The 55,866-nt window shown below is 58.8% G+C and carries 59 protein-coding genes (2 of these 59 running past the window's edge); 31 read left to right on the top strand and 28 right to left on the bottom strand.

Features of this window, described 5'->3' with window-relative positions:
- On the top strand, positions 1 to 357 hold the final stretch of the coding sequence (locus tag JSY17_RS12450; RefSeq protein WP_206401832.1) for a class I adenylate cyclase. 2,490 nt of this gene lie to the left of the window's left edge; only the last 357 of its 2,847 coding nucleotides appear in the window; its start codon lies off the left edge, out of view; it ends in the stop codon at positions 355 to 357.
- A 43-nt stretch (positions 358 to 400) separates the two neighbouring features.
- Here the strand turns inward: JSY17_RS12450 and rnk are convergent, their stop codons facing one another.
- The 3 genes from rnk to cyaY form a co-directional block, all read right to left on the bottom strand.
- Positions 401 to 808, bottom strand: coding sequence for a nucleoside diphosphate kinase regulator (rnk, locus tag JSY17_RS12445; protein WP_122372026.1), 408 nt, complete (start codon positions 806 to 808; stop codon positions 401 to 403).
- A 137-nt stretch (positions 809 to 945) separates the two neighbouring features.
- The gene (locus tag JSY17_RS12440; RefSeq protein WP_200998077.1) at positions 946 to 1,191 is read right to left on the bottom strand and encodes a DUF1289 domain-containing protein; all 246 of its coding nucleotides are present in this window, start codon (positions 1,189 to 1,191) and stop codon (positions 946 to 948) included.
- Positions 1,191 to 1,523, bottom strand: a complete 333-nt coding sequence (gene cyaY / locus JSY17_RS12435) for an iron donor protein CyaY (RefSeq protein WP_206401831.1) — start codon at positions 1,521 to 1,523, stop codon at positions 1,191 to 1,193. Before cyaY ends, JSY17_RS12440 begins: the two co-directional genes overlap by 1 nt.
- Before the next feature lie 217 nt (positions 1,524 to 1,740).
- On the opposite strand from cyaY, the gene lptM reads away from it, so the two are divergent.
- Genes lptM through JSY17_RS12405 form a run of 6 tightly spaced genes read left to right on the top strand, consistent with a single transcriptional unit; the run spans position 1,741 to position 6,317 of the window.
- On the top strand, positions 1,741 to 1,887 hold the full coding sequence (gene lptM / locus JSY17_RS12430; RefSeq protein ID WP_117163743.1) for an LPS translocon maturation chaperone LptM: 147 nt from the start codon (positions 1,741 to 1,743) through the stop codon (positions 1,885 to 1,887).
- 9 nt (positions 1,888 to 1,896) lie between these two features.
- Positions 1,897 to 3,144, top strand: coding sequence for a diaminopimelate decarboxylase (lysA, locus tag JSY17_RS12425; protein ID WP_206401830.1), 1,248 nt, complete (start codon positions 1,897 to 1,899; stop codon positions 3,142 to 3,144).
- A gap of 4 nt (positions 3,145 to 3,148) precedes the next feature.
- Positions 3,149 to 3,979 (top strand): diaminopimelate epimerase, encoded by an 831-nt coding sequence (gene dapF, locus JSY17_RS12420; protein WP_117163745.1) that lies wholly within the window; start codon positions 3,149 to 3,151, stop codon positions 3,977 to 3,979.
- A 13-nt stretch (positions 3,980 to 3,992) separates the two neighbouring features.
- Positions 3,993 to 4,727 (top strand): DUF484 family protein, encoded by a 735-nt coding sequence (locus JSY17_RS12415; RefSeq protein ID WP_117163746.1) that lies wholly within the window; start codon positions 3,993 to 3,995, stop codon positions 4,725 to 4,727.
- A gap of 2 nt (positions 4,728 to 4,729) precedes the next feature.
- Complete coding sequence (xerC, locus tag JSY17_RS12410) at positions 4,730 to 5,629, top strand: tyrosine recombinase XerC (RefSeq protein WP_117180477.1); 900 nt, start codon at positions 4,730 to 4,732, stop codon at positions 5,627 to 5,629.
- Positions 5,622 to 6,317, top strand: a complete 696-nt coding sequence (locus JSY17_RS12405; protein WP_206401829.1) for an HAD family hydrolase — start codon at positions 5,622 to 5,624, stop codon at positions 6,315 to 6,317. Before xerC ends, JSY17_RS12405 begins: the two co-directional genes overlap by 8 nt.
- Positions 6,318 to 6,431: 114 nt before the next feature.
- On the opposite strand, the gene sutA is transcribed toward JSY17_RS12405, so the two are convergent.
- From sutA to glnK, 4 genes are all read right to left on the bottom strand, one after another.
- Positions 6,432 to 6,764 carry a transcriptional regulator SutA gene (sutA, locus tag JSY17_RS12400; RefSeq protein WP_117163749.1) on the bottom strand — a complete coding sequence of 111 codons (333 nt, stop codon included), beginning with the start codon at positions 6,762 to 6,764 and terminating at the stop codon, positions 6,432 to 6,434.
- 98 nt (positions 6,765 to 6,862) lie between these two features.
- Complete coding sequence (locus tag JSY17_RS12395) at positions 6,863 to 7,288, bottom strand: secondary thiamine-phosphate synthase enzyme YjbQ (RefSeq protein WP_117163958.1); 426 nt, start codon at positions 7,286 to 7,288, stop codon at positions 6,863 to 6,865.
- 242 nt (positions 7,289 to 7,530) lie between these two features.
- Positions 7,531 to 8,868: an ammonium transporter gene (locus JSY17_RS12390; RefSeq protein WP_117163750.1), complete on the bottom strand. Its 1,338-nt coding sequence runs from the start codon at positions 8,866 to 8,868 to the stop codon at positions 7,531 to 7,533.
- Positions 8,869 to 8,901: 33 nt separating this feature from the next.
- The gene (gene glnK, locus JSY17_RS12385; RefSeq protein WP_002555808.1) at positions 8,902 to 9,240 is read right to left on the bottom strand and encodes a P-II family nitrogen regulator; all 339 of its coding nucleotides are present in this window, start codon (positions 9,238 to 9,240) and stop codon (positions 8,902 to 8,904) included.
- Between the two features lie 422 nt (positions 9,241 to 9,662).
- Between glnK and JSY17_RS12380 the strand changes: the two genes are divergently transcribed.
- From JSY17_RS12380 to JSY17_RS12370, 3 genes are read left to right on the top strand one after another with little or no spacing between them, the layout of a single operon-like run.
- Positions 9,663 to 9,926, top strand: a complete 264-nt coding sequence (locus JSY17_RS12380) for an accessory factor UbiK family protein (RefSeq protein ID WP_117180479.1) — start codon at positions 9,663 to 9,665, stop codon at positions 9,924 to 9,926.
- A gap of 25 nt (positions 9,927 to 9,951) precedes the next feature.
- Complete coding sequence (locus tag JSY17_RS12375; protein WP_117180480.1) at positions 9,952 to 10,866, top strand: papain-like cysteine protease family protein; 915 nt, start codon at positions 9,952 to 9,954, stop codon at positions 10,864 to 10,866.
- 41 nt (positions 10,867 to 10,907) lie between these two features.
- Complete coding sequence (locus JSY17_RS12370) at positions 10,908 to 11,882, top strand: hypothetical protein (RefSeq protein ID WP_200997982.1); 975 nt, start codon at positions 10,908 to 10,910, stop codon at positions 11,880 to 11,882.
- A 26-nt stretch (positions 11,883 to 11,908) separates the two neighbouring features.
- Here JSY17_RS12370 and JSY17_RS12365 read toward each other — a convergent pair whose 3' ends face one another.
- Complete coding sequence (locus tag JSY17_RS12365) at positions 11,909 to 12,451, bottom strand: hypothetical protein (RefSeq protein ID WP_117185822.1); 543 nt, start codon at positions 12,449 to 12,451, stop codon at positions 11,909 to 11,911.
- Positions 12,452 to 12,826: 375 nt separating this feature from the next.
- Between JSY17_RS12365 and JSY17_RS12360 the strand changes: the two genes are divergently transcribed.
- Both JSY17_RS12360 and JSY17_RS12355 read left to right on the top strand, forming a co-directional pair.
- Positions 12,827 to 13,750, top strand: coding sequence for a CAAX protease (locus JSY17_RS12360; RefSeq protein WP_206401828.1), 924 nt, complete (start codon positions 12,827 to 12,829; stop codon positions 13,748 to 13,750).
- Positions 13,751 to 13,906: 156 nt separating this feature from the next.
- Complete coding sequence (locus tag JSY17_RS12355; RefSeq protein ID WP_206401827.1) at positions 13,907 to 15,400, top strand: YifB family Mg chelatase-like AAA ATPase; 1,494 nt, start codon at positions 13,907 to 13,909, stop codon at positions 15,398 to 15,400.
- 167 nt (positions 15,401 to 15,567) lie between these two features.
- Here the strand turns inward: JSY17_RS12355 and JSY17_RS12350 are convergent, their stop codons facing one another.
- From JSY17_RS12350 to JSY17_RS12340, 3 genes are all read right to left on the bottom strand, one after another.
- A complete protein-coding gene (locus JSY17_RS12350; RefSeq protein ID WP_206401825.1) occupies positions 15,568 to 16,224 on the bottom strand; it encodes a hypothetical protein in 657 nt (218 codons plus the stop codon).
- A 186-nt stretch (positions 16,225 to 16,410) separates the two neighbouring features.
- On the bottom strand, positions 16,411 to 18,387 hold the full coding sequence (locus tag JSY17_RS12345; protein ID WP_122372036.1) for a methyl-accepting chemotaxis protein: 1,977 nt from the start codon (positions 18,385 to 18,387) through the stop codon (positions 16,411 to 16,413).
- A 187-nt stretch (positions 18,388 to 18,574) separates the two neighbouring features.
- Entirely contained in the window at positions 18,575 to 19,495 is a 921-nt protein-coding gene (locus tag JSY17_RS12340; RefSeq protein WP_206401823.1) for a LysR substrate-binding domain-containing protein, read from the bottom strand.
- A gap of 155 nt (positions 19,496 to 19,650) precedes the next feature.
- On the opposite strand from JSY17_RS12340, the gene JSY17_RS12335 reads away from it, so the two are divergent.
- Entirely contained in the window at positions 19,651 to 21,051 is a 1,401-nt protein-coding gene (locus JSY17_RS12335; protein WP_206401821.1) for a NorM family multidrug efflux MATE transporter, read from the top strand.
- 21 nt (positions 21,052 to 21,072) lie between these two features.
- Here the strand turns inward: JSY17_RS12335 and JSY17_RS12330 are convergent, their stop codons facing one another.
- The gene (locus JSY17_RS12330; RefSeq protein ID WP_408636090.1) at positions 21,073 to 22,719 is read right to left on the bottom strand and encodes a putative bifunctional diguanylate cyclase/phosphodiesterase; all 1,647 of its coding nucleotides are present in this window, start codon (positions 22,717 to 22,719) and stop codon (positions 21,073 to 21,075) included.
- 203 nt (positions 22,720 to 22,922) lie between these two features.
- Between JSY17_RS12330 and rep the strand changes: the two genes are divergently transcribed.
- Positions 22,923 to 24,932, top strand: coding sequence for a DNA helicase Rep (rep, locus tag JSY17_RS12325; RefSeq protein ID WP_117163779.1), 2,010 nt, complete (start codon positions 22,923 to 22,925; stop codon positions 24,930 to 24,932).
- Positions 24,933 to 24,986: 54 nt separating this feature from the next.
- Entirely contained in the window at positions 24,987 to 25,556 is a 570-nt protein-coding gene (locus JSY17_RS12320) for a xanthine phosphoribosyltransferase (protein ID WP_117163780.1), read from the top strand.
- 2 nt (positions 25,557 to 25,558) lie between these two features.
- Here JSY17_RS12320 and JSY17_RS12315 read toward each other — a convergent pair whose 3' ends face one another.
- On the bottom strand, positions 25,559 to 26,878 hold the full coding sequence (locus JSY17_RS12315; protein ID WP_206401820.1) for a sigma-54 interaction domain-containing protein: 1,320 nt from the start codon (positions 26,876 to 26,878) through the stop codon (positions 25,559 to 25,561).
- A gap of 269 nt (positions 26,879 to 27,147) precedes the next feature.
- On the opposite strand from JSY17_RS12315, the gene JSY17_RS12310 reads away from it, so the two are divergent.
- From JSY17_RS12310 to JSY17_RS12290, 5 genes are read left to right on the top strand one after another with little or no spacing between them, the layout of a single operon-like run.
- The gene (locus tag JSY17_RS12310) at positions 27,148 to 28,032 is read left to right on the top strand and encodes an MBL fold metallo-hydrolase (protein ID WP_200997975.1); all 885 of its coding nucleotides are present in this window, start codon (positions 27,148 to 27,150) and stop codon (positions 28,030 to 28,032) included.
- A 28-nt stretch (positions 28,033 to 28,060) separates the two neighbouring features.
- Positions 28,061 to 29,314 carry an NAD(P)/FAD-dependent oxidoreductase gene (locus tag JSY17_RS12305; RefSeq protein ID WP_206401819.1) on the top strand — a complete coding sequence of 418 codons (1,254 nt, stop codon included), beginning with the start codon at positions 28,061 to 28,063 and terminating at the stop codon, positions 29,312 to 29,314.
- Positions 29,307 to 30,122 (top strand): sulfite exporter TauE/SafE family protein, encoded by an 816-nt coding sequence (locus JSY17_RS12300; protein ID WP_206401818.1) that lies wholly within the window; start codon positions 29,307 to 29,309, stop codon positions 30,120 to 30,122. Before JSY17_RS12305 ends, JSY17_RS12300 begins: the two co-directional genes overlap by 8 nt.
- A gap of 11 nt (positions 30,123 to 30,133) precedes the next feature.
- Positions 30,134 to 30,565 (top strand): YeeE/YedE family protein, encoded by a 432-nt coding sequence (locus tag JSY17_RS12295; RefSeq protein WP_117180493.1) that lies wholly within the window; start codon positions 30,134 to 30,136, stop codon positions 30,563 to 30,565.
- Positions 30,566 to 30,567: 2 nt separating this feature from the next.
- On the top strand, positions 30,568 to 30,987 hold the full coding sequence (locus tag JSY17_RS12290; RefSeq protein WP_206401817.1) for a DUF6691 family protein: 420 nt from the start codon (positions 30,568 to 30,570) through the stop codon (positions 30,985 to 30,987).
- Here JSY17_RS12290 and JSY17_RS12285 read toward each other — a convergent pair.
- The 8 genes from JSY17_RS12285 to dadA all read right to left on the bottom strand — a co-directional run bounded on the left by JSY17_RS12285 (position 30,976) and on the right by dadA (position 37,819).
- The gene (locus JSY17_RS12285) at positions 30,976 to 32,907 is read right to left on the bottom strand and encodes an acetyl-CoA hydrolase/transferase family protein (RefSeq protein WP_201012616.1); all 1,932 of its coding nucleotides are present in this window, start codon (positions 32,905 to 32,907) and stop codon (positions 30,976 to 30,978) included. The genes JSY17_RS12290 and JSY17_RS12285 overlap by 12 nt on opposite strands.
- 103 nt (positions 32,908 to 33,010) lie before the next feature.
- A complete protein-coding gene (locus tag JSY17_RS12280) occupies positions 33,011 to 33,304 on the bottom strand; it encodes an addiction module antidote protein (protein ID WP_117180495.1) in 294 nt (97 codons plus the stop codon).
- A 2-nt stretch (positions 33,305 to 33,306) separates the two neighbouring features.
- Positions 33,307 to 33,600 (bottom strand): type II toxin-antitoxin system RelE/ParE family toxin, encoded by a 294-nt coding sequence (locus tag JSY17_RS12275; RefSeq protein WP_117180496.1) that lies wholly within the window; start codon positions 33,598 to 33,600, stop codon positions 33,307 to 33,309.
- A 139-nt stretch (positions 33,601 to 33,739) separates the two neighbouring features.
- Positions 33,740 to 34,162: a c-type cytochrome gene (locus tag JSY17_RS12270; RefSeq protein ID WP_117180497.1), complete on the bottom strand. Its 423-nt coding sequence runs from the start codon at positions 34,160 to 34,162 to the stop codon at positions 33,740 to 33,742.
- A gap of 182 nt (positions 34,163 to 34,344) precedes the next feature.
- Positions 34,345 to 34,893 (bottom strand): cupin domain-containing protein, encoded by a 549-nt coding sequence (locus JSY17_RS12265; RefSeq protein WP_025257935.1) that lies wholly within the window; start codon positions 34,891 to 34,893, stop codon positions 34,345 to 34,347.
- Between the two features lie 106 nt (positions 34,894 to 34,999).
- Positions 35,000 to 36,073, bottom strand: coding sequence for an alanine racemase (gene alr, locus JSY17_RS12260; RefSeq protein ID WP_206401816.1), 1,074 nt, complete (start codon positions 36,071 to 36,073; stop codon positions 35,000 to 35,002).
- Between the two features lie 119 nt (positions 36,074 to 36,192).
- Positions 36,193 to 36,546 carry a RidA family protein gene (locus JSY17_RS12255; RefSeq protein ID WP_117163790.1) on the bottom strand — a complete coding sequence of 118 codons (354 nt, stop codon included), beginning with the start codon at positions 36,544 to 36,546 and terminating at the stop codon, positions 36,193 to 36,195.
- Positions 36,518 to 37,819: a D-amino acid dehydrogenase gene (dadA, locus tag JSY17_RS12250; RefSeq protein ID WP_025257932.1), complete on the bottom strand. Its 1,302-nt coding sequence runs from the start codon at positions 37,817 to 37,819 to the stop codon at positions 36,518 to 36,520. Before dadA ends, JSY17_RS12255 begins: the two co-directional genes overlap by 29 nt.
- Positions 37,820 to 37,975: 156 nt before the next feature.
- On the opposite strand from dadA, the gene JSY17_RS12245 reads away from it, so the two are divergent.
- Positions 37,976 to 38,464 (top strand): Lrp/AsnC ligand binding domain-containing protein, encoded by a 489-nt coding sequence (locus JSY17_RS12245; RefSeq protein WP_025257931.1) that lies wholly within the window; start codon positions 37,976 to 37,978, stop codon positions 38,462 to 38,464.
- Positions 38,465 to 38,474: 10 nt separating this feature from the next.
- Here JSY17_RS12245 and JSY17_RS12240 read toward each other — a convergent pair whose 3' ends face one another.
- Positions 38,475 to 38,828, bottom strand: a complete 354-nt coding sequence (locus JSY17_RS12240; protein WP_117163792.1) for a YkgJ family cysteine cluster protein — start codon at positions 38,826 to 38,828, stop codon at positions 38,475 to 38,477.
- Positions 38,829 to 38,936: 108 nt separating this feature from the next.
- Between JSY17_RS12240 and JSY17_RS12235 the strand changes: the two genes are divergently transcribed.
- Positions 38,937 to 40,238 carry an NAD(P)/FAD-dependent oxidoreductase gene (locus JSY17_RS12235; RefSeq protein ID WP_206401815.1) on the top strand — a complete coding sequence of 434 codons (1,302 nt, stop codon included), beginning with the start codon at positions 38,937 to 38,939 and terminating at the stop codon, positions 40,236 to 40,238.
- A gap of 1 nt (position 40,239) precedes the next feature.
- On the opposite strand, the gene JSY17_RS12230 is transcribed toward JSY17_RS12235, so the two are convergent.
- Positions 40,240 to 40,473: a DUF1127 domain-containing protein gene (locus tag JSY17_RS12230; protein ID WP_200977013.1), complete on the bottom strand. Its 234-nt coding sequence runs from the start codon at positions 40,471 to 40,473 to the stop codon at positions 40,240 to 40,242.
- Between the two features lie 174 nt (positions 40,474 to 40,647).
- Between JSY17_RS12230 and JSY17_RS12225 the strand changes: the two genes are divergently transcribed.
- Both JSY17_RS12225 and JSY17_RS12220 read left to right on the top strand, forming a co-directional pair.
- Positions 40,648 to 42,069 (top strand): aminotransferase-like domain-containing protein, encoded by a 1,422-nt coding sequence (locus tag JSY17_RS12225; RefSeq protein ID WP_117180502.1) that lies wholly within the window; start codon positions 40,648 to 40,650, stop codon positions 42,067 to 42,069.
- A 66-nt stretch (positions 42,070 to 42,135) separates the two neighbouring features.
- Positions 42,136 to 43,713 carry a phospholipase D family protein gene (locus tag JSY17_RS12220; protein WP_206401814.1) on the top strand — a complete coding sequence of 526 codons (1,578 nt, stop codon included), beginning with the start codon at positions 42,136 to 42,138 and terminating at the stop codon, positions 43,711 to 43,713.
- Here JSY17_RS12220 and JSY17_RS12215 read toward each other — a convergent pair.
- Positions 43,710 to 44,858, bottom strand: coding sequence for an MFS transporter (locus tag JSY17_RS12215; RefSeq protein WP_117180504.1), 1,149 nt, complete (start codon positions 44,856 to 44,858; stop codon positions 43,710 to 43,712). The genes JSY17_RS12220 and JSY17_RS12215 overlap by 4 nt on opposite strands.
- Positions 44,859 to 45,025: 167 nt before the next feature.
- Positions 45,026 to 46,519 carry an aldehyde dehydrogenase gene (locus tag JSY17_RS12210; protein WP_122372048.1) on the bottom strand — a complete coding sequence of 498 codons (1,494 nt, stop codon included), beginning with the start codon at positions 46,517 to 46,519 and terminating at the stop codon, positions 45,026 to 45,028.
- Between the two features lie 249 nt (positions 46,520 to 46,768).
- Between JSY17_RS12210 and JSY17_RS12205 the strand changes: the two genes are divergently transcribed.
- Together JSY17_RS12205 and JSY17_RS12200 are read left to right on the top strand one after the other, a co-directional pair.
- Positions 46,769 to 47,140 (top strand): cupin domain-containing protein, encoded by a 372-nt coding sequence (locus tag JSY17_RS12205; protein ID WP_206401813.1) that lies wholly within the window; start codon positions 46,769 to 46,771, stop codon positions 47,138 to 47,140.
- A 72-nt stretch (positions 47,141 to 47,212) separates the two neighbouring features.
- On the top strand, positions 47,213 to 47,416 hold the full coding sequence (locus JSY17_RS12200) for an I78 family peptidase inhibitor (protein WP_117180505.1): 204 nt from the start codon (positions 47,213 to 47,215) through the stop codon (positions 47,414 to 47,416).
- Between the two features lie 185 nt (positions 47,417 to 47,601).
- Here JSY17_RS12200 and rpmG read toward each other — a convergent pair whose 3' ends face one another.
- Together rpmG and rpmB are read right to left on the bottom strand one after the other, a co-directional pair.
- Positions 47,602 to 47,757 carry a 50S ribosomal protein L33 gene (gene rpmG, locus JSY17_RS12195; protein WP_007894709.1) on the bottom strand — a complete coding sequence of 52 codons (156 nt, stop codon included), beginning with the start codon at positions 47,755 to 47,757 and terminating at the stop codon, positions 47,602 to 47,604.
- A gap of 10 nt (positions 47,758 to 47,767) precedes the next feature.
- Entirely contained in the window at positions 47,768 to 48,001 is a 234-nt protein-coding gene (gene rpmB, locus JSY17_RS12190) for a 50S ribosomal protein L28 (protein ID WP_025257921.1), read from the bottom strand.
- 375 nt (positions 48,002 to 48,376) lie between these two features.
- Here rpmB and JSY17_RS12185 point away from each other — a divergent pair, with 375 nt between their 5' ends.
- Positions 48,377 to 49,963: an ABC transporter substrate-binding protein gene (locus JSY17_RS12185; RefSeq protein WP_117180506.1), complete on the top strand. Its 1,587-nt coding sequence runs from the start codon at positions 48,377 to 48,379 to the stop codon at positions 49,961 to 49,963.
- A 116-nt stretch (positions 49,964 to 50,079) separates the two neighbouring features.
- On the opposite strand, the gene radC is transcribed toward JSY17_RS12185, so the two are convergent.
- On the bottom strand, positions 50,080 to 50,754 hold the full coding sequence (gene radC, locus JSY17_RS12180) for a RadC family protein (protein ID WP_117180507.1): 675 nt from the start codon (positions 50,752 to 50,754) through the stop codon (positions 50,080 to 50,082).
- A gap of 134 nt (positions 50,755 to 50,888) precedes the next feature.
- Between radC and coaBC the strand changes: the two genes are divergently transcribed.
- The 4 genes in view from coaBC to argB are tightly spaced (at most 56 nt apart) and all read left to right on the top strand, a layout consistent with a single transcriptional unit that may run on beyond the window.
- Entirely contained in the window at positions 50,889 to 52,097 is a 1,209-nt protein-coding gene (gene coaBC, locus JSY17_RS12175; RefSeq protein ID WP_117163802.1) for a bifunctional phosphopantothenoylcysteine decarboxylase/phosphopantothenate--cysteine ligase CoaBC, read from the top strand.
- A 6-nt stretch (positions 52,098 to 52,103) separates the two neighbouring features.
- Positions 52,104 to 52,559: a dUTP diphosphatase gene (dut, locus tag JSY17_RS12170; protein WP_117180508.1), complete on the top strand. Its 456-nt coding sequence runs from the start codon at positions 52,104 to 52,106 to the stop codon at positions 52,557 to 52,559.
- 56 nt (positions 52,560 to 52,615) lie between these two features.
- Positions 52,616 to 55,162 carry a phosphomannomutase/phosphoglucomutase gene (locus tag JSY17_RS25910; protein ID WP_332875320.1) on the top strand — a complete coding sequence of 849 codons (2,547 nt, stop codon included), beginning with the start codon at positions 52,616 to 52,618 and terminating at the stop codon, positions 55,160 to 55,162.
- A gap of 28 nt (positions 55,163 to 55,190) precedes the next feature.
- Positions 55,191 to 55,866 carry the 5' portion of an acetylglutamate kinase gene (gene argB / locus JSY17_RS12160; RefSeq protein ID WP_117163804.1) on the top strand. Its footprint extends 230 nt past the window's final position, so the window shows 676 of its 906 coding nt (coding positions 1-676); it begins with the start codon at positions 55,191 to 55,193; its stop codon lies beyond the right edge, outside the window.

The following is a 55,866-nucleotide window of genomic DNA, read 5'->3' as shown; positions in this document are numbered from 1 at the left end:
TTGCCATCAGGCGCAGGCCGCGCCCGACGCATCGAAACCCGCCCCGCACCGACCGCTGCGGACAAGCCGTACTACGACGTACAGGCGATTATCGAAGAAACCTCGCCGGGCCAGTTGAACGTCACGCTGTATTGCGACAACAGCGAGTTCTCGGAACTGGAGCATGGCGACCAACTGTTTGCCGTGGTTGCCCAACAGATCCTCGAACGCCGTCAGGAACCGCAACGCTACCGCTGCTACATCACCGACCTAGACCTCTCAGGCCTGCTCGATGATGGACACGGGCAAAGCATCCTGTTCCTGCGGCACAAGGCAGAGCTGGAAAAGGCCCTGAACGAGGAGATGGAAAGGCAGTAGCTACAAGCTACAAGTCAAAAGCTTGCCGCTTACAGCTTGTAACTTAAAACTTACCTCCCTCCGCCTCCGGCTGAGATTCCACCGCCAGCAGGGTGAGCTTGAGGGTCTTGCCGCCAGGGGCTGGCCAGTCGATGTGTTGGCCGACCTGCAGGCCCAGCAGGGCCGAGCCTACCGGGGCCAGGACCGAAACCGTGCCTTCGGCACCCGCGTCCTGCGGGTAGACCAGTTTGAGGTGATAATCCTTGCCACTGCCCTCCTCACGACAATGCACACGCGAATTCATGGTTACCAGCCCGGCAGGCACTTCATCGTGACCGACGATCTGTTCGGCACGGTCCAGTTCGGCCTGCAGGGCCTCGATGCCAGGGCTGGACTGCGTCTGGCTATCGATGAGGCGCTCAAGACGCTGGACATCGAGCCGGGTGAGGATAATGGAAGGTGCGGTGTTCATGATTCGGGCAGTCTCCTTTCTTCTGCGCAACAAAAGCAAAACCCCGCCGATCCGGCGGGGTTTTGACAGGCCTCTCTATCTAGAGAAGCAGGTTCTGACATTAACATCAGCCAATAAATACACAACCCGACAAGGCGTTAGCCTGCGATGCGGCTCTCCTCGGCAAGCATCCGGCGCTGGTCGGCATTGCGACAAATCTGTCGGCGTCGGTCATCGTCGGCCGAGCGCCATTCGCGAATGTCTTCCACATGACGAAAACAGCCCAGGCAGACTTTCTGCTCGTCGAGCCGGCACAGGCTGACGCAGGGCGAAGGCACGGCAGGACTGACGTTGCTGAACAGCGGCTTGGGTGGCCGGACGGGTGCGGTGTTGTCGGTCACGATCAGATCTCGTCGAAATCCAGCTCGACACCAGCCTGCTCCTGAGTGATGCGTACCAGCATCTCGCTCAGCAACTCGTCGCTGCTGTCGCATACCCAGCGGCTGGTTTCTTCGTCGTAGTCAAAATGAAAGCCACCCCCACGCGCAGCCAGCCAGAGCTGACGCAACGGCTCCTGGCGACTGAAGATGAGCTGGGTGCCGTTCTCGAACTTTACGGTCAGTACGCCAGCAGAGTTTTCAAGGTCCAGATCCAGATCGCTCTCGTCGAAAATGTCTTCCAGCGCTTGCTGGGTAGCATCCACCAGATCGTGAAAACGGGCTTTGGTCAAACTCATTACGGGAACCTCGAAAAAATTTCTGCTTATGACACAGGGTCGCAAGATACGGACGCCGCAAGGCAAATGCAAAACATACCCGCCAGACGCGCCCTGTAGCCGTTCATGGCGAACGATAACGTCAAGGGCCCGCCGGACGGGTGGGAACCTGCATAGGCAAGCCGCCGGGTGGCCGGTATACTCGGGCGCAATTAATGCTTTTACAAAGGATTTCGCCATGAAGCGCCTGATCTCTTCGCTTGCTGCGCTCGTCGCGGTCGCTTGTCTTGTCACTGCGTGCGGCCAGAAAGGCCCGCTCTACCTGCCCGATGACAACAAATCATCCGACGAACAAGCCAAATCGCAATCGCACAAGCATCTTTAAGGGAATTACATGGACGCCTTCAACTACCGCGACGGTGAGCTGTTCGCGGAAGGAGTAGCCTTGTCTGCCATTGCCGAGCGTTTCGGCACGCCGACCTATGTCTATTCCCGCGCTCACATCGAAGCGCAATACCGTGCCTACGCCGACGCCCTGAGCGGCATGCCGCATCTGGTGTGCTTCGCCGTGAAAGCCAACTCCAACCTGGGCGTACTCAATGTCCTGGCGCGTCTGGGTGCCGGTTTCGACATCGTTTCCCGTGGCGAACTGGAGCGTGTGCTGGCAGCCGGTGGCAAAGCCGACAAGATCGTGTTCTCCGGTGTCGGCAAGACCCGTGAAGACATGCGCCGCGCCCTTGAAGTCGGGGTGCACTGCTTCAACGTCGAGTCCACCGACGAACTCGAGCGCCTGCAGGTCGTGGCGGCCGAACTGAACGTTCGTGCTCCGATCTCTCTGCGGGTCAATCCGGATGTGGATGCGGGCACTCACCCGTACATTTCCACCGGCCTCAAGGAAAACAAGTTCGGCATCGCCATTGCGGACGCCGAAGACGTCTACGTTCGCGCCTCGCAGTTGCCGAACCTGGAAGTCCTGGGTGTCGACTGCCATATCGGCTCGCAACTGACGACCCTGGAACCCTTCATCGATGCACTGGACCGCCTGCTGGATCTGGTGGATCGCCTTGGCGACTGCGGCATCCACTTGCGTCATATCGATCTGGGCGGCGGTCTGGGCGTGCGTTATCGTGACGAAGAGCCACCACTGGCGGCCGACTACATCAAGGCCGTGCGCGAGCGCCTTGCCGGGCGTGACCTGGGGCTGATGTTCGAACCGGGCCGCTTCATCGTGGCCAATGCCGGCGTGCTGCTGACTCAGGTCGAATACCTCAAGCACACCGGGCACAAGGATTTCGCCATCGTCGATGCGGCCATGAACGACCTGATCCGTCCGGCGCTGTATCAGGCCTGGATGGATGTCACGGCCGTGCGCCCACGTGATGGTGTGGCACGCACCTATGACATCGTCGGCCCGATCTGCGAAACCGGCGACTTCCTGGCCAAAGGCCGCGATCTGGCCCTGGCGGAAGGCGATTTGCTGGCTGTTCACTCGGCCGGTGCCTATGGTTTTGTCATGAGTTCGAACTACAACACCCGTGGCCGTACCGCCGAAGTGCTGGTGGATGGTTCACAAGCCTTTGAAGTGCGTCGTCGCGAAACCGTGACCGAGCTGTTCGCTGGCGAAAGCCTGCTGCCGGAGTAAACCCATGCTGCTGCGTTTTACCAAGATGCATGGGCTGGGTAACGACTTCATGGTCCTGGACCTGGTGAGTCAGCACGCGCATATCTTGCCCAAGCACGCCAAACAATGGGGCGACCGGCATACCGGTATCGGTTTCGATCAGTTGCTGATCGTCGAAGCGCCGAGCAACCCGGACGTGGATTTCCGTTACCGGATCTTCAACTCCGACGGCTCCGAAGTGGAGCAGTGTGGCAACGGTGCCCGCTGCTTCGCGCGATTCGTGCTGGACAAGCGCCTCACGGCCAAGCGCCAGATCCGCGTCGAGACCAAGAGCGGCATTATCGAACTGGATGTCCGCAACGACGGGCAGATCAGCGTCGACATGGGCCCGCCACGCCTGGCTCCACAGGATATTCCGTTCACGGCACCCGCTCAGGCACTGAGCTACAACGTCGATGTCGACGGCCAGAACGTCGAGCTGGCTGCAGTTTCCATGGGCAACCCCCATGCGGTCCTGCGGGTGGACGACATCAACGGCGCGCCGGTACATGAGCTGGGTCCGAAAATCGAACATCACCCGCGCTTCCCGGCACGGGTCAATGTCGGCTTTCTTCACGTCATCGATCGTCAGCGTGCGCAGTTGCGCGTCTGGGAGCGCGGCGCGGGTGAAACCCAGGCCTGCGGCACCGGTGCCTGTGCTGCTGCCGTCGCGGCCATCAGCCAGGGCTGGATGGATTCGCCCCTGTTGATCGACCTGCCCGGCGGACGCCTGTCCATCGAGTGGGCAGGTCCGGGGCATCCTGTCATGATGACAGGCCCGGCAGTACGGGTTTACGAAGGCCAAGTTCGTTTATGAGTGAGCAAATGCGATGACCGATCAGCCTCCGGCTTCAACCGAAACCACCAGCGAATCGCCTGCCGATAGCGCAGTGCCAAACCTTGAAGCAGAGGCGGTTATCGCTTTCCTGCTCAAACAACCGGATTTCTTCGCCGAGCACGACGAATTGCTGGTGTCGATGCGCATCCCTCACCAGCGCGGCGATACCGTCTCGCTGGTCGAGCGGCAGCTCAAGCTGCTGCGTGAACGCAATATCGAAATGCGCCATCGGCTTTCGCAGTTGATGGATGTCGCCCGCGACAACGACCGCCTGTTCGAGAAAACCCGCCGCCTCAACCTCGCCATGATGGACGCCACCAGCCTGGACGAACTGATCATTGCGGTGGAAGACAGCCTGCGTCAGGAATTCAAGGTGCCCTTTGTCAGCCTGGTGCTGTTCAGTGACAACCCGATGCCCATCGGTCGCTGGGTCAGCAGTGCCGATGCGCAGAAAGCCATTGGCGGCCTGATCGGCGAGAAAACCGTGTGCGGCGCATTGCGCGAGCATGAACTGACCTTCCTGTTCGGCGAAGAACAAAGCAAGGATGTCGGTTCCACCGCCATCGTGACCCTGAATCATCTGGGCCTGCACGGTGTACTTGCCATTGGCAGCCGCGATCCGCAGCACTATAAAAGCTCGGTCGGCACCCTGTTCCTCAGTTATATCGCTGACGTTCTGAGCCGCCTGCTGCCACGCTTCACTCACTCGCTACGCTCGGTTCGCTAGGCATGGAACAGCATCTGGACGCCTACTGCACGCACCTGCGCAGTGAGCGTCAGGTGTCGCCCCATACGCTGGAAGCCTATCGGCGCGACCTGAACAAGGTGCTCGAATTCAGCAGGAAATCCAGCATCTCCAGCTGGGCGGACCTGGATATCCAGCACCTGCGCAGCTTCATTGCCCGCCAGCATCAGCAAGGTCAGTCTTCACGCAGCCTGGCGCGCATGCTGTCGGCGGTGCGCGGACTCTACAAATACCTGTGCCGCGAAGGCCTGTGCGAACACGACCCGGCCAATGGCCTGGCACCGCCCAAAGGCGAAAAGCGACTGCCCAAGACCCTCGACACCGACCGCACTTCGCAACTGCTGGACGGCGCAGTCGAGGATGATTTTCTGGCTCATCGCGATCAGGCCATCCTGGAACTGCTGTATTCCTCGGGGCTGCGCCTGTCAGAGCTTACCAGCCTGAATCTCGATCAACTGGACCTGCGCGACGGGCTGGTTCAGGTGCTCGGCAAAGGCAGCAAGACCCGTGTGCTTCCGGTGGGCAGCAAGGCCCGTCAGGCGCTGGAAACCTGGCTGCCTCTGCGCGCCCTGGCCAACCCGCAGGACGATGCGGTATTCGTCAGCCAGCAAGGCCGACGACTGGGGCCAAGGGCAATCCAGCTGCGGGTCAAGACTGCCGGGGAGCGCGAGCTGGGGCAAAACCTGCACCCGCACATGCTGCGCCATTCCTTCGCCAGCCACCTGCTGGAATCCTCACAGGATCTGCGCGCCGTGCAGGAGCTGCTTGGCCACGCCGACATCAAGACTACGCAAATCTATACCCACCTGGACTTTCAACATCTGGCCAGCGTGTACGACAGTGCCCACCCCCGTGCCAGACGCAAAGGAACTGCCGATGATTAAACTCATTACCTTCGATCTTGATGACACCCTCTGGGACACGGCTCCAGCCATCGCCAGTGCCGAAACGGTGCTACGCAACTGGCTGGGCGAGCACGCGCCCCGGCTCGGACCATTGCCGATCGAACACCTGTGGGAAATCCGTTCACGCCTGATCGAAGCCGAACCGACCCTCAAGCACCGCATCAGTGCCCTGAGACGCCGGGTGCTGTTTCATGCCCTGCAGGACGCGGGGTATGAAGCTTCACTGGCACAGGAGCTGGCCGACGAGAGTTTTGAAGTGTTCCTGCATGCCCGGCATCAGGTGCAGATCTTCCCGGAAGTGCAGCCAACCCTGGAAATCCTCGCCAAGACCTTCACCCTGGGCGTCATCACCAACGGCAATGCCGATGTACGCCGCCTGGGGCTGGCGGACTACTTCGCCTTCGCCCTGTGCGCCGAAGACCTGGGCATCGGTAAACCCGACCCGGCCCCGTTTCTCGAAGCGCTCAAGCGCGGCAATAGCGATGCCGCCAACGCCGTCCATATCGGCGATCACCCCAGCGACGACATCGAAGGTGCCCAGCGCGCCGGTCTGCGGGCCATCTGGTACAACCCGCAAGGCAAGGTCTGGGAGCCCGAGAAAAGACCGGACGCCGAAATCAGCAGCCTGACCCAGTTGCCCGAGGTACTGCAACGCTGGAGCCTGTAGGAGCAATCGAGCGGCGCTCCGCTCATTCGCGAATGAATTCGCTCCTGCAAAAAGCATCGCCCAAGAAAAAGCCCGCAGCGACAGCGGGCTTTTTCTCATACGGCCATTGCCCCCTTAGATAGGGCGGCTACCGTATTTGTTGTCCGGCTTCTTGGGCGGATCGGCGACCACATTGGCCTCCACTTCCTGCACCTTGCCACCACGGGCGAGGAATTCTTCCATCGCACGGGCCAGAGCATCACGCTCTTTGTTCTTGGCTTCTACACTGGGAAGCTCATCGACCGAAACTGCAGCCTTGGACTTGCCCTTGGCAGGAGTAGCCGAGACTTCAGCACCATCATCAGAGTCGGCAGCGTCGTCTTCAGGAGCAGCAGCAAGCTCCTCGCCGTCGTCCTCACCTTCCAGATCGTCTACCAGATCGTCGTTATCGTTGTCGTCGTCGCTCATGTTCTACCTCATGACTTGCGAAAGCAGATTAGTTATAGCCCAGCAGCCCTGAAAATCGAAGGCTGTCGGAAAAAATTCAACACCGCTGAAACCAGCGGTCATGTCCATTCACCCTGGAGGGTTGCAAGGACATTGCGAGCACCGCCAGCCTCTCGATGCTCACCCAGATAAACACCTTGCCAGGTGCCCAACGCCAATCGCCCAGCCGTTACCGGTAAAACCAACTGGCAGCCTAACAAACTGGCCTTGAAATGCGCCGGCAAATCGTCAGGACCTTCGTCGTTATGTTCATATCCGGCAGTACCCTCTGGGACCAGACGGCTGAAAAAGCGTTCGAAATCACGACGTACCGCCGGGTCGGCATTCTCGTTGACGGTCAACGAAGCCGAGGTATGTTGCAGCCACAAATGCAGCAATCCGACTCGACAACCCCGCAGTTCAGGCAAACCTGCAAGTATCTCGTCCGTCACCAGATGAAACCCGCGGGGCCTGGCCCGGAGGGTAATCCTGGATTGATGCCACATACCGTTCTCCGCACGTTCGGCGCGCATTCTAACTCGACTGAGAAAAAAGCAAAGCGCGCAATAAACAAGCCGATCCACAAGTTAACGATCATCTCTGTGACAGCATCAAGGCCGCTGCACCGATAAGCCGCGATCATCGCTAACGACACAGACAATGGAAGCTGTAATGCGCGGATGGTTCACAAAGTCGCGATAAAAAAAATGCCCGGGGATACCGGGCATTCTTCTGCAGCTACGGCTGATTACAAGTTGTAGCCACGCTCATTGTGTTGTGCAAGGTCCAGACCCACAGACTCTTCTTCGTCGGTCACACGCAGACCGATGACCACGTCCAGCACCTTGAGGATGATGTAGGTCACGATTGCGGTGTAGATGACGGTGAAGGCTACGCCCTTGAACTGAATCCAGACTTGAGCGCCGATGTCGGTCACAGTACCGAAACCGCCCAGTGCAGGAGCAGCGAACACGCCGGTCAGGATCGCGCCGACGATACCGCCGACACCGTGAACGCCGAATGCATCCAGAGAGTCATCGTAGCCCAGCTTGCGTTTAAGGCTGGTTGCACAGAAGAAGCAGATCACGCCAGACGCCAGACCGATGATCAGGGCACCCATCGGGCCTGCTGTACCGGCAGCCGGAGTAATGGCAACCAGACCGGCAACCACACCCGAAGCGATACCCAGGGCACTTGGCTTGCCGTGAGTCAGCCACTCGGCAAACATCCAGCCCAGGGCGGCGGCAGCGGTAGCGATCTGGGTTACCAGCATGGCCATACCGGCAGTGCCGTTTGCAGCAGCAGCGGAACCGGCGTTGAAGCCGAACCAGCCGATCCACAGCATGGCTGCACCGATCAGGGTGTAACCCAGGTTGTGCGGAGCCATCGGGGTGGTCGGGAAGCCTTTACGCTTGCCCAGCACCAGACAGGCAACCAGACCAGCAACACCGGCGTTGATGTGCACGACAGTGCCGCCTGCGAAGTCCAGAACGCCCCAGTCCCACATCAGGCCACCGACGCCGCCCCAGACCATGTGGGCGATTGGCGCGTAGACCAGAGTGAACCAGATGGCCATGAAGATCAGCATCGCGGAGAACTTCATGCGTTCTGCGAAAGCACCGACGATCAGGGCCGGAGTGATGATGGCGAAAGTCATCTGGAAGGTGACGAACACCGCTTCAGGGAACAAGGCCGCAGAACCGGTGATGCTCGAAGGCGTGATACCTGCCAGGAACGCCTTGCCCAGGCCACCGAAGAAGGAGTTGAAGTTGACGACGCCAGCTTCCATGCCCGTTGTGTCGAACGCAAGGCTGTAGCCGTAGACGACCCACAGGATGCTGATCAGACCGGTAATGGCAAAACACTGCATCATCACGGAAAGAACGTTTTTGGAGCGGACCATGCCGCCGTAGAACAGGGCAAGACCGGGGATGGTCATGAACAGCACCAGCGCGGTGGCTGTCAGCATCCAGGCGGTGTCACCTGAGTTGAGAACGGGGGCTGCCACTTCGTCCGCCGCCATGGCCAGGCCAGGGGTTACGAGGGACAACAGGGCTCCTAGCCCTGCGAATTGACGCAGAGTCATATTGTTTACTCCTGGGGCGTGGGGTTTGGCGGCTTAAATGGCGTCGGTATCGGTTTCGCCGGTACGGATGCGTATAGCCTGTTCCAGATTCACAACAAAAATTTTGCCGTCCCCGATCTTGCCGGTGTTGGCAGCTTTGGTGATGGCCTCGATGACACGATCCAGATCCTTGTCATCGATAGCGACGTCGATCTTCACTTTTGGAAGGAAGTCGACTACGTATTCAGCACCGCGATACAGCTCGGTGTGTCCCTTTTGGCGACCGAAACCTTTAACCTCGGTAACAGTGATGCCCTGCACGCCGATTTCGGACAGCGACTCGCGCACGTCGTCCAATTTGAACGGCTTGATGATGGCAGTGACTAGCTTCATGAAAACTTTCTCCCGAATTGGTGGACTTGCCCCAGGAAAACAAACCCGACTCAAGTCTAAGCGCAGTGCCTGGCTTTGTAACGCGTCGGAGGCCAGTTAAAGGCCCGACCAACTCCAGAAAACCGCTTCTGACGAAACACATCCCCGCTCCGCCTGCCGCACTGCATTCGTCACAGCGACTGCATCAGTGCATGGGTCACAAGCCATTAAGCAGAAAGCTTGCCATCTCGTGAATATTCATCAAATACAGGGCCTTGAGCACTTTTTCAGCCGCCTGAGCCATTTTGTCCACCACACAACGCACAACTACAGTGCACTCGTGCACGCCCCCGCGCTCAATAACTGTGCATTGCCGATGCACTGAAAATGACTATAGATGCTGCGTGCTACACTGCCGCCCATCTGATACAGGAAAAAACATCATGCTCGCGCCCAAAGCTTTCCTCGATGCCCTGAGTGGCCACGCCTCCCGCCTGTTCAACGGCGAAACCCCACTGCCCCGCAACGAATTCGAAACCCAGTTCAAGGCCCTGCTGCAAAGCGGCTTCAGCAAACTGGATCTGGTCAGCCGCGAAGAATTCGACAGCCAGATGGCCGTACTTGCCCGTACGCGTGCTCGTCTCGAGGCGCTGGAGGCGAAGGTGGCGGAGATGGAAGAGAGGATTGGGGCGGCGGGTCAGGATTGAGAAATCACCCTCGCAAGGAAACCATATGGCCATTCTGTACAACATACCGAGGATAGGCGCAGGTTCTCCCAATAAATGGGGACAACGAGGGCCGACATGCTGGTATTACGTGTCCAAAACGTTGTTGAAGTTTCATGACATGATTCAGCCGGCAAGCGAGCACTATGAGAGTTTCAAGACCATGCACGAGTTGCGAAGCGTCTTGACTCAAATGGGGGAACTGGAACCCAGCGGAAATCGTAATGACAAGAACATTGTCATTGATCGGCTAGCGACAAGAAGTCATGAAACCCTTCGAAAAATCAATGGACGATCTCAAGCCCTGGCTCAGTTGCGACGAAAGCTGAGAACCGCATCTGCTGCCTCAACGCACAGACTTCAACAGCACATAGACACACTGGAAAAACTGCTTGAAGGGAATCGCACTGAGCATCCACGCAGAATCGCAGCCATTGAGGCGTTACGTAGCTACGAAGATAACGACCTGTCCAGAGCAAAAATATTTGAATCCTTTTTCCCGGATGGCACATTCAGGATTGTGCAGGCAGATGTCTGGAGTGGCGATAAATTCACACCGGAGCTTCTGGAGGAGTGCCTGGCTAACTGGGGCCCCTGCTATGCAGGTGGTGAGTTTTCCGTCAAAACGATAGATCGTTCAGGCGCAGATACTAAAGCTGGGGACCGGGTGGTAAATGTTTCTGAGTTTCGCACTGGCAGTGCACATGCAATTGTCATAGCAGGCATCGATGGCAATACCGTCTACTACAAAGACCCCAATCATTCCGATGAGCTGGCGACTTGCTCTTTCCAGCACCTGGCCAAACATATCAGCAAGGCAGATAACCGATTGTTTATCGCTGTCAATTGTACACCCGACCCTCTGACCGGACGCTGTTCGCACATGAAAACGAAAGCTCTGGTTCGCCCGGATTGGGAGTAAGCGCCATAACAATCAGCGTACACAACCCTGAGCAGGCAGGCATGACAACGTTCCAATTTCACGATGACCTTGACGACGCCAGGGCTTACTCAGCGACCCTGGCACTTCATAGACTGGAACTTGGGCACCGTAGCTTCCTTCCTCAACCTGCCGATTTGACGGGAACGGTCACTTTTATCCGTTATGGCAATAAGTGCTATGCCGTCACGGCCAAGCATGTCGTGGAGTATCTGGCCAAGCAGGCAGCAGCAAGCCACCAGCCACTTCGCTATATATGCCCGGCAAACAAGGGGCTGATGATCAGAGGACCATTCTTGTTTGCCCCTCGGGACTTCGCAGACAATCAACCTGACGTAGCCATCACCCCGATCGACGAAGCTTCCTTGCTGAGATTCGGCAAGCGGCCCTTCGTGATACAGGAGCAGGATCCTGTCTGGCCACTGCGCTATGCCATGGCAACGGGGTTCCCGACCGCTGAAAAACAGGATACGGCGGATCGATCAGGCAAGACCCGACTGAGCATGGGATTCGTTAGAGCTATAGCAGCGGGCAATGGTGCCGATGGCAGACACCACAGCGTAACGTTCTACAGCGATCTCGACTCGCTGCCTCCCATTACAAAGCTGAGCGGGATGAGCGGCGGACCGGTGTTCTGGTCAGACAGTAAGCGTTACGGCCTTGTCGGCTTCGTAAAGGAAGCACTGGAGCAGGATGGCGGCGAAGTGACCAGCGACACGCCCAAGGTCCACTTCGTGGTGCAAAGAGTCGATAGCTTCATTCTGCGTGACTGGATTAATCACGTAGAGAGAAACTGGCCTCGCGAAAGAGAAAAGCAGGATGCCCAGGAAGCCCTTTTCTTCAAGAAGGCAGAAGAGAAGAGCCAACGTGATCTACAGGAATTTCTCAGACGTTCACGCCAGAATCTCGCTTATCGCGAGTGGCGCGCCAGACTGAAACCGGGTGAGCGGGCTCCACGCAAAAGAAACTACGAGAAGTACTTTCCCGAGTGGTTTTGAAAATCAGGTAAAGGGTTTGATCGAAACTATCCGGCAAACCCCACCACCTGAATAAAGACAGCCCAACCACCGAGCAGAATCCAGAAAACCGCGAAAATCCAGGGCGTGCGCATCGAAAAGAGCAGCGCCTTGCGATAGCCCTTGTGCGTCGACTCATGTTCATTGAACAGCGGCGACTCGTCATACGCGATCCCCATGATCGGCTCACTGCGCAACAACTCGCTTTGCTTGTAATGCCAGTGATCGATGATGTCGTAGGCCGCACGAATCCCCGGCCAGGCATTCAACGAACTCAACGCCCCCAACAACGCCAGAAACGGCGGCACAAACATCGTGAACAGCTTGCCCCATTCCGGATTGAGATTGGCCATGCAGGAAGCGAAAGCAATCACCAGAAAGGATTGCGCCGTCAGGTAGGCATCCGTCCGGTTGGCCAGGATGGTGGTTTCGTACTGAATCTCTTTGCGGTAGAAATCCAGACGATCCTTGGGAGATCCGAACATCTTGGCATCGTGTTCGGTGGCGTTTGGACCTGCGTCTGCGGTATGGGAAGTCAGAATTATGGGCAAGGGTCGTAGTCTCCATCCTGGTGGCCTTGAATGGAGAGGGACCGGTGTGGGGCCAGGGTGTTCAGCGGACTTTACAAAAGGTGGATGAAAGGTTCAGGAAAAGCCTAGATGCCGCACTGCCTCAAGGTTTTGATAGGATCTTTTGGTGGGGGCTGCCGTGAGCCTAGGCAGAGCATCATCAGATATGAGCTGACCATTGCCCAGAAACGAAAACCCCGGCTCGAGGCCGGGGTGGGTGTTTCGTGGTCTTTGCAGTGAGTCGTAAGCTTTTGCTCATTGGAGCTCATTGCCAACCTGGAAACCAATGCTATGAGCAGTTGACAGTCGTGTCAACCCAACTTTATACAGGCCCCTCGCAGAGAGGGAAGTCTGAGTATGCCGCACAACATCCAGTATAGACCGTTGCTGATTGATGAACTGATCAGCTCACACAGAATTGCCAGCTACAGCAAAGTATTTTCTACACAAAACGACGCAGAGCTGGTTGGTGCGTACCTGTGGAACTCACATGTTTGCGCAGCACTCTACCCGCTACTCAGCGCGGCAGAAGTAACTCTCAGAAACTCCATAGATACAGCCTTGACGGCTGATCTTGGAAAATTCTGGTGGAGGAAAGGAACGCTACGGTACAAGAGCTTCACCCTTGGAACTACTAAAGCACCATACCCAGTGGAGTTCTTGGCTGGGAATTTTTTGTCGGCCTTCAAAGCGGCCCAGAAAGAGCGATCCAAACGCACCGGCAAGCCTTTCAAAGGCACCCCAGACCATCACGAAATCGTATCCAAAACGGACTTTTCGACATGGGAGTTTATTCTTGAAAATGAGTATATGGGGAACAACCTTATCTGGCCGAAGAACCTAGGCACGGTGTTCAGAGGAACCTGGCCCACAAGCTCTGCTGCAAACATGCTCGCCCAGTGCAAGGATCGCGTCTCACTCGTCCGAAACTTCCGTAACCGTGTGTTCCATCATGAGCCTGCATGGAAGCGCTTCGGGGTAACTAATGAGCAGCAGGCGGTGGTTCATTTGCATGAGAAAATCGGAAAAATCAACGAGCTGATTTCATGGATTTCTCCAGAAAAAATCGACCTACTTGAGAAAAGTGGAGTGATCCGAACCGCATATCGGGCGTGCTCAGTAGCTGAGATTGCACGATTCAAATATCAGTCCAAGACAAGCACGGTCAACAGCATGGCAAAGCTCATCAAAATTGCTGAAGCGGCCAGTGTTGGCAACGAGGTTGTCAAAATCGCAGTCTATGGGAAGCGCAAGGCGATCTACACCATGCAGCCAGCCTGATCCCCAAAGCGAACAGCCGGAGTTCAGCTTGTCAGTCCGACTGCCAGAAACGTGGGCCACGAAACAAACAGTACAAATCCCCCTCTCCCACCCCACTCAAACCCCATCTATCCTTCCCGACACCGCAGGAAGCGGCTCTCGTTATCAAGGAAGATCATGTCTCTCGCCATCGTCCACAGCCGCGCCCAGGTTGGCGTGGAAGCACCTGCCGTTACGGTAGAAGCCCATCTGGCCAACGGCCTGCCGACCCTGACGCTGGTGGGGTTGCCGGAAGGTGCAGTCAAGGAAAGCAAGGATCGGGTGCGCAGCGCCATTCTCAATTCGGGGCTGGATTTTCCGGCGCGGCGGATCACGCTCAATCTGGCTCCGGCGGATTTGCCGAAGGATGGTGGCCGTTTCGATCTGGCCATTGCGCTGGGGTTGCTGGGGGCCAGTGGGCAGTTGCCGTTGCTGGCGTTGCAGGATGTGGAGTGTCTGGGCGAGTTGGCGTTGTCGGGGGCGATTCGGCCGGTTCAGGGGGTGTTGCCTGCGGCACTGGCGGCCAGGGCGGCAGAGCGCACACTGATCGTACCAGCGGCCAATGCCGAGGAGGCGTGTCTGGCTTCGGGGTTGCGGGTCATTGCCGTGAATCATCTGCTGGAGCTGGTTGCGCATTTCAATGGGCGCACGCCCATCCCGCCTTATCAGAGCAGTGGGCTTTTGCATCAGCCCAAACCTTACCCGGATCTGAGCGAAGTTCAGGGTCAGACCGCGGCCAAGCGCGCATTGGTGGTGGCGGCAGCCGGGGCGCATAACCTGCTTTTGAGCGGCCCGCCGGGCACAGGAAAAACCCTGCTCGCCAGTCGCCTGCCCGGTCTGTTGCCGCCACTGGATGAGTACGAAGCGCTGGAGGTGGCGGCGATTCAATCGGTGGCCAGTCAGGTGCCACTGAGCAGTTGGCCGCAGCGGCCTTTCAGGCAACCCCATCACTCTGCGTCGGGGCCGGCGTTGGTGGGAGGTGGCAGTAGTCCTCAACCTGGCGAAATAACATTGGCCCATAACGGAGTGTTATTTTTAGATGAACTACCCGAGTTCGACCGCCGCGTTCTGGAGGTTCTGCGCGAGCCACTGGAGTCCGGCCATATCGTGATTTCCCGGGCTCGGGACCGGGTAAGGTTCCCGGCGCGCTTTCAACTGGTCGCGGCCATGAATCCTTGCCCGTGCGGCTATATGGGTGAGCCCACCGGGCGGTGCCGCTGTTCGACCGAGCAGATACAGCGCTATCGCAACAAACTGTCCGGCCCGTTGCTGGACCGGATCGACCTGCATCTGACGGTCGCCCGCGAAGCCACGGCTCTCAACCCGACACCACAAACCGGCGACGACACTGCCAGCGCTGCAACCTTGGTCGCAAAAGCCCGTGACCGTCAGCAGCGACGCCAGGGCTGCGCCAATGCCTTCCTCGATCTGCCGGGGCTGCGCGAGCATTGTCCGCTGTCGGCGGAGGATGAAACCTGGCTGGAAACGGCCTGCGAGCGGTTGACCCTGTCGTTACGGTCAGCGCACCGGTTGCTGAAAGTGGCCAGAACCCTGGCGGATCTGGAACAGGAGGATGCGATTGATCGCAGGCATCTGGCCGAGGCGTTGCAGTATCGGCCTTCCAGCAATTGAGGTCGGTTTCTATGGCGGTTGTGTGCGGGAGACCCTCGGGTCTGCCGGTTACTCCTTACCGGTTCGCCAACCTGCATATAGCTGCCAACTTATGGCTTTGAAGCCTTTCAGGGCTGTCTCGGATCGATCGGTCCGAGACAGTTGAAAACCGTACCGGAGACATAGGCTCAGGGGGCGGTATTCTTCTTTATACAGGTCTTTCTTAATCTATCCAGTATATCGAGGAGCGTAGGCGGCTCTTTTCTCTCAAGCCTTTCTTTTTTAACTATTTCGACCTGCTTATGAGACGCATATGACATGAGAAGCCAAGTGATGCCCGTAATCAAACATAGCCACTTACCTGAGTCCAGCACATTTGCCATACCCCAATCCGCGAGCAAGTGATCTATATTGTAGAAAAATTCAAAATCAATCAGAAACCTGAGCAGAAAAGCCGAAAAGTAAAAAATAAAGAACGGCGCTGTTACCTTTTTGAACAACCGCATTGTCAAAAAGACGAAAATCCAGTTTCTTCGAAGGTAGGCCCAGAGAAAAAAAGCGCCGAATATCAATGGGATCATAGATACCAATAGGATCTCTACAGTCTCGGCCATCCAGTTCATGAGTCGGGTGATGAGCTCATTCAACCATGCCCAGCTAAAAAAGCTGAATTCCCAAGGAAAAGCAAAAACCCTTTTTATCCAGTCGGATAACATAGTCCATGCGATAACCAATACAACAGGAACAATAGCGAACAACAGCGACACCAACGTACTGCTCAACGCTTTGCGTGCAGCCCCGTGATCGAATGTTTTCAAGTAAGCAACGAACAGTCTTTTGAACAATTTAAACACTCCCTGGTTCACGTATGCTTATCCATAACAAATAGACAAGGCTCACCTTATCGGCACAATCTCCACCAGATTGAGATTTTAATCTGCGCACCATAGAAAACGCCCCGGCAGTTGGAGTGTTCCAACTGTCGGGGCGTCACCTTCGCGCTGAAGGGGTCACTTATGCGCTTTCAGACCTCACCGGAAGCGATCAACCTCTTGGCGCAGTTCAGCCGCCAGGGAGTTGAGTTCCTGGGCGGTGATTGCCAGGTTGGAGACCACTTCGCGCTGTTCGCTGTTGGCCATGGCGATGCTTTGCAGGTTGCTGCTGAGCATGGTGGCGGTGCTGCTTTGTTCTTGCGTGGCCGTGGTGATCGCGGCGAACTGATGGCCGGCGGAGCGGCTTTGTTCGTCGATCTGGGCCAGAGCAGCTGCAACCTTGGCGTTGCGTGACAGGCCGTCCTGCATCAGGGCATTGCCCTGTTGCATGGTGCTGATGGCATTGCCGGTTTCCTGCTGGATGCTGGTGATCATGCCGGAGATTTCGTCAGTGGCCTGACGGGTACGCGAAGCGAGGCTTCGGACTTCGTCGGCTACCACGGCAAAACCACGACCCTGCTCACCGGCACGGGCCGCTTCGATGGCGGCGTTGAGTGCCAGCAGGTTGGTCTGTTCGGCAATCGAGGTAATCACACCGACGATGCTGCCGATTTCCTGAGAACGCTGGCCCAGGGTATCGATCACGGTGGCGGTGCTGTTCAACGAGGTTGCGATCTGTTGCAGCGCAGACGAAGCCTCATCCATGGAAGTACGACCAATGCGAGTCTGCTGCGCGTTTTCCTGCGCCAGACGCTCGGTGTTCTTCATGTTGTCAGCGATGTTCAGAGAAGTCGCGCTGAACTCTTCGACCGCGCCCGCCATGCTGGTGATTTCACCGGACTGCTGTTCCATGCCTTCATAAGCGCCGCCCGACAGGCCGGACAACGCATGGGCACGGGTGCTCACTTCCTGGGCCGCGGTACGGATGTGGGAAACCATGTTCGACAGGGCTTCGCTCATCTTGTTGAAGCTGCCCGCCAGTTGCCCGATTTCATCGTGGCTGGAAACCTGCAGACGTACACTCAGGTCCCCGGATCCCAGGGCATCGGCCTGACGCACCAGCTCGGATAATGGACGCAGTTTGCTACGCAGCAGCCAGATGGCACCGCCAACAGCGATCAACATCGCCAACAGGCTGCCAATGGCAAGCTTGGTGCCTACGTTCCAGGTCACTTCGCTGATTTCGTCCCTTGGCATGCTGGCCAGTACCGTCCATGGTCCGCCGCTGAAGGGTTGACCCACGCTGTAGAAATCCTGCTCGCCATCGTGCCAGAAGCGGCCCTTGCCAGGATGCTTGACCACGTCAGCTACGGACTTGGCTGCATCATCCGGGGACTTGGCACCAGCCGGTGCGACCAGCCAGCGGTTTTGCTCGTCCAGCAATGCCAGAGAACCGGTCTTGCCGATACGGAAGTTTCTGAGGTTCTCGAATTGGGCTTTCTGGGCGTCGGTGTAATCGAAACCTACGAACAGAGCAGCAATGATCTTGCCGCTGCTGTCGCGAACCGGGCTGTACTGAGTCATGTAGTAGCGTTCGAACAACACCGCCTTGCCCACATACTCCTGACCGGCCATCAGGCGCTCATAGGCCGGGCCTTTGCGGTCAAGCACCGTGCCGATGGCGCGGGTGCCGTCCTGCTTGCTCAGGGACGTGCTGATACGGACGAAGTCATCGCCGCTGCGCACGAAAATGGTGGCGACACCTGCCGTCAGACGACGAAATTCATCGACCTCGGTAAAGTCGTTGTTCAGAGGGGTGTCACCCAGATACAAACCCGGGGTCTGAGTCCCGGCCACAGTGACGGGCTTGTCGGTCTGCAGGCTCAGGCCGCCAGAAAAACGCTTTTCAAACAGCCCGCTCAGGCGCTGCGTGCTGTCACGCAAGGTGCTGTGAAAAGTGTTGAGCTGGTCAGCGAGCAGACGAGCCTCACTGGACATGTGTTCTTCACGGATGACAAGGTTGGCAGCGTCCAAGGATCGCAAGGCGAAAAGAGTACTGCCGCTTATCACCACCGCAAGAATCACAGCCAAAGCAATACCGAGTTGCGAGGCAATCCGGGCACGGGGCTTGGACATAAAGGCTCCAGGCTGAATTATCGGGTTCGCCAACTCCCTGGCCGACCATCCAGCAAAATTCTAATGATTAGAGTGAACCGTTTTGAACAAACGGCCTTTTCAAGAGTAACTTCGGCTCACAAGTAAAATACTTGAGTCAGCCAAGCGGATATTAGCAAACAGATGGCAAATCGCCCAACGACCCTCCTTACTTCAGCATTTCAACTTGCGGCAATTCCATCGCCTGAACCTCGCCCTGCAGGAAGTCACTTAGTCGCCGTAACCGCTCTAGACCGGGCCTCGTCCTGGGCCAGACCAGATAATAGTTCTCGCCGCTGAACACTGCGGTACGCCAGGGCAGGCTCAAACGGCCTTGTGCCACGTCTTCGGCCACCATCAATAAATCGCCCATCGACAGCCCGTAACCTCGGGCAGCCGCGATCATGCCCAGCTCCAGGGTGTCGAAAACCTGACCGCCCCTGAGCGAAACCCTGTCCGCCAGCCCCATGCGGTTCAACCAGGTGCGCCAGTCACGCCGATCCGGTGTCGGGTGCAGCAGCTCGATACTGGCCAGCCGCTCGACATCCCAAGGGGGATCCTGCAGAAAGGCAGGGGCACCCACCGGGATCAGATATTCCGGAAACAGCAGGGTCGCCTCCCAGTCCGGCGGAAAATGTCCGCGACTCAAGAGAACTGCACAGTCGAATGGCTCCTGCGAAAAGTCCACGGAATCGATGTCCATCCAGGCGCTGGTCAACTGGACTTCGTTACCCACCTGCAGATGGCGAAAACGGCTGAGCCGCGCCAACAGCCAGCGCATGGTCAGGGTCGACGGGGCCTTCATGCGCAAGATGCCTTCTTCAGCCTGTAACGTGCTGCAGGCACGCTCCAGTGCCTGAAATCCGTCACATACACCGGGTAATAAAGCGCGGGCAGCTTCAGTGAGCTGCAAGTTGCGGCCATTACGCTGAAAAAGTCGGCAGGAAAAGTGATCTTCAAGCGTACGAATATGACGACTTACAGCACTTTGAGTTATCGACAGCTCTTCTGCCGCACGTGTGAACGAGGCATGTCGAGCGGCCGCTTCAAAAGCACGTAATGCATATAAAGGCGCAAGCTTACGAGGCATGTGGATATCCCGACACGATAAAGCGCAACTGTACGCCAATTACACTCACATGAGTTTTTATCATGCTGATGATCGGATTTATCGCTTTGTGCTTGAGCGCTGGAATATCGAGAATATGCAGCCAATAAGTAGACGTGAAGTAGAGCCTCCCCATCATGCGACAGCCTGCCCTCAAAGAACTCTGGATCATCCTGCGCCTGGCCGGGCCGTTGATCGCATCGCAGATGGCGCACATGCTGATGGTGTTCACCGATACGGTGATGATGGGCAAGATCGGGCCTGAAGCGCTGGCCGGTGGAGGCCTGGGCGCTGCTACCTACAGTTTTGTCTCGTTTTTCTGTGTGGGAGTAATGGCAGCCGTCGGCACGCTGGTTGCGATTCGTCATGGCGCAAACGATACGCAAGGTGCAACACGGCTGACCCAGGCCGGTCTGTGGCTGGCGTGGGGCATGGCGCTGGCGGCTGCGCTGCTGCTCTGGAACCTTGAGCCGGTCTTGCTCAGATTCGGTCAGACCGAAGTCAACGTCCACATGGCCACTCAATTCCTGACCACCCTGCCGCTGGCGCTTCCCGGCCTGCTCAGCTTCATGGCTCTGCGCGGTTTCACCAGTGCCCTCGGACGTGCAGGCCCGGTCATGACCATCAGCCTGGCCGGGGCCGGGGCCAACTTCGCGCTCAACTACATGATGATCCACGGCTGGTTCGGCCTGCCCAACCTCGGCCTGATGGGCATCGGGCTGATCACTGCGATAGTGACCAACTGCATGGCACTGGCGCTGGCCCTGCATATACGCCGCCATCCTGCTTATGCGGCCTATCCGATTCGCAAAGGGCTGTGGCAATTGTCTGGCAGCCATCTCAAGGAGCTCTGGAACCTCGGCCTGCCGATTGGCGGAACCTATGCCGTGGAAGTAGGCCTGTTCACCTTTGCGGCATTCTGCATGGGAGCCATGGGCAGCACGCAGATGGCTGCGCATCAGATCGCCGTACAGACAGTGTCCATGGCGTTCATGATTCCGGTAGGGATTTCCTATGCTGTCACCATGCGCATCGGCCAGCATTACGGGGCGGGCAATATAGTGATGGCTCGCACCGCCGGGCGACTGGGTATCTCGTTCGGCGGGGCCGTGATGCTGATGTTCGGCGTGCTGTTCTGGCTCGCACCTCATCAGGTCATCGGCCTGTTTCTCGACCTCAATGACCCGGCGTTCACCGAGATTGTGATCCTGGCAGTAAAACTGCTGGCCATCGCAGCGTGGTTCGAGTTGCTCGATGGCACACAGACCATCGCAATGGGCGCCATTCGCGGGCTCAAGGACGCCAAGACCACCTTTCTGATCGGGCTGGTCTGCTACTGGCTGGTAGCAGCGCCTGCGGCATGGCTGCTGGCCTTTTCGACGGATCTGGGTGCAGAGGGTGTCTGGTGGGGGCTGGCGCTGGGCCTGCTGTGTTCGGCCGTGGCCCTGACCTGGGCGTTCGAGAAAAAGACCGCGCGGTTGATAAAGGTGGAGTCGAAGCGGGAGCCTGAAGAGGCTCTGGATGCCATTCATCCATGACGGAAACGAATCAGGCGGGCTTCATAGCGTATTAGCGAATGGATTCGCGCCTGTGGACCGATCCAGGTAGTCAGCCAGTTCAGCCATCGGCAACGGTCGGCTGATGAGATAACCCTGCACCTGATTGCAGCCAAAGCTGCGCAACAGCGCCAGTTGCTCAGGGTTCTCGACGCCTTCGGCCACCACTTCCAGGCTCAGGTTGTGGGCCAGGTTGATCATTGCCTGGACCAGCTTGCGATTCTGCTCCATTTCGCCGACAAAACTTTTGTCGATCTTGAGCAGTTCGATCGGCAGGCTGTTGAGGTGCATGAAGGAAGAAAAGCCGGTGCCGAAGTCATCCAGGGAAAAGCGCACGCCCAATCGGCGCAACGCGTCCATGATCTGGCGTACCTGTTCACTGCTGCGCATGACCGACGTTTCGGTCAGCTCGAATTCCAGCCAGCGTGCGTCGATATCATGCTCGGCGATCAGGCGGCTGAGGGTCGGCAGGAGCTGACTGTCCTGAAACTGTCGGAACGACAGGTTGATCGCCATGTGCAGCGGTGCAAAACCCCGATCGCGCAAGGCCTGCATATCTCGCAAGGCGCGGTAGATGACCCAGTATCCCAACGGCACGATCATGCCGCTCTGCTCGGCCAGCGGCACGAACTCGCTGGGCAGCAGCAGGCCGCGCTCGCTGTGACGCCAGCGCACCAATGCCTCCAGGCCGACAACAGCACCGCTTTCCAGACACAGACGCGGCTGGTAATGCAGCTCAAGTTCGTCATTGCGCAAGGCCTTGCGCAGTTCAGCCTCAAGGTCCGCAAGGCTGCGGGCATTGCGGTTGATGCTGTGATCGAAGAGGTGGAAGGTGCAGCCCTGAAGGCTCTTGGCCTGACGCATGGCGATATGGGCGTGCCACATCAAGGGATCGGCGCCGGTTTCGGGCCGGGCATGAGCAATACCAAGGCTGCAGCCGAGCAGCAGGCTTTCACCATCGATCCAGTAAGGCTCGGACAAGGCATCGGTAATGCGCTCTGCCATCTGTACCGCACGCTCTGGCGTATGGCGGGTGTCGATCAGCAAAGCGAACTCGTCACCGCCCAGGCGGGCGATCTGATCCCCGACGTCGAGCTGGTTTCTGAGTCGCGCTACCACTTGCAGGATCAACCGGTCACCGGCCTGATGGCCCAGGGCATCGTTGGCGCGGCGGAAGTTGTCGAGATCCAGATGCCCCAGGGCAAAACCGCTGCTGTCGGCCAGACGGGCTGCCAGTAACGTCTGAAAACCCTGTCGGTTGGCGATACCGGTCAGTGGGTCCTGGCCAGCGAGGCGTTGCAGAGTGTCCTCCAACGCTCCGCGCTCACGTACATGACGCAGACAGCGGCGAAGGGTATCGGTTGTGAGGCTGTCACGGACCAGCCAGTCACTGACGCCCATCGGCGCGACGAACGGTTCCTCTTCGAGCAGCAATACCGTCGGTAATGAGCAGCTTGTGGCGGGCGGTTGCAGTTCGGGAGTCGTCAGCAGCAAGGCGGGGCGCGGGCTGTCGAGTTGGCTGTTGAAAACGTCCCAGTCAGCGGCCTGATACACAATGACCTCATCACCCAACGGGGTCAGACAATTGCTCAACAGAGCCAGCCATGCAGGCTCTGGAGCCAATAACAGCAACCTCAGGGGATCAGGCACGCTAACTCCTTAACTGCAAAGGAAAAACCGATTACCACCCAAGCAAAAAGGGTGTGACTGATGGACGCACATTCGCACTGCGGCAAATGTAACAAAAACAAAAAATTTAGATAGCTGCCACTGTCGCTCAACGATGAGCGCTGCATAAATGCGCGGGCCTGTTAAAATGCCCGACCTTTTTCGCAACAGATATCCCTACCGCCATGTCCCGACTCAATCCCCGGCAACAGGAAGCCGTGAACTATGTCGGCGGCCCTCTTTTGGTGCTCGCCGGTGCAGGCTCCGGCAAGACCAGCGTGATCACACGCAAGATCGCCCATCTGATCCAGAACTGCGGCATCCGTGCGCAGTACATCGTGGCCATGACCTTTACCAACAAGGCTGCCCGGGAGATGAAGGAACGGGTCGGCACGCTGCTGCGCGGTGGCGAAGGTCGCGGCCTGACGGTATCGACGTTCCACAACCTGGGCCTGAACATCATCCGCAAGGAGCATGTGCGGCTGGGCTACAAGCCCGGTTTCTCGATCTTCGACGAAACCGACGTCAAGGCCCTGATGACCGACATCATGCAGAAGGAATATTCGGGCGACGACGGCGTCGACGAGATCAAGAACATGATCGGTGCCTGGAAGAACGACCTGATCCTGCCCCCCGAAGCGCTGGCCAATGCCCGCAACCCCAAGGAACAGACCGCCGCCATCGTCTACACCCACTACCAGCGCACGCTCAAGGCGTACAACGCGGTAGACTTCGACGACCTGATCCTGCTGCCGGTCAAGCTGTTCCAGGAACACGCCGACATTCTGGAAAAGTGGCAGAACAAGGTCCGCTACCTGCTGGTGGACGAATACCAGGACACCAACGCCAGCCAGTACCTGCTGGTCAAACTGCTGATCGGCACCCGGCACCAGTTCACCGTCGTAGGCGACGACGACCAGTCGATCTACGCCTGGCGCGGTGCACGACCGGAAAACCTGATGCTGCTCAAGGAAGACTATCCCTCCCTGAAAGTCGTGATGCTGGAGCAGAACTATCGCTCCACCAGCCGCATCCTGCGCTGCGCCAACGTGCTGATCTCCAACAACCCGCACGCCTTCGAGAAGCAGCTCTGGAGTGAAATGGGCCATGGCGACGAGATCCGCGTGATCCGCTGTCGCAACGAGGATGCCGAAGCCGAACGGGTGGCGATGGAAATCCTCACCCTGCACTTGCGCACCGACCGGCCCTACAGCGATTTCGCCATCCTCTATCGCGGCAACTACCAGGCCAAGCTGATCGAGCTGAAATTGCAGCACCATCAGATTCCCTATCGCCTGTCGGGCGGCAACAGCTTCTTCGGCCGCCAGGAAGTGAAGGACCTGATGGCCTACTTCCGCCTGCTGGTCAATCCGGACGACGACAACGCCTTCCTGCGCGTCATCAACGTTCCGCGCCGGGAAATCGGCTCCACGACCCTGGAAAAACTCGGCAACTACGCCACCGAGCGCAAGGTTTCGATGTACGCCGCCACCGAGGAAATCGGGCTGCGCGAACACCTGGACAGCCGTTTCACCGACCGCCTGCAACGCTTCAAGCGCTGGATGGACGGCGTGCGCCAGCAATGTGCGCAGAACGACCCTATCGCGGCACTGCGCAGCATGGTCATGGATATCGATTACGAGAACTGGATTCGTCAGAACAGTTCCAGCGACAAGGCCGCCGATTACCGCATGGGCAACGTCTGGTTCCTCATCGAGGCGCTGAAGAACACCCTGGAAAAAGACGAAGACGGCGGCATGACCATCGAAGAGGCCATCGGCAAGCTGGTCCTGCGCGATATGCTCGAACGCCAGCAGGAAGAGGAAGACGGTGCCGAAGGCGTGCAAATGATGACCCTGCATGCTTCCAAGGGGCTGGAGTTTCCTTACGTGTTCATCATGGGCATGGAAGAGGAAATCCTGCCACACCGCTCCAGCATCGAGGCCGATACCATCGAGGAAGAGCGTCGTCTGGCCTACGTGGGTATCACCCGTGCACGGCAGACACTGGCGTTCACCTTTGCCGCCAAGCGCAAGCAATACGGCGAGATCATCGACTGCGCGCCAAGCCGTTTTCTGGATGAGCTGCCGCCGGACGATCTGGCCTGGGAAGGCAACGACGATACGCCAACCGAGGTAAAGGCCGTACGCGGCAATACCGCCCTGGCGGATATCCGCGCCATGCTCAAACGCTGAAACCTGAACAGAAAACGATCAACTATTGCGCACTGGCGCACCCAAGGAATCGAAGTGGAAGCACTGCACAAGAAAATTCGCGAAGAGGGCATCGTACTTTCTGATCAGGTCTTGAAGGTCGATGCATTTCTCAATCATCAGATCGACCCGGCACTGATGAAAGCCATCGGTGACGAGTTCGCCCGGCTGTTCGCGGATGCAGGCATCACCAAGATCGTCACCATCGAAGCTTCGGGCATCGCTCCGGCAGTAATGGCCGGTCTGAACCTCGGTGTGCCGGTGATCTTCGCCCGCAAGCATCAGTCGCTGACTCTGACCGAAAACCTGCTGTCGGCTACGGTCTACTCCTTCACCAAGCAGGTCGAAAGCACTGTCGCCATCTCGCCACGGCACCTGAACAGCAACGACAACGTGCTGATCATCGATGACTTCCTGGCCAACGGCAAAGCTTCCCAGGCCCTGATCTCGATCATCAAGCAGGCCGGTGCCAAGGTTGCCGGACTGGGTATCGTGATCGAGAAGTCCTTTCAGGGTGGCCGTGCCGAACTGGATGCGCAGGGTTATCGCGTTGAATCCCTGGCACGGGTGGAGTCGCTGGCTGGCGGCGTGGTGACGTTCAAGTAAGGTCAGTCCGTTAACCCGAGCGAGCGCAAACGGCGATACAAGGTGCGCTCGCTCAGCCCCAGCTCCCTGGCCAGTTCGCTGCGTGAGCCCTTGAACACACTCAGCGCATGGGCCAGTTTCTCCAGCCCATCGTCCTTGCGGCGATAACCGGGCAAACCGCCCTCTGCATGGCCTTGCACTTCTGCGGGCAAATCCTGAACACGAATGATGCCGTCGTCGGTGAACAACCGGGCGCGCTCCAGAATGTTGCGCAACTCCCGGATATTGCCGGGGTAGCCATACAGACAAAGCAACTTCATCGCTGCCGGATCGATACGCGGCACAGCCCCTTGCGCCGAGCGCTGCAACAGGCTGTCGATGAGCAAGGGCAAATCCTCGCTGCGCTCGCGCAAGGCAGGCAGCCGGATCGGAAAGCCGCTGATGCGATAGAACAGGTCCTGGCGGAAACTGCCTTCGGTGACCATATCCTTGAGTGGCTTGTGAGTGGCGCAAACCAGTCGGAAATCGGAATGCACCGTGCGCAGGCTGCCCACGGGCCGGAAGCTGCCGGACTCGATCAGCCTCAGCAGTTTGACCTGCATGGCCAGTGGCACTTCACCGATCTCATCAAGAAACAGCGTACCGCCATGCGCGGCTTCGGCCAGGCCTGTCTTGCGTTGCAAGGCACCTGTGAACGCTCCCTTCTCGTAGCCGAACAGCTCACTTTCCAACAAGGTTTCTGTCAGGCCGGTGCAGTCGACCACCACCAGCGGACCATTGGCCCTTGAGCTGCTGGCATGCAGGGCGCGGGCGAACAACTCCTTGCCGGTACCCGACTCGCCTTGCAGCAGGACCGGAATCTGCGACGGCGCGGCACGCTGAAGCTCGGCCAGTACCCGCTTGAATGCAGCCGAACGCCCCACCAGCCCGTGTTGCTGCGGCTGCACCGAGGCCACGGCAACCGTGCTCAAACGCTCGACATAGGCAATGACGACACCTTGATCATCGAGGATCGGGCGCAGCTCCACATCCACATGCTCAGGGCCACGCGGAGTGTGATGAATATGCAGCAGCCTCTCCGCCAGCCGCGTTTCATGAGCCTTGCGCATCGGGCAATGCTCGCCTGCCTGATCGCAGGGCACCGCGAACTGGTGGGAAACCCGATAGCACTTCTCGCCGATATGGGGCCTGCCCTCTATACCAAACTGACGCTGATAGGCCGTGTTGGCGGCAATGATGTTGTACTGCGTGTCGAGAACGATGCTGGGGCGCTCGTCATGTTCAAGGTATGACACCAGGGACTGCATCTGCCTGCCTGGAAGTTGACCGGCTACGAGTGACATGTGGGCTCCTGTTGATGGTGCGTGCAGATTAACCCAATTGACTGCCATCGACTGCCAGATACTGCCACCCGACTGCCAGAATCTGGCAGTTCTCGGGAATTGGCAGAGAACGCCATGCTCTGCTCAACTGACCGGAATCAAGCATTCATTGGGTAATCCGCCCACCGGTATCGATTGGCATGCTTATTGGTATGCATAGACAAGACTGCCAATCGCTGCCTGCCTGCGCTTGTGTGGGTAACTCCATTTACGGCCACGGGGACACAGCAATGATTATCGGGGACAGGCTGTATGTCGAAGGACTCTTCGACAGCCATACATGGACCATCAGTTATCTGGTGATGGATCTGGTCAGCAAGCAATGCGCGCTGATCGACAGCGTGCTGGACTACGACCCGAAATCCGGGCGCACCGCCACCGAATCGGCCGACCGTCTGATCGAAAGGGTCAAGGTTCTGGAAGCATCGGTGCAGTGGATACTGGAAACCCATGTCCATGCGGACCATGTGTCGGCAGCGCCGTACCTGAAACGGCAACTGGGCGGACAGATCGCCATCGGCAGCCACATCACGGCCGTACAACAGGTCTTTGGCAAGCTGTTCAATGCTCCTGAGGACTTCGCACGGGACGGCACCCAGTTCGATGTGCTGCTGGATGACGAGGGCGCATTCTCCATCGGCTCGCTGCAGGCCAGGGCGCTGCATACCCCCGGCCATACGCCTGCGTGCATGACCTATCTGGTGCAGATCGGCGACGAAACGGTTGCGTTCGTCGGCGATACGCTGTTCATGCCCGACTACGGCACAGCCCGCTGCGACTTCCCGGGGGCCGATGCGCGCACGCTGTATCGCTCCATCCACCGAATCCTGAGCCTGCCGCCACAGACCCGGCTGTTCATGTGCCATGACTACCTGCCCAATGGCCGCGAACTGCAATACATGACCACCGTTGCCGAACAGCGCGCCAACAACATCCATGTGCATGAAGGCATCGACGAAGACGCCTTCGTCAAAATGCGCGAAACGCGGGATGCCACCCTGGAAATGCCGGTCCTGATGCTGCCCTCGGTGCAGATCAACATGCGCTGCGGCCACTTCCCCGAACCGGAAGACAACGGCGTCAGCTACCTGAAAATTCCGCTTAACGTTCTTTGAATCGCTGCCATGCGTCTGGAAACCTGACATGAGCCTGAACTCCCCTGCCCACCAGATAGTGATCGTCGGTGCCGGAGCCGCCGGAATCGCCACCGCCGCAAGCCTGCTGGCTCGCGATGCATCGCTGGATATCGCCCTCATTGATCCTGCCGACACCCACTATTACCAGCCGGGCTGGACGCTGGTCGGGGCCGGAGTTTTCCAGCCGTCATCGACAGCCCGCAGCATGGCTTCGCTGATCCCCAGAGGCGTGAAGTGGATCAAGGCGGCCGTGGCGAGCTTCGAGCCTGATGCCAATGCCGTGATCCTGGAGGACGGACGCAGCCTGGGTTACCAGCAACTGGTGGTCTGTCCCGGCCTGAAGCTGGACTGGGCCGCCATCGAGGGATTGGTCGAAACATTGGGGAGCAACGGAGTAACGTCCAACTATCGCTATGACCTGGCCCCTTACACTTGGGAGCTGGTTCAAGGGCTCAAGGGCGGCCAGGCCCTGTTCACTCAGCCGCCGATGCCGATCAAATGCGCCGGAGCCCCCCAGAAGGCGATGTATCTCTCCTGCGATCACTGGCTAAGATCCGGCCATCTGGGACAGATCAATACCCGGTTCTACAATGCCGGAGCCGTGCTGTTCGGGGTGCCGGACTATGTGCCGGCCTTGATGGAGTATGTCGAACGCTATGCTATCGACCTGAAGTTCGGCCACAGGCTGGTGGCGGTCAACGGGCCTGCAAAACGCGCCACTTTCATCCAGACCCGCGCAGACGGAACCAGCGAGACTGTCGAACAAGGCTTCGACATGCTGCATGTGGTGCCGCCCCAGACAGCACCGGACTTCATTCGCTCAAGCCCTTTGGCCGACACCGCAGGCTGGCTGGACGTCGATCCGGCCACATTGATGCATCGCCGATTCAGCAATATTTTCTGCCTGGGCGATGCCATCAATACCAGCAACGCCAAAACCGCAGCGGCTGCCCGGAAACAGGCCCCGGTGGTTGCCGTCAATGTGCTGGTTGCTATGGGCCGCGCAGCAAGACAGGCCGCTTATGACGGCTACGGCTCCTGCCCGCTCACCGTGGAACGGGGCAAGATCGTACTGGCTGAATTCACCTACGGCGGCAAGGTCGCCCCCAGCTTCCCGCTCTGGCTCTTCGATGGACGTCACCCGACACGATTGGCCTGGTGGCTGAAAGAACGTGTGCTGCCACCGCTCTACTGGCAAGGCATGCTCAAGGGGCGCGAATGGCTGGCCAGACCACAACCGGCAGCCGTACAACATGGATGAACATCAACTGCTGGGCGCAGGCCTGGGGGCGATCATTGGCGCAATACTGGCGCTGACCGGTGCAGGCGGCGGGATTCTGGCCGTACCGCTGCTGGTTTTCGGGCTGGGGCTGTCGATGGTCGAGGCCGCGCCCGTCGGCTTGCTGGCCGTGGGCCTGGCGGCGGCACTGGGTGCCATTCTGGGCTTGAGACAGGGCATTGTCCGCTATCGGGCCGCGGCCTATATCGCCGGGATCGGTGTCGTCATGGCGCCATTGGGCCTGTGGCTTGCCCATCGTGTGCCCAATACGCCGTTGCTGCTGATCTTTTCCGGGGTGATGTTCTATGCCTGCGGGCGGATCTTCATCAAGGCCAGCCGCGAGTTGAAGCACGGCCCCACAGCCTGTCGTCAGGAAGTCTTGCCTTGTGTGCTCAATCCGCTGCAAGGTCGACTGCGTTGGACCATGCCCTGCATCCGGGCGCTGACCCTGACCGGTATGACCTCAGGCCTGCTGTCGGGGTTACTGGGCGTAGGCGGCGGATTTGTCATCATCCCGGCGCTGACACGCTACAGCGACCTTAACCCGAAAAGTGTGGTCGCCACCTCGTTGGCGGTCATTGCACTGGTGTCGACCGGCAGTGTTATCACGGCATCGCTGGCTGGCGTGATGCACTGGGCAGTCGGAGCCCCGTTCGCCCTGGGAGCCATGATCGGGCTGCTGGGCGGCAGGCAGGTTTCCCACCACCTTGCAGGCCCTCGCTTGCAGCAACTGTTCGCCATTGCCGGATGGGTTGCTGCGGCCATGCTCGTTTTCAGCGTCCTGACTTGAAGGAAATCGCAATGCTCATCGATTGGCTTCACTTCACACCCTGGTCAGCACTGGCCGGCGGCCTGCTCATCGGCCTGGCTGCCAGCCTGTTCGTACTGGGCAACGGACGCATCACCGGGATCAGCGGTTTACTGGCCAGTCTGTTGCAGCAGGGCGAAGGCCGCAACGAGAAGGCACTGTTCATCGTCGGTCTGCTGGTGTCGCCACTGATCTGGGGGTTGTTCAGCGCATGGCCCGCCATGTCGTTTGAAACCTCATGGCCCGGCCTGATTGTGGCAGGCCTGCTGGTCGGCATCGGCACCCGTTATGGCTCCGGCTGCACCAGCGGCCATGGCGTCTGCGGTATCGCTCGCCTGTCACCGCGCTCGATGGTGGCAACCGTGATCTTCATGCTGGCAGGTTTCAGCACAGTCTTCATTCTTCGCCACCTGTCGGGGAACTGAGCATGCGCCCATTCATTGCATTACTGGCCGGAGTGCTGTTTGGCATCGGTCTTTTATTGGCCGGCATGACCAACCCGGCCAAGGTTCTGGGCTTTCTCGACCTCGCCGGGCAATGGGACCCTTCACTGGCGTTTGTCATGCTTGGAGCCATCACCGTGGCTTTCCTGCCGTTTCGCTGGGCCGGCAAACGCAGTCAGTCGCTGCTCGGAGCCCCCATGCAACTGCCGACCAACCGCACGCTGGACAAGCGCCTGATCGGCGGCAGCCTGCTGTTCGGCATCGGCTGGGGTATTGCCGGGCTGTGCCCCGGGCCCAGCGTCGCTCTGCTGCTCACACTGCAATGGCAACCACTGGTTTTCGTGCTTTCCATGCTGGCTGGAATGCTGATATTCCAGGCTCTGGAAAACCGCTCAAAGCGCTGATTCGACAGAGCTCTGCAAGCCGGCCAGCAACAGACGCTGATACAACTCCTCACGCAGGCCTTCAGGCTGATCGAGTTGCATACGTTGCAGGTGCGCGGCATAAGCCGAAGGCTCGGGCGCATCCAGGGTGGCTTTGCCCAGCTCCAGAAGCTCGCTGAGCTTGAATTTGCTCTTGAGCCAGTTCAAGGCTCGTAGCAGATCACGCTCCTGTGAAGTGAAATCACAGCCCAGTGGGTATTCAGTGAACAACGCCGAGTAGCGGGATGCGATGTCCTGCAAACGCGCAGGCGTGTTATCGGTAAAACGCGGGTCGAGGTGAAAGCCCTTCGGCAGCTTGCCCGCCTTTTGCGCCTGCTCAATCAGGCCTTCCTGAAAACGCGAGTCGCTGATATTCAGCAGTCGCTCGATCACCGTCGCATCGGTCTGGCCACGCAGGTCGGCAATGCCGTACTCGGTCACGACGATATCGCGCAGGTGCCGGGGAATGGTCGCATGGCCATATTCCCAGACGATATTGGAACTGATCTCGCCGCCCGACTCCCGCCAACTGCGCAAAATCAGGATCGAGCGTGCGTCCTCCAGCGCATGGGCCTGGGAAACGAAGTTGTACTGCCCGCCGACGCCACTGAGCACACGTCCGTCTTCCAGTTGATCGGACACCGCTGCGCCCATCAGGGTCATGGTGAACGCACTGTTGATAAAGCGCGCATCCCGGCGTTGCAGGCGTTTGAGCTCCTCATTGCCATAGAGCTCGTTGATGTAGCTGATGGCAGTCATGTTGAACTGCGCCAGTCGCTCGGCAGGCAACTCACGCAAACGCTCATAAAAGCTCAGCGGGCCGAGGAAGAACCCGCCATGCAGCACAACGCCATCCGGGTGAACGCTTTCATCCAGGGTGCCCAGATTGGCCAGTCGTTGCAACTCGACATCGGCATACACCTTGCGCCGCACAATGCCAGCGTCGGCCAGTACCAACAGGCCGTTGACGAACATTTCACTGCACCCGTAAAGCCCGTTGGCAAAAGGCTGGACGCCGCCTTCGCGGTCGATCAGGGTCTGCCAGTTGCTCATGTTCAGTTCCGCGAGCAACCCGCGATAGCTGTCGTTATTGGCCTGCCGGGCCAGCAGCGCGGCGGTCAAAGCATCCCCCATGGAGCCAATGCCGATCTGCAAGGTGCCGCCATCGCGAACCAGAGTGCTGGCATGCAGGCCGATGAAATGATCCTGAAAGCCAACGGGCATATTGGGCGTCGAGAACAGAACGCTGCGCTCATGCTCATCGAGCAGCAGATCGAAGGCTTCGGCATCCAGTTCGGAATCGCCGGGCATATAGGGCAGATCGGCATGAATCTGACCCAGTATCAGAATCGTCTCGCCCGCGGCCCGCCGTTTGGCAACCATCGGCAGCAGATCGAGGGTCACGTCAGGGTTGCAGCTCAGGCTCAACTTGCCGGGCCGCTGTTCATCACAGGCCACCAGTTGCGCAATCAGGTTCAGGCCACTGGCATTGATGTCCCGGGCTGCATGGCTGTAGTTGCTGCTGACATAACTCTGCTGGGCAGACTCGCTGTTGAGCAGACTGCCGGGCTGCATGAAGAATTGCTGGATGTGAATGTTCGGCGGCAGGTTGTCACGGCGCAGCGCCGACAGGAACTCCAGCTCCAGATAATCCCCGAAAACCCGCTCCAGAAACGGCTCCAGAAAACGCCCCTGCAACCCCTCACCCGCCGGCGGCCGCCCCAGACTCAGCGCGGTATAAATCGTCAGTTGCCGCTCGGGAAGCTGGCTGATGCGCTCGTACAGCGCATTGACGAACCGATTGGGCTTGCCCAACCCCAAAGGCATGCCCATGTGAATATGCTCGGGCAACTGCGCGAGCACATGATCGACGGCTTGCTCAATGGAACAGGACCTTGGCATCCGAACTCTCCGGGGTTGTGGCTGGTGGAGGTTGGACCGCCTTCAGTGAACAGCGTTGCGAGCCGCTGCGGGATTTCTTATGTGCGACTGGCCGCCCTGGTGATCAAGGGTGAGCAACGACTCTGGCTTGCAACTCCACGCCCATGGCACGCATTACCTTGATAATGGTGTCGAAACGGGGCTTTGCACCCGGTGCCAGCGCTTTGTACAGGCTCGCACGCCCAAGCCCCGAATCCCTGGCAATCTGCGCCATGCCACGGGCTTTCGCCACATGACCAACAGCACGTATCAACTCATCGGTATCGCCTTCGGCCAGCACCTGGGAAAGGTATTCGGTTATTGCTTCATCACTGTCCAGCAGCGATGCCATGTCAAAAGGCACGAGGATCTCGTTCATCATCAAACCTCCTTAGCCATTGATTTAGCCCGCTTTATATCGGCAGGCTGGGTTGATTTATCGCCTCCCACCAAGAGGACAATGAGGGTCCTGTCGCGGGTTGTGAAATAGACACGGTAGCCAACGCCTACATCCACGCGCATCTCGGAAACACCTTCGCCGACCGACTTCACATCCCCCAGATTACCTGCGGATGCACGCTCGATGCGCCGGGCAATGGCGATTCTTGCACGCATGTCACGCAAGGCGGCATGCCATAAAGCAAAAGTACTGGTTTGCTGAACACTATAAGTCATGACCCGATTGTATCCAAGTGGATACAGACTATCATGAAAACTCTGTAAGAATTTCTGTCGCTCAGCCTTTGGCTTTCAGCCCCACAAAAAAACCGCCGGGGATCAGGCATCCACGGCGGTTCTGGATACAGCGCAGGACTTACTTGAGGCCAGACATCTTCTGAATGGCGCCTTTGAGCTCTTCATCGGTGCAGTCGCCACAGGTGCCTTTGGGGGGCATGGCGTTGAGGCCGGTTATGGCCTTGGCCAGCAGGCCGTCCAGGCCACCTTCTTTCTTGGCTCGCTCATCCCAGGCGGCGGTATCGCCGATCTTGGGCGCATTCAGCAGGCCGACGCTGTGGCAGGCGGTGCAGTGTTTGGCGATCACATCGTCGGGGGATTTCGCGCTGCCGCCACCGGCTGATGCGGTAACTGCAATACCTGCGCATTCCTTGCCTTGAACACAGACCTGCCCGACCGGCTCAAGTCGTTTGGCGATTTCATCATTCGTCGCTGCCTGAGCGTTGAATGCCCAAAAAGCCAACATGGCAGCCCCTGCCAGTATCTTGTTTATCAGGTTCACGCTTACACCCTCATGGTGACTAATCACGCCCGCGACCACGGTCTGGCAGGCTGGCGAATTATAGCGACTAGCCCTTGGAGCCGAAACACCCCTACAGAAAGAATGGTTATTTACCCGAAGGCCCATTCAAGGCGTGTATGGCCAGCCAGCCCGCGTACATGAGGCGATTGCGCTACTTCTGATCAAAAATTGGCCGGGGTGGCTGCGCTGATTAGTCGCGCCGGCACATCGAACGGATTGCGGAATCGATGCGGTTTGGTGCTCTCGAAATAGTAGCTGTCGCCTGCTTCGAGGATGTAGGTGTCCAGACCGACGACCAGTTCCAGTCTTCCTTCGACCAGAATTCCGGTTTCCTCGCCTTCATGCACCAGCATCTCTTCACCGGTATCGGCGCCTGGCGGATAGATTTCGTTGAGAAAGGCGATGGCCCGACCTGGATGCGACTTGCCCACCAGTTTCATGGTCACGGCACCGTCCGAGATATCGATCAACTCGCTGGCCTTATAGACGACCTGAGTCGGGTTTTCCGGCTCGAGCTCTTCGGAAAAGAACTCGACCATGGACATGGGAATCCCGCCGAGCACCTTGCGCAGGGAACTGATCGAGGGGCTGACGCTGTTTTTCTCGATCATGGAAATGGTGCTGTTGGTCACACCTGCCCGCTTGGCGAGTTCACGCTGGGACAGGCCCTTGAGCTTGCGAATGGATTGCAGTCGTTCACCGACGTCCAATGCGGCATTCCCCCTGGTTCGGTAAGGTTAAAGTCGAGATGAACGCCATGATGGCAACAGCGTTCAGTATTTACAACACCTCGGACTTTTAACCGGGCCAGCGGGCTCACTCTTGTGAGTAGACTCTCGGAACGCGTCGCAGATTGCAGAATATCTGGTAGGGAATGGTGCCAGCATGCGCCGCCACATCGCTGGCCAGCACGTTCTTGCCCCACAGCTCGACATGACTCCAGAGCCCCGCCTGGGGCAGATCGGTGAGGTCAACGCAAAGCATGTCCATGGAAACCCGCCCCAGCAGGCGACTCGGTTTGCCGTCGATCCACACCGGCGTGCCGGTAGGCGCATGCCGTGGATAACCATCGGCGTAACCCATGGCGACGACACCGACACGGGTCGGGCGCTCGGTCACGAAGATGGCGCCATAACCCACAGGCTCGCCAGCGGGCAGTTCGCGCACACCGATGATCTTCGATTCCAGGGTCATGACCGGCTGCAGCCGGTCGGCCAGCGCCTGGGACTGATCGAAGGGCGTTGCGCCATAAAGCATGATGCCAGGCCGCACCCAGTCGCTGGGGATATACGGCCAGCCCAGGACGGCCGGCGAGTTGCGCAGGCTGACTTCTGCGACCAGCCCCTTGCGGGCAGCTTCAAACACGGCCATCTGCTCGTCGCTGCGAGAACACCCAAGCTCGTCGGCACGGGCGAAATGACTCATCAGGACGATCTTCGCCACTTTGCCGGTCGCCAGCAGGCGTTGATAGCCCGCCTGAAATTCGGACGGATGCAAACCAACCCGATGCATGCCGGTGTCGAGCTTGAGCCATACGGTCAGCGGCTTACCGATACTGGCCTTTTCGATAGCTTCCAGTTGCCACAGGGAGTGCACGACGAACCACAGGTCATGCTCGACGATCAGCGCCAGTTCGTCGGCTTCGAAAAAACCCTCCAGCAGCAGGATCGGGGCACCAATGCCCGCCTCGCGCAGCTCCAGAGCTTCTTCGATGCAGGCCACGGCAAAACCATTGGCTTCGGCCTCCAGAGCCTGGGCGACACGCACCGCACCATGACCATAGGCATCGGCCTTGATGACAGCGAGGGCTTTGGCACCGGTCGCTTCGCGGGCCAGTCGGTAGTTGTGACGCAGGGCTTGAAGATCAATCAGGGCGCGGGCTGGACGCATGGGAAGATAGTTCTGACTCAGAGAAAATTGAAATTCATGATGTAAAACTCATTCGCGAAGCCCATACCCAACACATCCCTGCAGTATGTGGCCGGCCTTCGCGAATGAATCTTCTGCGGTTATGGCAACGCAGCAACCACTGAAAGCTCGACCAGGATTTCCGGCTCGCACAGTTTGGCTTCGACCGTCGCACGCGCAGGAGCGACACCTTTGGGCAGCCATTTGTCCCAGACACTGTTCATGCCGGCAAAGTGAGCATCGATGTCCTTCAGATAAATCGTGACGGACAGGATGCGGCTTTTGGTGGTGCCCGCCAGATCCAGCAAGCGCTCGATATTGTCGAGCGTCTCACGGGTCTGCTTTTCGATATCGCCCGCCATGTCGTCACCCACCTGCCCCGCCAGATAAACGGTGCCATTGTGGACGACAATCTGACTCATGCGCTCATTGGTGAGCTGGCGCTGAATGGACATGTTTTGCACTCTCCTTGGTACTGCCATAGCGGGAAATATCGAGACCTGCAGCGCTGATCTGGGGTTTTTCGCTCGCCATGAGGTCGGCCAGCAAACGCCCGGAGCCGCAAGCCATGGTCCAGCCCAGTGTTCCATGGCCGGTATTGAGGAACAGATTACGCAATGGCGTCGCACCCACAATCGGTGTGCCATCGGGCGTGGTCGGCCGCAGCCCGGTCCAGAAACCGGCCTGGGTCAGATCGCCGCCCTGAGGATAGAGGTCGTTGACGATCATCTCCAGCGTTTCGCGACGCCGAGGGTTGAGCGAAAGATCGAAACCTGCAATTTCAGCCATGCCACCGACGCGGATGCGATTGTCGAAGCGGGTAATGGCGACCTTGTAGGTTTCATCGAGGATGGTTGAAGTCGGGGCCATGTCCGGGTTGGTGATCGGCACAGTCAACGAATAGCCCTTGAGCGGATAGACCGGCGCGCGGATACCCAGCGGCTTGAGCAATTGCGGTGAGTAGCTGCCCAGCGCCAGCACATAGCGATCTGCGGTTTCGAGCTTGCCGTCGATCCAGACGCCATTGATGCGGTCGCCGGTGTGGTCGAGGCGTTCGATGGACTGGCCGTAACGGAACTCGACTCCCAGCTTGACGGCCATTTCCGCCAGACGGGTCGTGAACAGCTGGCAGTCGCCGGTCTGGTCGTTGGGCAGGCGCAATGCACCGCTCAGAATGTTGGTGACACCGGCCAGAGCCGGCTCGACCCGGGCGATGCCTTCGCGGTCCAGCAACTCGTAAGGCACACCGGACTGTTCGAGTACGGCGATGTCCTTGGCGGCGTTGTCCAGTTGCTCCTGGGTGCGGAACAACTGAGTAGTGCCCAGGCTACGGCCTTCGTAGGCGATACCGGTTTCGAGGCGCAGTTCGTCGAGGCAGTCGCGGCTGTACTCGGACAACCGCACCATGCGTTCCTTGTTCACCGCATAGCGGCTGGCCGTGCAGTTGCGCAGCATCTGCGCCATCCACAGGTATTGATCGATATCGGCCGTGACCTTGATCGCCAGCGGCGCATGGCGCTGCAGCAGCCATTTGATCGCCTTGAGCGGCACACCGGGCGCAGCCCATGGGGATGCATAGCCAGGCGATACCTGACCGGCGTTGGCAAAGCTGGTTTCCATGGCAACGGCTGGCTGACGATCGACCACTGTGACCTGAAAACCGGCACGGGCCAGATAATAGGCACTGGTTGTGCCGATCACACCACCACCAAGGACCAGAACACGCATCTCGACAACCTCTTCGCGGATATCCGCTGCCATTTCAAGTTTAAAGCAGGATTGTGTGCAGTATATTGAGCTTCGAGCAGTGTATCTCACTATATATATGCGTATATTCAGCGCTAATTCTCGGCAAAGAACGCTTTCGTAGAGGGGAAACTGCCTGTGCGCACTCAACACCAGTCAAAACGCGAGCTGGACAAGATCGACCGCAATATCCTGCGCATCCTCCAGGCAGACGGACGAATCTCGTTCACGGAGCTTGGCGAGCGGGTCGGGCTGTCGACCACACCCTGCACCGAACGGGTTCGCAGGCTGGAACGCGAAGGCATCATCATGGGCTACAACGCCCGTCTCAACCCGCAATACCTCAAGGCCAGCCTGCTGGTATTCGTGGAGATCAGCCTGGACTACAAGTCGGGCGATACCTTCGATGAGTTTCGCCGGGCCATTCTGAAGCTGCCCCATGTGCTGGAGTGCCATCTGGTATCGGGTGACTTCGATTACCTGGTCAAGGCCCGCATCTCGGAAATGGCCTCATACCGCAAGCTGCTGGGCGACATCCTGCTCAAGCTGCCCCATGTGCGGGAGTCCAAGAGCTATATCGTGATGGAAGAAGTGAAAGAGAGCCTGAACCTGCCGATTGCAGACTGAGCCCGGTGGGTCAAACCAGCACCTGCCGGGTCGAGGCCATGTAGTCATGGATCTGTTTCTCGACCCGAGGATGAATCAGCTCGGCAGGTCGCCGCCCGTTCGGGCAGGGCAAGGTCGGGGTGGTACCGAACAGGCGACAGATCAGCGGGCGTTCGTCATACACCGTGCAGCCATCGGGGCCGAGGTGCACACAGTTCAGCTCGTTCAGAGCGGCTTCCTGTTCGGCGGCGGTCTTGCGCGGCAGACGCGACATTTCTTCAGGCGAAGTGGTCACCGGGCCGCAGCAGTCGTGGCACCCAGGCACGCACTCGAAGGAGGGAATCTGGCGACGCAGATCGCGGATTCTTTCACGGTTGCAGCTCATTGAATCGACCACCCGAACACAGTGATGGAATTCTGCCTCAGTTGGCAGGCGCATGACAGCGGCTTATCCTCGCTGCTGGTTTTCAATTCCCGCCGACAGGATCAATTCATGAACGCCCGCGTTCACTACAACCAGCATGCCGCCTCTTACTACGCCGCCAGCAGCCATCCGCACACGGATTATCCTGCGCTGAAAGGCGAGCTGAAAGTGGATGTGTGCGTGGTCGGTGGTGGGTTCTCGGGGCTGAACACGGCCATTGAGCTAGCCGAGCGCGGTTTGAGCGTGGCCCTGCTGGAAGCCCGCAGAATCGGCTGGGGTGCCAGCGGACGCAATGGCGGGCAATTGATCCGTGGCGTCGGCCATGACCTTGAACAGTTCACATCCGTCATCGGCCATGACGGCGTGCGCCAGCTCAAGCTGATGGGGATCGAGGCCGTGGAAATCGTCCGCCAGCGGATCGAACGCCATGGCATCGACTGCGATCTGAAATGGGGTTATTGCGACGTGGCCAACAAGCCGCGTGATTTGGCCGGCTTCGCTGAAGAACTCGAAGAGTTGCGCAGCCTGGGTTATCGCCACAGCCTGCAACTGGTCCAGCCGGAGCAGATGCACAGCGTAGTGGGCTCGGATCGCTATGTCGGCGGCATGATCGACATGGGGTCCGGGCATCTGCATCCCTTGAATCTGGCGCTGGGCGAAGCTGCCGCCGCCCAGGCGCTCGGCGTCAGACTGTTCGAACATTCGAGCGTGGCGCGCATCGACTATGGCCCGCAGGTCAAGGTGCATACCGACTCGGGCTCGGTACAGGCCGGGACTCTGGTGCTGTGCTGCAACGCCTACATGAATGACCTGAACCCGGAACTGGGCGGCAAGGTGCTGCCCGCCGGCAGCTACATCATTGCGACAGAACCACTGAGCCCGGCACAGGCAGCCGAACTGATTCCCCGGGACATGGCGATCTGTGACCAGCGGGTAACAGTGGACTACTACCGGCTCTCGGCCGACCGACGCCTGCTGTTCGGTGGTGCCTGTCACTACTCGGGGCGCGATCCACAGGATATCGCGGCCTACATGCGGCCCAAGATGCTGGAGGTCTTCCCGCAACTGGCCAATGTGAAGATCGATTATCAATGGGGTGGAATGATCGGCATCGGTGCCAACCGCCTGCCGCAGATCGGCCAGCTCAAAGACAAGCCGAACGTGTTCTATGCCCAGGCCTATGCGGGCCATGGCCTCAATGCCACACACCTGGCAGGCAGGCTACTGGCAGAGGCCATCGCCGGTCAGCACAGCGATGGCTTCGAGTTGTTTGCCAGAGTCCCGCACATGACCTTCCCCGGCGGCAAGTACCTGCGCTCGCCGCTGCTGGCACTGGGGATGCTCTGGCATCGGCTCAAGGAACTGCGCTGACTCAAACCTTCCAGAAGGGCTTCATGGCTTCGGCCATGGCCTGCCCGGCATCGAGTCCGATGTCGCGAAGCTGATCGTCGGTCAGCTTCAGCAGTGCGTGACGGGTGGTCCAGCGATGACGATACAGCGCCCAGCGGCTCATGCAAGGTGGGGAGCTCGCACTGACCCTGGCCAGACTTTTCTCTTCCCGTTGCTGGCTGTGAAGCGCTAGACGCACATCGCTGAGCCCGTTCATTTTCAACCCTCCATCACGTTTTGGTGTGATGTCATGATGAATTGTCCCGGCAAACCATTACAGATTCAAAAACCATTATTTATTTACATACAGAAAAGCCATAATCGGCACTGAATGCTATATTTTTGCCCAATCTGTATTGCTTCTGCGCCCCACAACCTTCCAGAGTACGCCATGACGCTTTACGTCAACCTCGCCGAACTGCTTGGCTCACGCATTGAAAACGGCTTTTATCGTCCGGGAGACCGCTTACCGTCGGTTCGGGCGCTGAGCCTTGAGCACGGTGTCAGCCTGAGTACCGTACAACAGGCGTATCGGGTGCTGGAGGACAGCGGTCTGGCGGCTCCGAAACCCAAGTCCGGCTATTTCGTGCCCGCCAGCAGAAAGGCTCCGGCACTCCCGGCCGTTGGTCGCCCGGCACAACGACCGGTGGATATTTCCCAATGGGAACAGGTGCTGGACCTGATTCGGGTCTCACCTGCCAATGCGGTTACCCAGCTGGGACGCGGCATGCCGGATATCAGCAGCCCGACGCTCAAGCCACTGATGCGTTCGCTCAGCAAGTTGAGCCGTCATCAAAGCATGGCCAGTCTGTATTACGACAATATCTACGGAGCCCATACACTTCGCGAACAGATTGCGCGACTGCTCCTGGATTCAGGCTGCAACCTCACCGCCAACGACCTGATCATCACCACGGGCTGTCACGAAGCCTTGTCGGCGAGCATCCGCGCCATCTGCTCGCCGGGCGACATCGTGGCCGTGGACTCGCCCAGCTTCTTCGGCGCCATGCAGACCCTGAAGGGGCTGGGCATGAAGGCGCTTGAAATCCCCACCGACCCCATAACCGGGATCAGTCTCGAAGCCTTGGAACTGGCGTTGGAACAATGGCCCATCAAGGCCATACAACTGACGCCCAATTGCAACAATCCACTGGGCTACGTAATGCCCGAATCACGCAAACGCGCCTTGCTGACACTCGCGCAGCGCTTCGACGTGGCGATCATCGAAGACGATGTGTATGGCGACCTGGCCTTCAACTACCCTCGCCCGCGCACCATCAAGTCTTTCGATGAGGATGGTCGCGTCCTGCTGTGCAGTTCGTTTTCCAAGAGCCTCGCCCCCGGGTTACGCGTCGGCTGGGTTGCGCCGGGGCGTTATCTGGAACGTGTGCTGCACATGAAATACATCGGCACCGGCTCCACGGCCCCCCAACCGCAACTGGCGATTGCCGAATTTCTCCAGGGCGGCCACTACGAGCCGCATCTGCGACGCATGCGCACGCAATACCAGCGCAGTCGCGACCAGATGATCGATTGGGTGATGCGTTACTTCCCCGAAGGCACACGGGTCAGCCGTCCTCAGGGCGGCTTCATGCTGTGGGTGGAACTGGCGGAAGACTTCGACACACTGCGCCTCAATCGTGCCCTGCTGGAACACAATGTCCAGATCGCCGTGGGCAGCATTTTCTCGGCCTCCGGGAAATACCGGAACTGCCTGCGCATGAACTTCGCCCCCAAGCCGACACCGGAAATCGAGAGCGCCGTACGCCAGATCGGCCTGACCATTGCGAAAATGAGTGCACAAACCGACTGAAATCTGAAAATCTTTCCGCCATTTCAGGGTCATATCGCATGCGAAACCTGCCTGACGGACAAGAATTTGAATAAATCATGGGCCTTGCCCCTTTGCCTGCTGGTTGCGCTGAGCGTCAGTGGCTGCACTCACTTCAGCGTTCCCAACGAGCCAAGCCAGGCCCTGGCACCTTCAACGTCCGAGTTCGGGCGCTCGATCCAGGCCCTGGCAATGCCCCATGAAGGGCGCTCGGGATTCCGCCTGCTGCCCGAAAGCACCGATGCGTTCATGGCCCGTGCCGAGCTGATCCGCAATGCCAAAAGCAGCCTGGATCTGCAGTACTACATCGTGCATGACGGCCTGAGCACCCGAGCCCTGATCGATGAGCTGCTAAAGGCCGCAGATCGCGGAGTTCGTGTGCGGATCCTGCTGGATGACACCACCAGCGACGGCCTCGATCAGCCCATCGCCACCCTCGCCGCCCACCCGAATATCCAGATCCGTCTGTTCAATCCGCAGAACCTTGGTCGTGAAACCGGCGTGACCCGCAGTGTAGGGCGACTGATGAACCTCTCGCAGCAACACCGGCGCATGCACAACAAGTTGTGGCTGGCAGACAGCAGCGTGGCCATCGTCGGCGGGCGCAATCTGGGCGACGAGTATTTCGATGCCGAACCCAATATGAATTTCACCGATATCGACATGCTCAGTGTCGGGCCGGTCGCCGAGCAACTGGGACACAGCTTCGATCAGTACTGGAACAGCACACTGAGCAAACCCATCGATGCGTTCATGTACATCCTGCCCACTACCAAGGATCTGGCGAAGGCCCGCAAACGCCTGGCCAAATCGCTGGAAGAGGCCCATCAGCAGCACAAGGCCCTGTATGAGCGGCTGATGAGTTACAAGACCCGGCCCAGCCTGAACATCTGGCTCAACGAACTGGTCTGGGCCCATAACCAGGCCTTGTGGGACGCGCCGACCAAGGTCCTGGCACGCGGGGAGCCTGACCCGCATCTGCTGCTCACCACGCAACTGGCTCCCGAGCTGCTGAAGGCACATCAGGAATTGATGCTGATTTCGGCGTACTTCGTGCCGGGCGAGGCTGGCTTGCTGTACCTCACCAACCGTGCGGACGCCGGTGTGTCCGTGAGCCTGCTGACCAACTCACTGGAGGCCACCGATGTGCCTGCGGTACACGGTGGCTATGCGCCCTATCGCAAGGCGCTGCTGGAACATGACGTGAAACTCTTCGAACTGCGCCGCCAGCCCGGCGACACGGGAACCGGCGGCAGCGGCCCGAAACTGTTCAAGAAAAGCTCGTTCCTCACCAGTTCCGACTCAAGCCTGCACAGCAAGGCGATGATCTTCGACCGGCAGAAAATCTTTGTCGGCTCGTTCAATTTCGACCCGCGCTCGGTGCTGTGGAACACCGAAGTGGGCGTATTGGTCGATAGCCCGAAACTGGCCGAAGAGCTTCGCCAGCTGACCCTGCAAGGCATGGCCCCGAACCTGAGCTATGAAGTGAAACTGGAGAATGGCCAGGTGGTGTGGGTCACCGAAGACAACGGCCAGATGCATACCCTGCACAAGGAGCCGGGCGGCTGGTGGCGGCGCATGAACGCCTGGGTCAGCAAAGCCATTGGCCTGGAAAAGATGCTTTAAGCGACAACCGTTTGCTTGCCGCCAAAAGCATTGTTTCGCAACGACAGAACCACGAGCCCGAATGCCCCGGCGGCCATCATCAATGGCAGGGCATGTCCACTGACCCACTGGCTGCCGGCACCCGCCACCAACGGCCCGAGCAGGCAGCCGATTCCCCATAACTGGGCTACATGAGCATTGGCGCGCACCAGCGCATCATCGCGATAGCGCTCGCCAATCAGAATCAGCGACAGGGTGAACAGACCACCTGCACTGGCACCAAACAGCACCCACAGCGGCCAGATCAGCACAGTATCGATCAGTAGCGGGATCATCAGGCTGGAAGCCAGCAGAGCACCCGCACACCCCGAGAAAAGGGCGCGCCGCGAGACACGATCAGCCAGCAGGCCGATGGGTAACTGCAGCAGTGCATCACCGACCACCACGGTGCTGACCATCATCAAGGCGATTTCCGGCGTGAAGCCCTGGCGCAGACTGTAGACAGGCAAGAGCGTCAGGATCAGCGCCTCGAATGCGGCAAACAGTGAAACCGCCCAGGCAATGGCGGGCATGCCACGGCAGAAGCCAAGCAAATCCCGGAACGTCACCGAACAGGCCTCGGTATCTGGAGCGCCGCTGCGCCCGAGCAACAACAAGGGTGAACTGACCAGCAGTGCCACACCGATCCAGAAACCATAATCGGCCTGAGTACCGATCGCCCCCAGCAACAGCGGCCCGGCCAGTTGGCTCAAGGCATAGCTACTGCCATACAGCGCGACCAGACGGCCACGCAAACGCTCGATCACCAACTGGTTGATCCAGCTTTCACCCAGGATGAAAACGATGGTCAGGATAACGCCCAGCATCAGGCGCAAGACCAGCCAGACCCCGTAATAGGGCAACAGCGCCAGCAGCCCGACCGAGAACGCGCCAGCCCACAGACACAGACGCATCAGGTTCGCCGTGCCGAAGTGTGAGGCCAGCCGACTCGCCAGCCCGGCCCCGAGCAGCACACCGATGGCAGGCATCGCCGCCATGATCCCGATGGCAAACGTGCCATAGCCCCAGCTTTCCAGCCGCAATGACACCAGCGGCATGCTGACGCCCACCGCCAGGCCGACACTCAGAACCGAGGCCAGCACGGCGAAATATGTACCCCAACGCATTTCCCTGCTCCGACGGGTCAAGAAGTGTTCAATGACAACTGGCAAACCGGTCACTTGTGGAAGAGGCCGTGGCCGCGACGACCCGCTTGCAGGCAAGGCATTCTCAGCGCCTGAACTGGCTGTCGCGGCCAAGGCCCTCCTAGAGATCCAGGCTTACAAAACCGTGTTTACAGCTTGATCCAGGTCGATTTCAGCTCGGTGTATTTATCGAACGCATGCAGCGACTTGTCGCGACCGTTGCCCGACTGCTTGAAACCACCGAACGGAGCAGTCATGTCGCCACCGTCATACTGGTTGACCCACACGCTCCCGGCCCGCAATGCCTTGGCCGTCAGGTGCGCCTTGGACAGGTCCGCCGTCCATACCGCAGCAGCCAGACCATATTGCGTGTCGTTGGCGATCTGGATGGCTTCTTCGGCGCTGTCAAAGGTCAGGACGGAGAGTACCGGCCCGAAGATTTCTTCCTGGGCGATTTTCATGGCGTTGTTCACGCCATCGAAAATGGTCGGCTCGACATAAGTGCCGCCCGTTTCTTCCAGGATGCGCTTGCCGCCCGCAACCAGCTTGGCACCATCGGCGTGACCGGCCTCGATGTACGACAGCACCGTGTTCATCTGCTGGGTATCGACCAGCGCACCGACAGTCGTCGCCGGGTCCAGCGGATTACCTGGCTTCCAGGCCTTGAGAGCTTCGATCACCAGCGGCAGGAAGCGATCCTTGATGGAGCGCTCGACCAACAGTCGCGAACCGGCCGTGCAGACTTCGCCCTGGTTGAAGGCAATGGCGCTGGCTGCCGCTTCGGCTGCGGCCTGCAGATCCGGCGCGTCGGCAAACACGATATTCGGGCTCTTGCCGCCCGCCTCGAGCCAGACACGCTTCATGTTCGACTCGCCCGCGTAAACCATCAATTGCCTGGCGATTTTGGTCGAACCGGTGAAGACCACGGTATCCACATCCATATGCAGGGCCAGGGCCTTGCCCACGGTGTGACCATACCCTGGCAGGACGTTGAGCACGCCCGCCGGAATACCGGCTTCAATCGCCAGTTGCGCGATACGGATGGCAGTCAGTGGCGACTTTTCCGAGGGCTTGAGAATTACCGAGTTACCGGTGGACAGCGCAGGCCCCAGCTTCCAGCAGGCCATCAGCAGCGGGAAGTTCCACGGCACAATGGCGGCCACGACACCTACGGGCTCACGGGTTACCAGACCCAACTGGTCGTGGGGCGTAGCGGCAACTTCGTCGTACAGCTTGTCGATGGCCTCGCCACTCCAGCTCAGCGCCTGGGCCGCGCCGGGAATATCGATATTGAAGGAGTCGCTGATAGGCTTGCCCATGTCCAGGGTTTCAAGCAGGGCCAGTTCTTCGACGTGCTTTTTCAGCAGGCCCGCGAAACGGATCATCGTAGCCTTGCGCTTGGTCGGTGCCAGACGCGACCAGGCACCGGAATTGAATACACTGCGAGCACTGTCTACAGCGCGCTGGGCGTCGGCGGCATCGCAACTGGCGACTTTGGCCAGCAAGCGGCCATCAACCGGGCTCAGGCAATCAAAAGTGGCGTCTGAAGCGGCGGCGGTATATTCGCCATGGATGAAGGCGCGGCCTTCTATCTTCAAATCCTGGGCACGTTTTTCCCAGTCAGCATGAGTCAGAGTGGTCATACGCATGTCCTCCTTTTGATGGTATTGGCGCGGCTGTTGAACATCAAGGACTCGATCCAGAGTCTGCGAGTTCAGCCCGAAGCATCCGCCACCCTAAACCAGAGGCTTTGTAATTCCAATATATTTGACATAAATAGCCATTTTCAGGCTCATATGTTGATTTTATTAAACGATGTTTTTTAACGGCACGGCACTTATCCGGGCTGCCAGCTATCCAAACACCATCACTTTTCAACGCCAGGTGAACACATGAGCATCGAGAGCATTGTCGATTTCAGCGAAGCCGGTACGACAGCGGAGCACTATCGCCCCCCAGCCGAAAAACTCTTCAAGGGTGATCCGCAACAGACGATCTACAACCATTACAACAGCCCGTGTGGGCAAATGAATGCTGGCGTCTGGGAAGGCACGCCGGGGCAATGGCGGGTCAACTACACCGAACATGAATACTGCGAGATCGTGCAGGGTGTTTCAGTGCTGCGTGATGAGGCAGGCCGCGCCAAGACCTTGCGGGCCGGCGACCGGTTCGTGATTCCGGCAGGCTTCAAGGGGACCTGGGAGGTCCTGGAAACATGCCGCAAGATTTATGTGGTTTTCGAAGAAAAAGATATAAATAAGTAACGCGTGGGACGCTATCGGATTCGAGATTCTAGGGGCGTCCAATCCGGACATTATTCATAAAGGACTATGAAAATGACTAACGAACAAATTACCCAGGCACTTCAATATCTGATCGGCACCCGCTATGTACCGAGCGTCAAACCCTACATCAGCGAACTGACCGGCCGCACTCGCGTGCTTGGCGCAGGCGACGTCAGCACCAAGGAATTCGATCTGAATCGCGTGCATGTCGGTACCGATGACGCGGGCCTGATTTCGGGCTTCACCTTTGGCTAAACGCCAGGCGAGTGCCTGACCTGCCTTGTGCCAAGGCACTACTGTCGAGCCAAAAGCGCCTGGTGCAATGCACCGGGCGTTTTGCGTTTCAGCGGTTTGCAAGAAGCGCGATCATACAAAGCAAAAAACCACAGGCACAAAAAAGCCCGCATCGCTGCGGGCTTTTTCGCAAGAAGAAAAATCAATTACTTGATTTTGCCTTCTTTGTAGATCACGTGCTTGCGTACAACCGGATCGAATTTTTTGATTTCGATTTTGTCCGGAGTCGTGCGCTTGTTCTTGTCAGTAGTGTAGAAGTGACCAGTACCGGCGCTCGAGATCAAACGAATCAATTCACGCATGATTATCTCCTTAGATTTTGCCGTCGCGGCGCAGATCGGCAAGCACAGCTTCGATGCCACGCTTGTCGATGATACGCATGCCTTTGGCAGATACGCGCAGACGAACAAAACGCTTCTCGCCTTCAACCCAGAAGCGATGATGCTGCAGGTTTGGCAGGAAACGACGACGGGTTTTGTTGTTTGCGTGGGAAATGTTATTCCCGGTTACTGGACCCTTACCAGTAACTTGACAGACTCTCGACATGCCTCAGCCCTCTAAAACCACATGCCCAACCCGGCATGGGTTGGCCGCTTAATCTCTCAGTCATTTGGCGCCAGGCGCCGCGTTTCTTTAAGGGTCTTACCGGCTACACCTACAGTGAAGGAACCGGGCCCCTAGAAAAGAGCGCTGCTTTATACCAGAAAGCCTTTGATGCAACAACAAGCAATCCACTTTAAGCCTCAGGAATCTTCACTCTCCGGCCACGCGCTCAAGCTATCACGGGCACACTGGCAAATTGACCGCTCGTCGCGCCATGGCGATTGTTCTGGGCAGGCACATGGTCTAGTGTGGCGAATCAAGCCTCTCACCAGACTGCGCCGGCAGATGGACACTTTCTGAACTGACAGGAATTTCGCCATGCGTCTTGCTGCAATACCCTTCTTACTGGCCCCACTATTATTCCCGGCCATTTCCCAGGCATCGAACCTGGTGGTCTGTACCGAAGCCAGCCCCGAAGGTTTCGATGTGGTGCAATACAACTCACTGACAACCACCAATGCCTCGGCCGACGTGCTGATGAACCGCCTGGTGGATTTCGATGCCGGGAGCGGCAAACTGGTCCCAAGCCTGGCCCGGGAATGGACCGTCTCCAGCGACGGCCTGACCTATGATTTCAAATTGCGCTCAGGCGTTAAATTTCACACCACGCCTTATTTCACGCCGACTCGCGAATTCAACGCCGAGGACGTGGTGTTCAGCTTCAAGCGCATGCTCGACCCACAGAACCCCTGGCACAAGATTGCCCAGAGCGGCTTCCCGCACGCGCAGTCCATGCAGTTGCCGGCCCTTATCAAGACCATCGAAGCGCCGGACGAGCACACCGTGCGCTTTGTCCTGAATCATGCAGACTCGACCTTCCTGGCGACCCTGAGCATGGGATTCGCCTCGATCTACTCGGCGGAATACACCGCCCAGTTGCTGAAAGCCGGTACTCCGGAAAAGCTCAACAGCCAACCCATCGGCACCGGGCCATTTGTCTTCAAGCGCTTCCAGAAAGATGCCGTGGTGCGCTACGAAGCCAACGAGGACTACTTCGCCGGCAAACCCGGAAGCGACACACTGATTTACGCCATCACGCCGGACGCCAATGTGCGCCTGCAGAAGATCCGCCGGGACGAATGCCAGATCGCCCTTTCGCCCAAGCCGCTGGATATTCAGGAAGCCAGCAAGGACCCGGCGCTCAAGGTGGAAAAGAACGAAGCCTTCATGACTGCGTTCGTGGCAATCAACAGCCAGCATCCACCGTTCGACAAACCGCAAGTGCGTCAGGCGGTAAACCTGGCCTTCGACAAGGCCAACTACCTGAAGGCCGTGTTTGAAGACACCGCAGAAATCGCCAACGGCCCTTACCCGCCCAATACCTGGAGTTACGCCAGGGACCTGCCGGGTTACCCGCACAATGTCGCCAAGGCCAAGGCACTGCTGGCCGAGGCCGGGCTGAAGGATGGTTTCAAGACCACCATCTGGACTCGTCCTTCCAGCAGCCTGTTGAACCCCAACCCGAGCCTGGGCGCACAATTGCTGCAGTCGGACCTGAAGCAGATCGGCATCGACGCCGAGATCAAGGTCATCGAATGGGGCGAACTGATCCGCCGTGCCAAGGCTGGCGAGCATGACTTGCTGTTCATGGGCTGGGCAGGCGACAACGGCGACCCGGATAACTTCCTCACGCCACAATTCTCCTGTGCTGCCGTGCAATCGGGCACCAACTTTGCCCGCTACTGCGACAAGGCCCTGGACAAGCTGATCAGCGACGGCAAATCCACCAGCGATCAGGCACAGCGCAGCAAGCTTTATCAACAGGCACAGGCGCAGATCCAGCAGCAGGCCCTCTGGTTGCCACTGGCTCACCCGACCGCCGCCACCCTGACCCGCAAGGACGTGACCGGCTATGAAGTCAGCCCGTTCGGACGCCAGGACTTCTACAAGGTGAAAGTGAAGTAAGCGGATCACAGTCCGTTGGAGGGGGCTTGGCCGCGACAGCCAATGTGAAGGCGCTGAAAATGCGGTGCCTTCAAGCGGGTCGTCGCGGCCAAGGCCCCTCCCACCGTGATAAAACCCTACACCAGCCCCAGTTCCACCATCGACAACGGCTCTGCGTCGCCGATGATCACATGATCCAGCACCCGCACATCGATCAGCGCCAGCGCCTGTTTCAGGCGCTTGGTCAGCTCGATGTCGGAATGGCTGGGGTCGGTAACGCCTGAAGGGTGGTTATGGCACAGGATCAGGCTGGCGGCATTGTGGACCATGGCACGTTTGACGACCTGTCGAGGGTGCACATACGCCGCATTGATAGTCCCGTGAAACAGGATCTCGAACGTCAGGACACGATTCTTGCTGTCGAGAAACAGGCAGCCGAACACTTCATGCGGCTCCTGGCGAAGGATGGCCTTGAGATACCTGCGCACTTGCATAGGACTTTCGAGGATCGAATCGCGACGCAATGTTTCGGCCATGTGCCGACGCGACATCTCCATCACCGCCTGCAACTGGGCAAATTTCGCCGGCCCAAGCCCCAGATGCGAGCTGAATCTGCTCAGATCGCTCTCCAGCAATGCCCTGAGGCTGCCAAATTGATTCAACAGGTAACGCGCCAGGTCTACAGCGCTTTTTCCGGCTACGCCGGTCCGTAAAAAGATGGCCAACAACTCGGCGTCCGAGAGGCTTTGCGCCCCCGACTCCAGCAAACGCTCACGCGGGCGTTCGGACGCAGGCCAATTGCGAATACTCATAGCACCTCCATGTGTGTGGCGCCGCTGTTCCGGTGCGGTCGCTGTGCTATCTTAGCCCATCTTTTTTGCGCGGCGACCTGGCCTGGGGAGGCGTCATCGCCGTCGCGGACTCACTCGACCAAAAAGGCAGGTCTATGCAGCGGCTGTATCGAAAACGCATCGTTCTGGGCGTCGGCGGCGGCATCGCGGCCTACAAGAGCGCCGAACTGGTTCGCCGGTTGCGCGATCACGGCGCAGAAGTGCGTGTCGTCATGACCAAGGGTGGTGCCGAGTTCATCACCCCTCTGACCATGCAGGCCCTTTCCGGCCACCCCGTACACATGGACCTGCTGGACCCCGCTGCCGAAGCCGCGATGGGTCATATCGAGCTGGCCAAGTGGGCGGATCTGATCCTCGTCGCCCCGGCCACCGCCGACCTGATCGCTCGTCTGTCGCAAGGCATTGCCAATGACCTGCTGACCACCATCGTGCTGGCCACCGACGCAACGGTCGCCATTGCTCCGGCCATGAACCAGGCCATGTGGCGCGACGAGTCGGTGCAGGCCAATACCCGCCTGCTCGAAGATCGCGGCTTTCGCGTCTTCGGCCCGGCATCAGGTAGCCAGGCCTGTGGCGACGTGGGTTTCGGGCGCATGCTCGAAGCGAACGACCTGGCCCAGTGCGCAGCGGACTGTTTCCAGCGCCTGACCCTGACCGGCAAACACGTGCTGATCACCGCAGGTCCGACCCAGGAAAACATCGACCCGGTGCGCTATATCACCAACCACAGCTCCGGCAAGATGGGCTTTGCCCTGGCCGAAGCCGCCGTGGAAGCGGGAGCCCGTGTCACGCTGATTACCGGCCCGGTCAACCTGCAGACGCCGGATCGCGTCTCGCGCATCGACGTGGTCAGTGCCCGCGACATGCTGGCCGCCTGTGAGGCCGCGATTCCCTGCGATCTGTTCATCGCCTCCGCAGCCGTGGCCGACTACCGCCCGGAAGTCATCGCGCCACACAAACTCAAGAAAGATCCTGCAAGCGGCGACGGCCTGCTGCTCCAGATGGTCCGTAACCCGGACATTCTGGCCACCATCGCCACCCGCCCGGATCGCCCTTTCAGTGTCGGCTTCGCCGCCGAGACCGAACATCTGCTCGACTATGCTGCACGCAAACTCAAGGACAAGAACCTCGACCTGATCGTCGCCAACGATGTGGCCAACCCCAGCATCGGCTTCAACAGCGAGGAAAACGCCTGCAGCGTGATCGACCGGGCGTTGCACGCAACGCTTTTCGCCCAGACCAGCAAGGCCAAGATTGCCCGCCAGCTGATCACCTTTATCGCAGAACGCATGAATCAGGTTTAACTACGAATGCACGCTCTACAAGCAAAGATCCTCGACCCTCGCATCGGCAACGAATTCCCGCTCCCGGCCTACGCCACAGAAGGCTCGGCCGGCCTGGACCTGCGCGCCATGCTCAAGGAAGACACCGTCCTCGAACCGGGCCAGACATTGCTGATCCCTACCGGCCTGTCGATCTACATCGGTGATCCGGGCCTGGCAGCCATGATCCTGCCGCGCTCTGGCCTGGGCCACAAACACGGTATCGTGCTGGGCAATCTGGTCGGCCTGATCGACTCCGATTACCAGGGCGAACTGATGGTCTCCTGCTGGAACCGCGGGCAGACGGCATTCAAGATATCCATCGGCGAACGCATCGCCCAACTGGTGCTGGTGCCGGTGGTTCAGGCCCGCTTCGAGCTGGTCGAAGCGTTCGATGAAAGCCAGCGTGGCGCTGGTGGTTTCGGTCACTCCGGCAGCCACTGATCGCTCGCTGTTCAGGAAGATCATCCCGTTTCAGGACGAATCGCAGGAGAGGTCGGGTGAAAGGCAGTCAAAACGTGTCAAAGCAATCGATAACCGCCGCCAACCCGCTTCCGGCTGCCAGCCTGCAAGGCCTGCTTCCCGGCCTCATCCCTGCCCTCGTCGGCCTGCTGTGCGCAACGGTGCTGGTCTGGCTGGCGCTGTCGAACAGCCCTCAGCAACAGAGCGCCCTGGCCTGGGGAAGCAGCCAGGCCTCGGCCGTCGATCAGGCCCTGCGGCAGATGAGCGCCGACACCCAGGCCGCAGCATCCGGCCCCGCACTCGTACAAGCCTTGCAGAACAAGGACTCCGTAGCACTGGCGACGCTGCAACGGCAACTCAGGTGGGACGGCCTGATCGGCGCTCGAATCGACCCCAAGGGCCTGAATGACGTCGATCCGCAAGGCTCGCTGCCGGTGAGCTTTGCGACTCTGGACATGCTCAACGACGCCGCCCAGGGCCAGGCCGCACCGCCCGAAGCCCGCAAGCTTGGCGAACGCTGGGTGATCTATAGCGCAGCACCGGTACGGGCCGATCCGACCCAGCCGATCCTTGGCACCCTGCTGCTGGCGTTCGATCCGCAACGGCTGATCAACGCATTGCCCGCCATGCCTGCCGAAGCCGGCAAAGTCGTCCTGAGCCAGCAATTCGGCACCGGTCAGGCACAGATCTTCCTGCAACGCGGGGATGCCGGCGGCGGCAAGACAACCCGTTTCGATACCGGCCATGCCAACTGGAAACTCGAGTTCACCCCTGGTTCATCACTGAATGCTTCACCTTCCCTGCTGCTCCTGCTACTGGCGGCGATCATTGCTCTGACTGGCGCATTACTGGGTCTGCACTTTAATGAAAGGGCTCTGCAACGGCGTATTGGCGAGGATGCCCGGCAACTGAATCAGCTGCTTCAAGAACTCTCTGACGGAAAAGCCGTCAAACCCTTCGGTTTGAGCCTTGAAGCACTTAACAGCCTAGCTCAGGCCCTTGCCCGTTTTTCGCCTCGCGGCCAGCAACAGCCGGTCGTGAGCGAGGAAGCGGACACCGCAAACAGTGCGAGAAACACGGCACCTGATACCCAATGGACAGATCCGCTGTTTCAAGATACCGATATTCTTGATATCGACCTTCTCGACGAAAACCAGGACTTCCTGAGATCGGAGCATCCCCCAGTTATGAGCAGTCAAGAATCCGCGGCACCTACACTTCCCGACAGCATCTTCCGCGCCTATGACATTCGCGGCGTGGTCGGGGATACCCTCAATGCTGAAACGGCTTACTGGATCGGCCGCGCCATCGGCTCTGAAAGCCTGGCCCAGAACGAACCGAACGTCAGCGTTGGGCGCGACGGACGTCTTTCAGGTCCTGAACTGGTGCAACAACTGATTCAAGGCCTGCACGACAGCGGCTGCCATGTCAGCGATGTAGGTCTGGTACCGACCCCTGCGCTTTACTATGCAGCCAACGTGCTGGCCGGCAAGACCGGCGTCATGCTGACCGGTAGCCACAACCCCAAGGACTACAACGGTTTCAAGATCGTCATCGCCGGCGATACCCTGGCCAACGAGCAGATCCAGGCGCTGCACGACCGCATCAAGACCAACAATCTGACCTTCCAGAAAGGCAGCATCACCAAGGTCGACATCCTTGATCGCTACTTCCAGCAGATCAAGAACGACATCGTGATGGCCCGCAAGCTGAAAGTCGTGGTCGACTGCGGCAACGGTGCAGCCGGTGTCATCGCCCCGCAACTGATCGAAGCCCTGGGTTGTGAAGTGATTTCTCTGTTTGCGGAAGTCGACGGCAACTTCCCCAACCACCACCCTGATCCGGGCAAGCTGGAAAACCTCGAAGACCTGATCGCCAAGGTCAAGGAGACCGGTGCAGACCTGGGTCTGGCCTTCGACGGCGACGGCGACCGCGTGGGCGTGGTGACCAACAAGGGTAATGTGGTCTATCCCGACCGCCTGCTGATGCTGTTCGCCCTGGACGTGCTGAAACGCAATCCAGGCGCCGACATCATTTTCGATGTCAAATGCACCCGCCGCCTGACCCCGCTGATCAGCGAACACGGCGGTCGTCCGGTCATGTGGAAAACCGGCCACTCCCTGATCAAGAAAGAAATGAAAAAGAGCGGCGCGCTGCTGGCTGGCGAGATGAGCGGCCATATCTTCTTCAAGGAGCGCTGGTTCGGTTTCGACGACGGTATCTACAGCGCTGCGCGCCTGCTGGAAATCCTCAGCCAGGAATCCCGGAGCGCCGAAGACCTGTTCGAGACCTTCCCGAACGATATTTCGACGCCTGAGATCAACATTAAGGTGACCGATGTCACCAAGTTCAGCATCATTGAGGCCCTTGAGAAAGACGCCCAGTGGGGCGACGCTAAACTGACCAGCATCGACGGTGTGCGCGTGGACTATCCGAACGGCTGGGGCCTGGTGCGTGCTTCCAACACTACGCCAGTACTGGTGTTGCGCTTCGAAGCCGAAACCGAAGCCGAGCTGCAGCGTATCAAGGATGTTTTCCACACCGAGATTAAGAAAGTTGCACCGGATCTCAAACTTCCGTTCTGATTGCCTTACCTTTTGACAGGAGCCCTGAATGACCCTCGACCGTGATGCCGCCTCTAATGTAGCCAAGGTTCTATCCGAAGCGCTGCCATACATTCGCCGCTTTGTCGGCAAGACGCTGGTAATCAAGTACGGCGGCAACGCCATGGAAAGCGAGGAGCTGAAAACCGGCTTCGCGCGTGACATCGTGCTGATGAAAGCGGTAGGCATCAACCCGGTGGTCGTTCACGGCGGCGGTCCTCAGATCGGTGATCTGCTCAAGCGCCTGTCCATCGAGAGTCACTTCATCGATGGCATGCGCGTCACCGATGCCCAGACCATGGACGTGGTGGAAATGGTTCTGGGCGGCCAGGTCAACAAGGACATCGTCAACCTGATCAACCGTCATGGCGGCAGCGCCATCGGCCTGACCGGTAAAGACGCCGAGCTGATTCGTGCGCGCAAGCTCACCGTCAGCCGTCAGACACCGGAAATGACCAAGCCTGAAATCATCGACATCGGCCATGTGGGCGAAGTCGTGGGCGTCAACACCGAACTGCTTAACATGCTGGTCAAAGGCGACTTCATTCCGGTCATCGCACCTATCGGTGTCGGCCCGGATGGCGAGTCCTACAACATCAACGCCGACCTGGTGGCAGGCAAGGTTGCAGAAGCCCTCAAGGCCGAAAAACTGATGCTGCTGACCAATATCGCCGGCCTGATGGACA

Source organism: Pseudomonas capsici, assembly GCF_017165765.1.
In the GTDB taxonomy this organism is placed as follows: domain Bacteria; phylum Pseudomonadota; class Gammaproteobacteria; order Pseudomonadales; family Pseudomonadaceae; genus Aquipseudomonas; species Aquipseudomonas capsici.
This window is presented reverse-complemented; position numbering and strand designations above follow the sequence as displayed.

Bases quoted from the DNA above. Each gene is read 5' to 3' on its own strand.
- rnk (WP_122372026.1), bottom strand. From the start codon at position 808: ATGAACACCGCACCTTCCATTATCCTCACCCGGCTCGATGTCCAGCGT.
- cyaY (WP_206401831.1), bottom strand. From the start codon at position 1,523: ATGAGTTTGACCAAAGCCCGTTTTCACGATCTGGTGGATGCTACCCAG.
- lptM (WP_117163743.1), top strand. From the start codon at position 1,741: ATGAAGCGCCTGATCTCTTCGCTTGCTGCGCTCGTCGCGGTCGCTTGT.
- lysA (WP_206401830.1), top strand. From the start codon at position 1,897: ATGGACGCCTTCAACTACCGCGACGGTGAGCTGTTCGCGGAAGGAGTA.
- dapF (WP_117163745.1), top strand. From the start codon at position 3,149: ATGCTGCTGCGTTTTACCAAGATGCATGGGCTGGGTAACGACTTCATG.
- JSY17_RS12415 (WP_117163746.1), top strand. From the start codon at position 3,993: ATGACCGATCAGCCTCCGGCTTCAACCGAAACCACCAGCGAATCGCCT.
- xerC (WP_117180477.1), top strand. From the start codon at position 4,730: ATGGAACAGCATCTGGACGCCTACTGCACGCACCTGCGCAGTGAGCGT.
- JSY17_RS12405 (WP_206401829.1), top strand. From the start codon at position 5,622: ATGATTAAACTCATTACCTTCGATCTTGATGACACCCTCTGGGACACG.
- sutA (WP_117163749.1), bottom strand. From the start codon at position 6,764: ATGAGCGACGACGACAACGATAACGACGATCTGGTAGACGATCTGGAA.
- JSY17_RS12395 (WP_117163958.1), bottom strand. From the start codon at position 7,288: ATGTGGCATCAATCCAGGATTACCCTCCGGGCCAGGCCCCGCGGGTTT.
- JSY17_RS12390 (WP_117163750.1), bottom strand. From the start codon at position 8,868: ATGACTCTGCGTCAATTCGCAGGGCTAGGAGCCCTGTTGTCCCTCGTA.
- glnK (WP_002555808.1), bottom strand. From the start codon at position 9,240: ATGAAGCTAGTCACTGCCATCATCAAGCCGTTCAAATTGGACGACGTG.
- JSY17_RS12380 (WP_117180479.1), top strand. From the start codon at position 9,663: ATGCTCGCGCCCAAAGCTTTCCTCGATGCCCTGAGTGGCCACGCCTCC.
- JSY17_RS12375 (WP_117180480.1), top strand. From the start codon at position 9,952: ATGGCCATTCTGTACAACATACCGAGGATAGGCGCAGGTTCTCCCAAT.
- JSY17_RS12370 (WP_200997982.1), top strand. From the start codon at position 10,908: ATGACAACGTTCCAATTTCACGATGACCTTGACGACGCCAGGGCTTAC.
- JSY17_RS12360 (WP_206401828.1), top strand. From the start codon at position 12,827: ATGCCGCACAACATCCAGTATAGACCGTTGCTGATTGATGAACTGATC.
- JSY17_RS12355 (WP_206401827.1), top strand. From the start codon at position 13,907: ATGTCTCTCGCCATCGTCCACAGCCGCGCCCAGGTTGGCGTGGAAGCA.
- JSY17_RS12345 (WP_122372036.1), bottom strand. From the start codon at position 18,387: ATGTCCAAGCCCCGTGCCCGGATTGCCTCGCAACTCGGTATTGCTTTG.
- JSY17_RS12340 (WP_206401823.1), bottom strand. From the start codon at position 19,495: ATGCCTCGTAAGCTTGCGCCTTTATATGCATTACGTGCTTTTGAAGCG.
- JSY17_RS12335 (WP_206401821.1), top strand. From the start codon at position 19,651: ATGCGACAGCCTGCCCTCAAAGAACTCTGGATCATCCTGCGCCTGGCC.
- rep (WP_117163779.1), top strand. From the start codon at position 22,923: ATGTCCCGACTCAATCCCCGGCAACAGGAAGCCGTGAACTATGTCGGC.
- JSY17_RS12315 (WP_206401820.1), bottom strand. From the start codon at position 26,878: ATGTCACTCGTAGCCGGTCAACTTCCAGGCAGGCAGATGCAGTCCCTG.
- JSY17_RS12310 (WP_200997975.1), top strand. From the start codon at position 27,148: ATGATTATCGGGGACAGGCTGTATGTCGAAGGACTCTTCGACAGCCAT.
- JSY17_RS12305 (WP_206401819.1), top strand. From the start codon at position 28,061: ATGAGCCTGAACTCCCCTGCCCACCAGATAGTGATCGTCGGTGCCGGA.
- JSY17_RS12300 (WP_206401818.1), top strand. From the start codon at position 29,307: ATGGATGAACATCAACTGCTGGGCGCAGGCCTGGGGGCGATCATTGGC.
- JSY17_RS12295 (WP_117180493.1), top strand. From the start codon at position 30,134: ATGCTCATCGATTGGCTTCACTTCACACCCTGGTCAGCACTGGCCGGC.
- JSY17_RS12290 (WP_206401817.1), top strand. From the start codon at position 30,568: ATGCGCCCATTCATTGCATTACTGGCCGGAGTGCTGTTTGGCATCGGT.
- JSY17_RS12285 (WP_201012616.1), bottom strand. From the start codon at position 32,907: ATGCCAAGGTCCTGTTCCATTGAGCAAGCCGTCGATCATGTGCTCGCG.
- JSY17_RS12280 (WP_117180495.1), bottom strand. From the start codon at position 33,304: ATGAACGAGATCCTCGTGCCTTTTGACATGGCATCGCTGCTGGACAGT.
- JSY17_RS12275 (WP_117180496.1), bottom strand. From the start codon at position 33,600: ATGACTTATAGTGTTCAGCAAACCAGTACTTTTGCTTTATGGCATGCC.
- alr (WP_206401816.1), bottom strand. From the start codon at position 36,073: ATGCGTCCAGCCCGCGCCCTGATTGATCTTCAAGCCCTGCGTCACAAC.
- JSY17_RS12255 (WP_117163790.1), bottom strand. From the start codon at position 36,546: ATGTCCATTCAGCGCCAGCTCACCAATGAGCGCATGAGTCAGATTGTC.
- dadA (WP_025257932.1), bottom strand. From the start codon at position 37,819: ATGCGTGTTCTGGTCCTTGGTGGTGGTGTGATCGGCACAACCAGTGCC.
- JSY17_RS12240 (WP_117163792.1), bottom strand. From the start codon at position 38,828: ATGAGCTGCAACCGTGAAAGAATCCGCGATCTGCGTCGCCAGATTCCC.
- JSY17_RS12235 (WP_206401815.1), top strand. From the start codon at position 38,937: ATGAACGCCCGCGTTCACTACAACCAGCATGCCGCCTCTTACTACGCC.
- JSY17_RS12230 (WP_200977013.1), bottom strand. From the start codon at position 40,473: ATGAACGGGCTCAGCGATGTGCGTCTAGCGCTTCACAGCCAGCAACGG.
- JSY17_RS12225 (WP_117180502.1), top strand. From the start codon at position 40,648: ATGACGCTTTACGTCAACCTCGCCGAACTGCTTGGCTCACGCATTGAA.
- JSY17_RS12215 (WP_117180504.1), bottom strand. From the start codon at position 44,858: ATGCGTTGGGGTACATATTTCGCCGTGCTGGCCTCGGTTCTGAGTGTC.
- JSY17_RS12210 (WP_122372048.1), bottom strand. From the start codon at position 46,519: ATGACCACTCTGACTCATGCTGACTGGGAAAAACGTGCCCAGGATTTG.
- JSY17_RS12205 (WP_206401813.1), top strand. From the start codon at position 46,769: ATGAGCATCGAGAGCATTGTCGATTTCAGCGAAGCCGGTACGACAGCG.
- JSY17_RS12200 (WP_117180505.1), top strand. From the start codon at position 47,213: ATGACTAACGAACAAATTACCCAGGCACTTCAATATCTGATCGGCACC.
- rpmG (WP_007894709.1), bottom strand. From the start codon at position 47,757: ATGCGTGAATTGATTCGTTTGATCTCGAGCGCCGGTACTGGTCACTTC.
- rpmB (WP_025257921.1), bottom strand. From the start codon at position 48,001: ATGTCGAGAGTCTGTCAAGTTACTGGTAAGGGTCCAGTAACCGGGAAT.
- JSY17_RS12185 (WP_117180506.1), top strand. From the start codon at position 48,377: ATGCGTCTTGCTGCAATACCCTTCTTACTGGCCCCACTATTATTCCCG.
- radC (WP_117180507.1), bottom strand. From the start codon at position 50,754: ATGAGTATTCGCAATTGGCCTGCGTCCGAACGCCCGCGTGAGCGTTTG.
- coaBC (WP_117163802.1), top strand. From the start codon at position 50,889: ATGCAGCGGCTGTATCGAAAACGCATCGTTCTGGGCGTCGGCGGCGGC.
- dut (WP_117180508.1), top strand. From the start codon at position 52,104: ATGCACGCTCTACAAGCAAAGATCCTCGACCCTCGCATCGGCAACGAA.